Annotated in this window: 52 protein-coding genes (1 of these 52 running past the window's edge); 25 read left to right on the plus strand and 27 right to left on the minus strand. The window is 74.0% G+C overall.

All coding sequences use genetic code 11. The annotated features are described in order from the left end of the window. On the plus strand, positions 1–2,850 hold a 2,850-nt coding region (locus tag Q5530_RS36360; protein WP_415367442.1), incomplete at its 5' end, for a HAMP domain-containing protein. A 4-nt stretch (positions 2,851–2,854) separates the two neighbouring features. Here the strand turns inward: Q5530_RS36360 and Q5530_RS36365 are convergent. Then, on the minus strand, positions 2,855–3,172 hold the full coding sequence (locus tag Q5530_RS36365; protein WP_415367444.1) for an STAS domain-containing protein: 318 nt from the start codon (positions 3,170–3,172) through the stop codon (positions 2,855–2,857). Between the two features lie 147 nt (positions 3,173–3,319). Between Q5530_RS36365 and Q5530_RS36370 the strand changes: the two genes are divergently transcribed. Further along, on the plus strand, positions 3,320–3,706 hold the full coding sequence (locus Q5530_RS36370) for an ATP-binding protein (RefSeq protein WP_415367445.1): 387 nt from the start codon (positions 3,320–3,322) through the stop codon (positions 3,704–3,706). A gap of 252 nt (positions 3,707–3,958) precedes the next feature. Here Q5530_RS36370 and Q5530_RS36375 read toward each other — a convergent pair whose 3' ends face one another. After that, positions 3,959–4,156, minus strand: a complete 198-nt coding sequence (locus Q5530_RS36375) for an antitoxin (protein WP_380642768.1) — start codon at positions 4,154–4,156, stop codon at positions 3,959–3,961. Between the two features lie 267 nt (positions 4,157–4,423). Between Q5530_RS36375 and Q5530_RS36380 the strand changes: the two genes are divergently transcribed. Continuing rightward, positions 4,424–7,264, plus strand: coding sequence for an AfsR/SARP family transcriptional regulator (locus Q5530_RS36380; protein ID WP_415367446.1), 2,841 nt, complete (start codon positions 4,424–4,426; stop codon positions 7,262–7,264). 129 nt (positions 7,265–7,393) lie between these two features. On the opposite strand, the gene Q5530_RS36385 is transcribed toward Q5530_RS36380, so the two are convergent. The 4 genes from Q5530_RS36385 to Q5530_RS36400 form a co-directional block, all read right to left on the minus strand. Then, entirely contained in the window at positions 7,394–7,753 is a 360-nt protein-coding gene (locus Q5530_RS36385) for an STAS domain-containing protein (protein WP_415367447.1), read from the minus strand. Further along, positions 7,750–8,847: a B12-binding domain-containing protein gene (locus Q5530_RS36390; protein WP_415367449.1), complete on the minus strand. Its 1,098-nt coding sequence runs from the start codon at positions 8,845–8,847 to the stop codon at positions 7,750–7,752. Before Q5530_RS36390 ends, Q5530_RS36385 begins: the two co-directional genes overlap by 4 nt. Continuing rightward, positions 8,844–10,547, minus strand: coding sequence for a SpoIIE family protein phosphatase (locus Q5530_RS36395; RefSeq protein ID WP_415367450.1), 1,704 nt, complete (start codon positions 10,545–10,547; stop codon positions 8,844–8,846). Before Q5530_RS36395 ends, Q5530_RS36390 begins: the two co-directional genes overlap by 4 nt. Before the next feature lie 152 nt (positions 10,548–10,699). Beyond that, positions 10,700–10,993 carry a DUF3040 domain-containing protein gene (locus Q5530_RS36400; protein WP_415367451.1) on the minus strand — a complete coding sequence of 98 codons (294 nt, stop codon included), beginning with the start codon at positions 10,991–10,993 and terminating at the stop codon, positions 10,700–10,702. A 492-nt stretch (positions 10,994–11,485) separates the two neighbouring features. Between Q5530_RS36400 and Q5530_RS36405 the strand changes: the two genes are divergently transcribed. Beyond that, positions 11,486–12,136 carry a beta-L-arabinofuranosidase domain-containing protein gene (locus Q5530_RS36405; protein ID WP_415367452.1) on the plus strand — a complete coding sequence of 217 codons (651 nt, stop codon included), beginning with the start codon at positions 11,486–11,488 and terminating at the stop codon, positions 12,134–12,136. 45 nt (positions 12,137–12,181) lie between these two features. On the opposite strand, the gene Q5530_RS36410 is transcribed toward Q5530_RS36405, so the two are convergent. Next, complete coding sequence (locus Q5530_RS36410) at positions 12,182–13,408, minus strand: right-handed parallel beta-helix repeat-containing protein (RefSeq protein WP_415367453.1); 1,227 nt, start codon at positions 13,406–13,408, stop codon at positions 12,182–12,184. Between the two features lie 211 nt (positions 13,409–13,619). On the opposite strand from Q5530_RS36410, the gene Q5530_RS36415 reads away from it, so the two are divergent. Next, positions 13,620–14,762, plus strand: a complete 1,143-nt coding sequence (locus Q5530_RS36415) for an L-talarate/galactarate dehydratase (protein WP_415367455.1) — start codon at positions 13,620–13,622, stop codon at positions 14,760–14,762. A gap of 62 nt (positions 14,763–14,824) precedes the next feature. Here the strand turns inward: Q5530_RS36415 and Q5530_RS36420 are convergent, their stop codons facing one another. Beyond that, a complete protein-coding gene (locus Q5530_RS36420) occupies positions 14,825–16,270 on the minus strand; it encodes a serine hydrolase domain-containing protein (RefSeq protein ID WP_415367457.1) in 1,446 nt (481 codons plus the stop codon). Positions 16,271–16,354: 84 nt separating this feature from the next. Between Q5530_RS36420 and Q5530_RS36425 the strand changes: the two genes are divergently transcribed. Further along, positions 16,355–17,458, plus strand: a complete 1,104-nt coding sequence (locus Q5530_RS36425) for a sensor histidine kinase (RefSeq protein ID WP_415367459.1) — start codon at positions 16,355–16,357, stop codon at positions 17,456–17,458. Then, positions 17,455–18,105 carry a response regulator gene (locus Q5530_RS36430; RefSeq protein WP_380642789.1) on the plus strand — a complete coding sequence of 217 codons (651 nt, stop codon included), beginning with the start codon at positions 17,455–17,457 and terminating at the stop codon, positions 18,103–18,105. Before Q5530_RS36425 ends, Q5530_RS36430 begins: the two co-directional genes overlap by 4 nt. A 22-nt stretch (positions 18,106–18,127) precedes the next feature. Here Q5530_RS36430 and Q5530_RS36435 read toward each other — a convergent pair whose 3' ends face one another. Continuing rightward, on the minus strand, positions 18,128–18,334 hold the full coding sequence (locus tag Q5530_RS36435; RefSeq protein WP_415367460.1) for a DUF2795 domain-containing protein: 207 nt from the start codon (positions 18,332–18,334) through the stop codon (positions 18,128–18,130). 261 nt (positions 18,335–18,595) lie between these two features. Between Q5530_RS36435 and Q5530_RS36440 the strand changes: the two genes are divergently transcribed. Further along, positions 18,596–19,027, plus strand: coding sequence for a YkvA family protein (locus Q5530_RS36440; RefSeq protein ID WP_415367461.1), 432 nt, complete (start codon positions 18,596–18,598; stop codon positions 19,025–19,027). A 60-nt stretch (positions 19,028–19,087) separates the two neighbouring features. Here Q5530_RS36440 and Q5530_RS36445 read toward each other — a convergent pair whose 3' ends face one another. Both Q5530_RS36445 and Q5530_RS36450 read right to left on the minus strand, forming a co-directional pair. Then, the gene (locus tag Q5530_RS36445) at positions 19,088–20,263 is read right to left on the minus strand and encodes a zinc-dependent alcohol dehydrogenase (RefSeq protein WP_415367463.1); all 1,176 of its coding nucleotides are present in this window, start codon (positions 20,261–20,263) and stop codon (positions 19,088–19,090) included. Then, positions 20,260–21,216, minus strand: coding sequence for an SRPBCC family protein (locus Q5530_RS36450; protein WP_415367464.1), 957 nt, complete (start codon positions 21,214–21,216; stop codon positions 20,260–20,262). The genes Q5530_RS36445 and Q5530_RS36450 overlap by 4 nt, the downstream gene beginning before the upstream one ends. A 346-nt stretch (positions 21,217–21,562) precedes the next feature. Here Q5530_RS36450 and Q5530_RS36455 point away from each other — a divergent pair, with 346 nt between their 5' ends. Continuing rightward, positions 21,563–22,495, plus strand: a complete 933-nt coding sequence (locus Q5530_RS36455; protein ID WP_415367466.1) for a quinone oxidoreductase family protein — start codon at positions 21,563–21,565, stop codon at positions 22,493–22,495. 92 nt (positions 22,496–22,587) lie between these two features. Here Q5530_RS36455 and Q5530_RS36460 read toward each other — a convergent pair whose 3' ends face one another. Further along, entirely contained in the window at positions 22,588–22,965 is a 378-nt protein-coding gene (locus tag Q5530_RS36460) for an STAS domain-containing protein (RefSeq protein WP_415367467.1), read from the minus strand. A 350-nt stretch (positions 22,966–23,315) separates the two neighbouring features. On the opposite strand from Q5530_RS36460, the gene Q5530_RS36465 reads away from it, so the two are divergent. Beyond that, positions 23,316–23,672, plus strand: coding sequence for a histone-like nucleoid-structuring protein Lsr2 (locus Q5530_RS36465; RefSeq protein WP_415367469.1), 357 nt, complete (start codon positions 23,316–23,318; stop codon positions 23,670–23,672). Positions 23,673–23,796: 124 nt separating this feature from the next. On the opposite strand, the gene Q5530_RS36470 is transcribed toward Q5530_RS36465, so the two are convergent. Both Q5530_RS36470 and Q5530_RS36475 read right to left on the minus strand, forming a co-directional pair. After that, positions 23,797–23,970, minus strand: a complete 174-nt coding sequence (locus Q5530_RS36470) for a hypothetical protein (RefSeq protein ID WP_415367470.1) — start codon at positions 23,968–23,970, stop codon at positions 23,797–23,799. A gap of 110 nt (positions 23,971–24,080) precedes the next feature. Continuing rightward, complete coding sequence (locus Q5530_RS36475) at positions 24,081–24,821, minus strand: MBL fold metallo-hydrolase (RefSeq protein ID WP_415367471.1); 741 nt, start codon at positions 24,819–24,821, stop codon at positions 24,081–24,083. Positions 24,822–24,900: 79 nt separating this feature from the next. On the opposite strand from Q5530_RS36475, the gene Q5530_RS36480 reads away from it, so the two are divergent. Next, on the plus strand, positions 24,901–25,452 hold the full coding sequence (locus Q5530_RS36480) for a hypothetical protein (RefSeq protein ID WP_415367472.1): 552 nt from the start codon (positions 24,901–24,903) through the stop codon (positions 25,450–25,452). A gap of 385 nt (positions 25,453–25,837) precedes the next feature. Here Q5530_RS36480 and Q5530_RS36485 read toward each other — a convergent pair whose 3' ends face one another. After that, entirely contained in the window at positions 25,838–27,022 is a 1,185-nt protein-coding gene (locus tag Q5530_RS36485; RefSeq protein WP_415367473.1) for an MFS transporter, read from the minus strand. Positions 27,023–27,110: 88 nt separating this feature from the next. On the opposite strand from Q5530_RS36485, the gene Q5530_RS36490 reads away from it, so the two are divergent. Continuing rightward, positions 27,111–27,812: an ArsR/SmtB family transcription factor gene (locus Q5530_RS36490; RefSeq protein ID WP_415367474.1), complete on the plus strand. Its 702-nt coding sequence runs from the start codon at positions 27,111–27,113 to the stop codon at positions 27,810–27,812. A 320-nt stretch (positions 27,813–28,132) separates the two neighbouring features. Next, entirely contained in the window at positions 28,133–28,501 is a 369-nt protein-coding gene (locus Q5530_RS36495) for a hypothetical protein (RefSeq protein WP_380642815.1), read from the plus strand. A 41-nt stretch (positions 28,502–28,542) separates the two neighbouring features. Here the strand turns inward: Q5530_RS36495 and Q5530_RS36500 are convergent, their stop codons facing one another. The 3 genes from Q5530_RS36500 to Q5530_RS36510 all read right to left on the minus strand — a co-directional run bounded on the left by Q5530_RS36500 (position 28,543) and on the right by Q5530_RS36510 (position 31,245). Then, the gene (locus Q5530_RS36500; protein ID WP_415367475.1) at positions 28,543–29,289 is read right to left on the minus strand and encodes a Crp/Fnr family transcriptional regulator; all 747 of its coding nucleotides are present in this window, start codon (positions 29,287–29,289) and stop codon (positions 28,543–28,545) included. Between the two features lie 29 nt (positions 29,290–29,318). Next, the gene (locus tag Q5530_RS36505) at positions 29,319–29,969 is read right to left on the minus strand and encodes a chemotaxis protein CheB (RefSeq protein WP_415367476.1); all 651 of its coding nucleotides are present in this window, start codon (positions 29,967–29,969) and stop codon (positions 29,319–29,321) included. Positions 29,970–30,033: 64 nt separating this feature from the next. Continuing rightward, the gene (locus tag Q5530_RS36510) at positions 30,034–31,245 is read right to left on the minus strand and encodes a helix-turn-helix domain-containing protein (RefSeq protein ID WP_415367477.1); all 1,212 of its coding nucleotides are present in this window, start codon (positions 31,243–31,245) and stop codon (positions 30,034–30,036) included. A gap of 326 nt (positions 31,246–31,571) precedes the next feature. On the opposite strand from Q5530_RS36510, the gene Q5530_RS36515 reads away from it, so the two are divergent. Both Q5530_RS36515 and Q5530_RS36520 read left to right on the plus strand, forming a co-directional pair. Continuing rightward, a complete protein-coding gene (locus Q5530_RS36515) occupies positions 31,572–32,705 on the plus strand; it encodes a YncE family protein (RefSeq protein ID WP_415367509.1) in 1,134 nt (377 codons plus the stop codon). Between the two features lie 199 nt (positions 32,706–32,904). Further along, positions 32,905–34,308, plus strand: coding sequence for a cellulase family glycosylhydrolase (locus Q5530_RS36520; RefSeq protein WP_415367478.1), 1,404 nt, complete (start codon positions 32,905–32,907; stop codon positions 34,306–34,308). Positions 34,309–34,477: 169 nt separating this feature from the next. On the opposite strand, the gene Q5530_RS36525 is transcribed toward Q5530_RS36520, so the two are convergent. From Q5530_RS36525 to Q5530_RS36540, 4 genes are read right to left on the minus strand one after another with little or no spacing between them, the layout of a single operon-like run. Continuing rightward, entirely contained in the window at positions 34,478–35,329 is an 852-nt protein-coding gene (locus Q5530_RS36525; protein WP_415367479.1) for an ATP-grasp domain-containing protein, read from the minus strand. Positions 35,330–35,354: 25 nt separating this feature from the next. Then, positions 35,355–36,797 carry a Gfo/Idh/MocA family protein gene (locus Q5530_RS36530; RefSeq protein ID WP_415367480.1) on the minus strand — a complete coding sequence of 481 codons (1,443 nt, stop codon included), beginning with the start codon at positions 36,795–36,797 and terminating at the stop codon, positions 35,355–35,357. A gap of 19 nt (positions 36,798–36,816) precedes the next feature. Then, the gene (locus tag Q5530_RS36535) at positions 36,817–37,338 is read right to left on the minus strand and encodes a hypothetical protein (protein WP_415367482.1); all 522 of its coding nucleotides are present in this window, start codon (positions 37,336–37,338) and stop codon (positions 36,817–36,819) included. Beyond that, positions 37,338–37,511: a hypothetical protein gene (locus Q5530_RS36540; RefSeq protein WP_415367483.1), complete on the minus strand. Its 174-nt coding sequence runs from the start codon at positions 37,509–37,511 to the stop codon at positions 37,338–37,340. Before Q5530_RS36540 ends, Q5530_RS36535 begins: the two co-directional genes overlap by 1 nt. 304 nt (positions 37,512–37,815) lie before the next feature. Between Q5530_RS36540 and Q5530_RS36545 the strand changes: the two genes are divergently transcribed. The 4 genes from Q5530_RS36545 to Q5530_RS36560 all read left to right on the plus strand — a co-directional run bounded on the left by Q5530_RS36545 (position 37,816) and on the right by Q5530_RS36560 (position 40,735). Next, positions 37,816–38,061, plus strand: coding sequence for a substrate-binding domain-containing protein (locus Q5530_RS36545; protein ID WP_415367510.1), 246 nt, complete (start codon positions 37,816–37,818; stop codon positions 38,059–38,061). Positions 38,062–38,264: 203 nt separating this feature from the next. Beyond that, on the plus strand, positions 38,265–39,002 hold the full coding sequence (locus Q5530_RS36550; protein WP_415367484.1) for an STAS domain-containing protein: 738 nt from the start codon (positions 38,265–38,267) through the stop codon (positions 39,000–39,002). Positions 39,003–39,128: 126 nt separating this feature from the next. Further along, on the plus strand, positions 39,129–40,034 hold the full coding sequence (locus Q5530_RS36555) for a phenylalanine 4-monooxygenase (protein ID WP_415367485.1): 906 nt from the start codon (positions 39,129–39,131) through the stop codon (positions 40,032–40,034). Positions 40,035–40,480: 446 nt separating this feature from the next. Then, a complete protein-coding gene (locus Q5530_RS36560) occupies positions 40,481–40,735 on the plus strand; it encodes a hypothetical protein (RefSeq protein WP_415367486.1) in 255 nt (84 codons plus the stop codon). A gap of 7 nt (positions 40,736–40,742) precedes the next feature. Here the strand turns inward: Q5530_RS36560 and Q5530_RS36565 are convergent, their stop codons facing one another. The 3 genes from Q5530_RS36565 to Q5530_RS36575 form a co-directional block, all read right to left on the minus strand. Then, positions 40,743–43,148, minus strand: a complete 2,406-nt coding sequence (locus tag Q5530_RS36565) for a SpoIIE family protein phosphatase (protein ID WP_415367487.1) — start codon at positions 43,146–43,148, stop codon at positions 40,743–40,745. A 37-nt stretch (positions 43,149–43,185) separates the two neighbouring features. Further along, positions 43,186–47,760 carry a HAMP domain-containing protein gene (locus Q5530_RS36570; protein ID WP_415367488.1) on the minus strand — a complete coding sequence of 1,525 codons (4,575 nt, stop codon included), beginning with the start codon at positions 47,758–47,760 and terminating at the stop codon, positions 43,186–43,188. A 210-nt stretch (positions 47,761–47,970) separates the two neighbouring features. After that, the gene (locus Q5530_RS36575; RefSeq protein WP_415367489.1) at positions 47,971–48,849 is read right to left on the minus strand and encodes a helix-turn-helix domain-containing GNAT family N-acetyltransferase; all 879 of its coding nucleotides are present in this window, start codon (positions 48,847–48,849) and stop codon (positions 47,971–47,973) included. Between the two features lie 100 nt (positions 48,850–48,949). Between Q5530_RS36575 and Q5530_RS36580 the strand changes: the two genes are divergently transcribed. Continuing rightward, positions 48,950–50,272 carry an FAD-dependent oxidoreductase gene (locus Q5530_RS36580; RefSeq protein ID WP_415367490.1) on the plus strand — a complete coding sequence of 441 codons (1,323 nt, stop codon included), beginning with the start codon at positions 48,950–48,952 and terminating at the stop codon, positions 50,270–50,272. 100 nt (positions 50,273–50,372) lie between these two features. On the opposite strand, the gene arsB is transcribed toward Q5530_RS36580, so the two are convergent. Next, entirely contained in the window at positions 50,373–51,428 is a 1,056-nt protein-coding gene (arsB, locus tag Q5530_RS36585; RefSeq protein ID WP_415367491.1) for an ACR3 family arsenite efflux transporter, read from the minus strand. 58 nt (positions 51,429–51,486) lie between these two features. On the opposite strand from arsB, the gene Q5530_RS36590 reads away from it, so the two are divergent. The 5 genes from Q5530_RS36590 (at position 51,487) to Q5530_RS36610 (ending at position 56,198) form a co-directional block, all read left to right on the plus strand. Beyond that, positions 51,487–52,164 (plus strand): ArsR family transcriptional regulator, encoded by a 678-nt coding sequence (locus Q5530_RS36590; protein ID WP_415367492.1) that lies wholly within the window; start codon positions 51,487–51,489, stop codon positions 52,162–52,164. A 53-nt stretch (positions 52,165–52,217) separates the two neighbouring features. Further along, positions 52,218–52,640, plus strand: coding sequence for an arsenate reductase ArsC (locus tag Q5530_RS36595; RefSeq protein WP_415367511.1), 423 nt, complete (start codon positions 52,218–52,220; stop codon positions 52,638–52,640). A gap of 183 nt (positions 52,641–52,823) precedes the next feature. Further along, positions 52,824–53,291, plus strand: coding sequence for a hypothetical protein (locus Q5530_RS36600; protein ID WP_415367493.1), 468 nt, complete (start codon positions 52,824–52,826; stop codon positions 53,289–53,291). A gap of 31 nt (positions 53,292–53,322) precedes the next feature. Continuing rightward, positions 53,323–55,455, plus strand: coding sequence for a caspase family protein (locus tag Q5530_RS36605; RefSeq protein ID WP_415367494.1), 2,133 nt, complete (start codon positions 53,323–53,325; stop codon positions 55,453–55,455). Further along, complete coding sequence (locus Q5530_RS36610; RefSeq protein WP_415367495.1) at positions 55,452–56,198, plus strand: hypothetical protein; 747 nt, start codon at positions 55,452–55,454, stop codon at positions 56,196–56,198. Before Q5530_RS36605 ends, Q5530_RS36610 begins: the two co-directional genes overlap by 4 nt. A gap of 84 nt (positions 56,199–56,282) precedes the next feature. Here the strand turns inward: Q5530_RS36610 and Q5530_RS36615 are convergent, their stop codons facing one another. Then, positions 56,283–57,671, minus strand: partial view of a S8 family peptidase gene (locus Q5530_RS36615; protein ID WP_415367496.1) — the 3' portion only. Its footprint extends 237 nt past the window's final position; the window shows 1,389 of its 1,626 coding nt (coding positions 238–1,626); the start codon falls outside the window, past its right edge — the gene reads right to left on this strand; it ends in the stop codon at positions 56,283–56,285.

Below are 57,671 nucleotides of genomic sequence, written 5' to 3' on the forward strand. Positions count from 1 at the left end.
CGACTCGGCGGCCAGGCCCAGGTACCCGGCGTCGCCGGCACCTGGCGCGACCTCACCGACTCCGTCAACTTCATGGCGAACAACCTCACCGCCCAGGTGCGGTCGATCGCCCAGGTGACCACCGCCGTGGCGCTCGGCGACCTGACCCAGAAGATCACCGTCGACGCGCGCGGCGAGATCCTGGAGCTGAAGTCGACCATCAACACCATGGTCGACCAGCTCTCGGCCTTCGCCGACGAGGTCACCCGCGTGGCCCGCGAGGTCGGCACCGACGGACGACTGGGCGGCCAGGCGCGGGTGCCGGGCGTCGCGGGCACCTGGAAGGGCCTGACCGACAACGTCAACGTCATGGCCGACAACCTCTCCACGCAGGTGAGGTCGATCGCGGAGGTCGCCACCGCGGTGGCCCGGGGCGACCTGTCGCAGAAGATCACCGTCGACGCCAAGGGCGAGGTCGCCGCGCTCGCCGGCGTGATCAACGGCATGGTGGACACGCTGCGCGCCTTCGCCGACGAGGTGACCCGGGTGGCCCGCGAGGTGGGCACCGAGGGCATCCTGGGCGGTCAGGCGCGGGTGCCCAACGTGGCGGGCACGTGGAAGGACCTGACGGACAACGTCAACTCGATGGCGAACAACCTGACCAACCAGGTCCGCAACATCGCCCAGGTCACCACCGCCGTCGCCAACGGCGACCTGTCGAAGAAGATCGACGTGGACGCCCGGGGCGAGATCCTGGAGCTCAAGACGACGATCAACACCATGGTCGACCAGCTGTCCTCGTTCGCCCAGGAGGTCACCCGGGTGGCGCGCGAGGTGGGCACCGAGGGCAAGCTCGGCGGCCAGGCCGAGGTCGAGGGCGTCTCCGGCACCTGGAAGCGCCTCACCGAGAACGTCAACGAACTCGCCGGCAACCTCACCCGCCAGGTCCGCGCCATCGCCGTGGTGGCCACCGCGGTGACCGCGGGCGACCTGACCCGGCAGATCACCGTGGACGCCTCCGGCGAGGTCGCGGACCTCAAGGACAACATCAACCGGATGATCAGCAACCTGAAGTCGTCCACCCGCGCCAACCAGGAGCAGGACTGGCTCAAGACCAACCTGGCCCGGCTGTCCGGCCAGATGCAGGGCCACCGGGACCTCAGGGCGATGGCGTCGCTGGTGATGAGCGAGCTGACCCCGCTGGTCTCCGCCCAGCACGGCGCGTTCTTCCTGGTCGACGGCGAGTCCGAGGTGCTGGAGCTGACCGCCTCCTACGGCTGGTCACCCCGCGACGGACGGCCCACCCGGTTCAAGCGCGCCGAGGGCCTCATCGGCCAGGTCGCGGTGGAGAAGAAGACGGTGCTCGTCACCGACGTGCCGGCCGGGTACCTGGAGGTCACCTCGGGCCTGGGCGCGGCGCCGCCCTCGAACCTGGTGATCCTGCCGATCGTGTTCCAGGGCGAGACGCTGGGCGTGATCGAGCTGGGCTCGTTCGGCGAGTTCACCGAGGTCCACCTGGACCTGCTGGACCAGCTGAAGGAGAACATCGGCGTCAACGTGAACACCATGCTCGCCAACGCCCGGACCGACAGCCTGCTGGTCGAGTCGCAGCGGCTGACCGAGGAGCTGCGGGCGGGCTCGGTGGAGCTGGAGGCGCGGGCGCGGCAGCTGTCGTCGGCCTCGAAGTACAAGTCGGAGTTCATGGCGAACATGAGCCACGAGCTGCGCACCCCGCTCAACAGCCTGCTCATCCTGGCGAAGCTGCTGGCCGACAACCTCGACGGCAACCTCAACCCCAAGCAGGTCGAGTTCGCCAGGACCATCCACTCCTCCGGCACCGACCTGCTCCAGCTGATCGACGACATCCTGGACCTGACCAAGGTCGAGGCCGGGCACATGCAGGTGCAGACCGACTCGGTGCGGGTGTCGGACCTGGTGGCCTACGTCGAGGCGCTGACCCTGCCGCTGGCGGCGGAGAAGGGCCTGGACTTCGGGGTCGTGGTCGACGCGGACGTGACGCCCACCCTGCACACCGACGAGCACCGGGTCCAGCAGATCCTGCGCAACCTGCTGTCCAACGCGGTGAAGTTCACCCACGACGGTGGGATCCGACTCCGCATCCGGGTGATCGAGGGCTCGGTGGCGTTCGACGTGCAGGACACCGGCATCGGCATCCCGGCCGAGAAGCTGTCGGTCATCTTCGAGGCGTTCCAGCAGGCCGACGGCACCACCAGCCGCAAGTACGGCGGCACGGGCCTGGGCCTGTCCATCAGCCGGGAGCTGTCGGCCCTGCTCGACGGGCGGCTGGACGTGCGCTCGGAACCGGGCGTCGGCTCGACGTTCACCCTGTACCTGCCGCTGGGCGAGCAGGGCCTGGTGCCGCCGGTCGTGGTCGAGCCGGAGGAGCTGCCGGAGCTGCTCGCGCCCGCCGAGCCCACCACCGAGTCCGTGGTGGCGCCGGAGGAGCTGCCCCCGCCGCCGATGCGGTTCCACGGGGAGAAGGTGCTCATCGTCGACGACGACCTGCGCAACGTGTTCGCGCTGACCTCCGTGCTGGAGCTGCACGGGCTCAACGTGATCTACGCGGACAACGGGATCACCGGGGTCCGGGCGCTGGAGCAGTACGACGACGTGGCGCTCGTGCTGATGGACATCATGATGCCGGAGCTGGACGGCAACGCGACCATGGCGGCGATCCGGGCCATGTCCCGGTACGCCGACCTGCCGGTGATCGCGGTGACCGCGAAGGCGATGAAGGGCGACCGGGAGAAGTCGCTGGCCTCGGGGGCCACGGACTACGTGACCAAGCCCGTGGACACCGACCACCTGCTGCGGCTGATCGCCTTCTACCTCGGCCTGGAGCAGGACTGACCGGCTACCGACCGACCGTCGCCGAGTCCACCGAGTCGTGGATGTGCATGACCTCGGTCAACTCCGTCAACCGGAACAACTTGTGCACCGACGCCTGGAGGCAGGCCATCCGGAACTCCCCGCCCACGCCCTCCAGGCGCCGGTGCCAGTCCAGCATCAGCGACAGCCCGGTGGTGTCCATGAACGGCACCCCGCTCAGGTCGACCACGACCCGGTCGCTCGAACTCTCCTCCAGGAGGTCGGAGAGCACGGGGACGGTGTCCGCGTCCAGTTCGCCCGACACCGCGACGACAGTCCAGCCGCCCCGCACCTCACTGCGCACCCGCAACTCCATGGGGCCCGAGCCTAGCCACCCGAGGACACGAACGCCGACACCGAACCCCCGGCACGCCGCTTTGGGCACGACCAGTCGGTGACGCGGTCGGGGGATGTGCGACGATGCGGTGACAGCCGATCAACGGGAGCGGATGTGCGCAACGAGCCAGCGGCGCCGGTGGCCATGACGCTGCCCGCCACAGCGGGCTCGTCGGCACGCGCACGGGAAGCGGTGGCGGAAGCCGCGTCGGCGTGGGGCCTCTCCGAGGACGTGGCCGACGACGCCGCCCTGGTGGTGACCGAACTGGTGTCCAACTCCGTGGACCACGCCGAGGGCCCGATCGGCCTGACCGTCTCCAGGACGGACGCCGGACTGCGCATCGAGGTCGCCGACGCCTCCTCCACCCCGCCCCAGCAGAGACCGATCCAGGTCGACTCGGCCCGGGGCCGGGGCCTGATCATCGTGGCCGCCCTCAGCTCGGCCTGGGGCACCGACCACAACGGCAACGGCAAGGTCGTCTGGGCCGAACTGTCGGACTAGCACAGCACCCCACAACACCCAAGCCGCTCGCGTTCTCCCGTATGGCCTGGGCGCAGCCCTACCACTCTTGTCAAGGGGTGTCGCACGCTCTTCGCGACACCCCTTGACAAGAGTGGTTGCCTCAGGCAGGCCATGCGGGAGAACACGAGCAGCACGCAGTTCTCCCCTAGCGGCCTGCCCAGCGGCGAGCGCCGCTCTTATCTCTCCGCCCGTGAACCGATCACCGGTGCACCACCGCCCCCACAGCAGCAGTCACTTCTGCCCGAACCGGTCCAGCCCTTCCTTGGCCTTGTCCGTGCCCTGCCGGATGTGCTCGGAGTGCTGCCCACCGGTCCGCTCGTCGGCGGCCTGACCAGCCTTGTCGATACCCTGGTCGACCTTGTCGCCGTGCTGGCCCAGGGCGTCCTTGGCCTTGTCCTTCAGCTCGTCGAACTTGTCACCGATGCCCATAACCGCCAGACCTCCTCCGCACGTGTCCCTCGTGGACACTCACGGGAAGGGGTTACCCGGTGCGCGCGATCGCACTCAACTGTGACGCGAACCGCCCCCTGGGTCCCCCGATCGAGCGAGGACCACCGGCGGTTGTGGGAGGCTTGAGGAGGCGACCCGCTCCCCCAGGTCAACGGGTCGCCTCGATGGGCAACTATCCGCTATCGATCTTGCGTTCCGTTTGAGCGATGCTGGAATGCCCTGGTCAACCCGGTTACCGGAGGTGGGATGGCGGTCGGGATCGGCCTGCTCGGAGAGGTGACGGCCCAGGTGGGCGGGCGGGCGGTGGACCTGGGCCCGGCGAAACAGCGGTGCGTGCTGGCCGCGCTGGCGGTCGACGTGAACCAGGTGGTACCGGCCGAACGGCTGGTGGAACGGGTGTGGGGCGTCGACCCGCCCAGGCGGGCGCAGGCAACCCTGTCCAGCTACATCTCCCGCCTCCGCCAGGCACTGGCCCACAGCCCCAGCACCACCACCTCCTCCACCCTGATCCACCGCTCCGGCGGCTACGCCCTCCTGGTCGAACGAACCGCCGTGGACCTGCACCGCTTCCACCACCTGAGAACCCGAGCCACCGCCTCCACCGGCGACGACCCCGGCGTGGAACAGCTGCTGACCACGGCCCTGGGCCTGTGGCGGGGCGAAGCCCTCACCGGCGTGGACAGCGCGTGGGCCACCGCCGAGCGCGACCGGATGCACCAGGAGCGGTTCGGCGCCGAGCTGGACCTGATCGACTGCCGGCTCCGCCGGGGCCAGGGCGAGCAACTGGTGGCCGAGCTGTCGCGGCTGGCCGTGGAGCACCCGCTGGACGAGCGGGTCGCCGGCCAGTACGTGCTCGCCCTCTACCGCGGCCGCCGGGCCGCCGACGCGCTGGAGCACTACCAGCGGTTCCGCACCCGCCTGGTCTCCGAGCTGGGCACCGACCCCGGCACCCAGCTCCGCGACCTGCACCAGCGCATCCTCAACTCCGACCCGTCCCTGCTCACCCCACCCACCCACCAACCACCGACCCACACCCCACCCACCGCCGACAAAGCGGTGACACCACGGCAACTGCCCGCCCCACCCACCTCCTTCGTCGGCAGGCACGACGAGCTGACGCGGCTGGACACGGCGCTGGAGGGCGCCACCCGCACCGCCCGGACCATGGTGATCTCGGCGATCGCCGGATCGGGCGGCATGGGCAAGACCTGGTTGGCCCTGCACTGGGCCCACCGCTACGCCGACCGGTTCCCCGACGGTCAGCTGTTCGTGGACCTGCGCGGGTTCAGCCCGGACCGGGAGCCGATGAACCCGGCGGTGGCCGTGCGCGGGTTCCTCGACGCGCTGGGCGTCGAGCCCGGCCGCGTGCCGGTCGCGCCGCACGCCCAGGCCGCGCTGTTCCGCTCGCTCATCGCCGACAAGCGGATGCTGCTGGTGCTGGACAACGCCGTCGACACCGCCCAGGTCGTGCCGCTGCTGCCGGGCACGGACTCGTGCCTGGTGCTGGTCACCAGCCGCAACCAGCTCAGCGGCCTGATCTCCGCGCACGGCGCGGCGCACCTCATGCTGGACGTGCTGCCCGACGCCGAGGCGCGGGCCCTGCTGTCCGCCCGCCTGGGCCGCGCCAGGGTGGCCGCCGAGCAGCGGGCGGTGGACGAGCTGATCGGGCTGTGCGGCGGCCTGCCGCTGGCGCTGAGCGTGATCGCGGCCCGCGCGAGCATGCGCTCCGACGTGCCGTTGAGCGCTCTCGCCGCCGAGCTGCGCGACCTCGGTCTCCAGGCGCTCGACGAGGACCCCGCCGCCGGCATCTCCACCGTCCTGTCGTGGTCGCACCGAGCGCTGACCCGACCGCAGGCGACCGCGTTCGCGCTGCTCGGCATCGCGCCGGGCGCGGACACCGGCCTGCACGCCGCCGCCGACCTCATCGGCCTGTCCACCGCCGCCACCCGGGCGGTGCTGCGCGAGCTGGAGCAGGCGTCGCTGGTCGCCCGGGACGTGCGCGGCCGGTACCGGATGCACGACCTGGTCCGCCGCTACGCCGCCGACGCCGCCCGCCGCGACCTCCCCGAGGCCGACCGGGACGCCGCGCTGCGCCGCGTGGTCGACCACTACGTGCAGACCGCGCACACCGGCCACCGCCTGCTCGACCCGCACGGCACCCCGGTCCAGGTCGACCCGCCCGTGCCCGGCTGCCACCCGGTGCCGCTGGCCGGCGACCCGGCCGCGATGGAGTGGTTCCAGGCCGAGCACGCCTGCCTGCTGGCCGCGCAGCACGCCGCCGCCGCGATCGGCTGGTGGCCGCCGGTGTGGCGGCTGGCGCTGGTCCTGACGTCGTTCCACGTCCGCCGGGGCCACCTCAACGACAACCTCAGGCTGTGGCAGGAGGCCCTGACCGCCGCCGACCACGCGGCCGACCACGCCACGCGGGTGCTCGTCCACCGCAACCTCGGCTGGGCCTACGCCAAGCTCACCAGGCACGACGAGGCCATGGAGCACCTGGACCGGGCCATCGCCCTGGCCGAGGAGAGCGGCGACAGCTTCCTGCTCGCGCACACCCACATCGCGCTGGCGTGGGCGTGGGAGCTGGACGACGAGTGGCAGCGGGCGCTGGAGCAGACGCTCAAGGCGCTGGACGTCCTGCGCACCATGGACGGCGGTTACTCGCGCGAGGCGGTCGCGCTGAACATGGCGGGCTGGTACACGGCCAAGCTGGAGGCGTACGACCGGGCGCGGGAGTACTGCGAGCAGGCCCTCGCCCTGCACCGGCGGCACGGGGACCGCAACGGCATCGCGGCCACCCTCGACAGCCTGGCCTACATCGAGCACCGCACCGGCCGGCCCGCGGAGGCGCTGGCGATGTACCAGGAGGCGCTGGGCATCTTCCGCGACCTGGAGCACACCTACGGCGCGGTCGAGTCGCTGGAGGGCATGGGCTACCCCCTCTCGGTGCTGGGCAGGCCGGAGGAGGCGCGGGCCGCGTGGCAGGAGGCCGTCGACATGTACCGGGCCCAGCAACGGCCCCACCTCGCCGCGCGCGTCGAGGCGCAGCTGGTCGAGCTGGAGCGCCGGCTCCAGGAGACCACCTGAGCACCGGCCCCGCCGACACCGGGCTGCCCACCGTCGCCCGGCAGCGGCGCGTGCCGCGCGGACGGCGCCTGGTTCCGCACCACCCTCACCGGGTGGCGCGGGAACCCGGGCCGAACCCGCGCCACGCCGTCAGTGGTCGAGCCGCTCCTTGCGCTCCCGCCCGGCGGCACGCGTCAGGTGGTCGTAGGTGCGGGTGCGCCGCAGCAGCCGGTCCAGCGAGGGCGGCCGGTTGTCCAGGTGCAGCTCGGCCCCCGCCGCGGTGGTCGCGCGCAGCACCGTGAGCAGCGCCCCCAACCCGGAGGAGTCGCAGAACCCGAGGTCGGTGAGGTCGAGGTGCAGGTGCCGGACGGGGTGCGCGGCGAGCAGCTCGGCCACCGCGGCGGGCAGCCGGTCACCGCTGTCGTAGGTGATGTCCCCGGAGATCGCGACGTGGGCGGTGCCGCCGTCGACGGCGGTCGTGGTGCAGGTCAGGGCGCGCGGTGGGTTCATGTGGCTGTTCCGGGATCGGCGTCGTGGGACTGGGCGTGGTGGTCCCCGGTACCGGGGACCTGGAGCAGGTCGGTGCGGGCGGCGGTGATCAGGCCCCTGGCGCGCGGGAAGTCGCGCAGCTCGGCGGCCAGCAGGTCCAGCGCGGGCACCAGGAACGCGGCGGGCACGCCCCGCGCCCGCAGGACGCCCGCGGTCCAGGTGATGAACCCGGTGAACATGCCGCGGTCGTCGGTGTAGAGCGCGGTGGCCAGGAAGTCGACGATGTGGGCCAGGTCCTCGGCGGTGTGCCTGCGCTGCGCCTCGGTGTAGTCGCGCATCACCGGCAGCAGGTCCTCCAGGCCGGTGTAGAGGGCCTTGACCAGCAGCCTGCTGGTGCGCGACACCATCGTGTACTCCTGGTCGCCCAGGTGCGGCAGGTCGTCGATCGGCTGGTGGCCGTTGCGCGGGAGGGGCAGGGGTCCCGCGGCGAGGTGGTCGGCGGCGGTGCGGGCGTCGGGCGCCCAGAGGTCGGCACCCAGCAGGCGGGCGTAGCGGCCGTCGGGGCCGAAGGCGCTGCCGCCGACCAGCACGGGCACGCCGGCGGCCTGGCAGGCGGTGATGGTGGCGTGCGCGACCGGCAGCCTCGTGGCGAGCGAGCCGGACAGCGCCGCGGCGTCCGGGCCCGTCCGGTGCAGGTGGGTGATCAGGTGCGGCGTGGGCACCTGCGCGCCCAGGTAGTCGACGCGGAAGCCGCGCAGCCGGAGCACCTCGGCCAGCAGCCGGGCGGGCAGGGCGTGCCACTCGCCGTCCACGCAGGCCACGGCGATCCGCCCGAGGTGCGGTTCGAGGCGCGGCAGGGCGCGGGTCAGGGCCGCGATGACGCGCTCGTTGATCGCGGTCGCCGCGTGCTCCTCCGCCACGGTGAGCCGGTTGGCGGCCCACTCCGCGCCGACCCGGCGCTGCACCGGGGCGATGACGTCCAGCAGCAGCACCTCGGCGGCCACGCCACGGGCGAACGCCTCCAGGACGGCGTCGGTCGCGGTGTGCTCGTCGCCGGCGCGCACCGCCGACCACAGCAGTCCCGCGCAGTCGTCCGCCGTGTCGGTGGTGGTCACGCCGTGTACCGGCCGGGTCCGTGCCCGTCGACCGCGGTCAGGTGCCTGCCCCGGGGCGCGGTGATCGCCAGCACCGCGATGTCGTCGTGCTCGCCGGTGCCGACCCAGTGCGAGGCGAGCATGTGCACGTGCTCGACGATGGCGTCGGCGGGCATCCCCGCGCAGTCCACCAGCGCGTCCCGCAGGCGCTGCTCGCCGAACATCTCGTCACCCATCGGACCCCCGAGCGCCTCGGTGATCCCGTCGGTGTAGAGCAGGCACGTCTCGCCGGGGGCGAGCAGGACGTCCGCCGTGGTGGAGGTGATCTCGGGCAACACCCCCACCAGGGTGCCCGACGTGGCCACCTCCTGCACCTCGCCGTTGGCCCGCAGCACCAGCGGCGGCAGGTGCCCGCCGCTGGTCAGGCGCAGCCGCACGTGCGCGCCGACCCGCCGGACGGAGGCCAGCACCAGGGTCACGAAGCGGCTGTTGCGCGAGGTCAGCAGGGCGTTGTTGAGCAGACCGAGCACCCGCTGGTGGTCGTCGGCCAGGGGCAGCAGGGCGTGCAGGGTGGTGCGCACCTTGCCGGTGAGCACCGCCGCGGCCAGGCCCTTGCCGCACACGTCGCCGAGCACCGCCAGGGCCTCGCCCTCCTCGGTGTCCGCGTTCGCGGCCGGGTGGACGTCGTAGAAGTCCCCGCCGATCCGCTCGGCGTCCACCGACGCCCGGTACCGGCCCGCGTACTCGACCCCGTCGAGCTGGCGCAGCACGGGGGGCAGCAGGTCGCCCACCAGCGCTTCGGTGATCGCGCCCTGCTGGGCGAACATCCGCGCCGCCGAGATCGCCGCGCCCGCGCGGGCCGCGAACAGCCGCGCGAACACCTCTTCCTCCTCGCTGAACCGCGCCCGGCCCGCGCCGCGCAGCAGCACCAGGGCCCCGGCGGGCACGCCGTGCCCGGGCAGCGGGGTCACCACGATCGAGGCCACCTCGCCGAAGCCGCCCGGCAGCAGCCAGGTCGGCGCCGTCAACGGGTCGAGCCAGCGCGAGGGCACCGGGGGGAAGCCCTGGAGCGCCTCGCCCAGGCCCGGGACGTCGTAGGGGTCGAAGGACAGCACCGAGTGCGCGGAGGTCTCGTCGCGCACGCAGTGCGTCACGGGGTACTCGCCCGACCTGCCGGGCGCGATGACCACCGCGGCGTCCGCCAGGTGGTCGGCGGCCAGCCGGGCGGTGACCTCCATGCAGCGCTCCGGGTGCAGCGAGGTCGACAGGGCGGAGGACATCCGCCCCAGCAGCTCCGCGCGCTCCCGCTCCACCCGCAGCTGCTCGCGGGCGAGGCGCACGTCGGTGTCCTCGACCAGCCACCACACCACCGCGCCGCGGTCACCGCTGATCGGGTGCGCCTCGAAGCTCCGCAGGGCGACCGGGCCCCGCACCGGTTCGCCGCCGCGGTTCGCCCGCGTGGTGAACTCGTGGTGGGCGCGCGCCAACCAGGGGGCGCAGCTCTTGTCGAGCCGGTCGCCGACGACGGCTCGCGGGAACAACAGCCTCGCGGCGTCGTTCAACCCCCGGACGGCGCCGTCGGCGTCCGCCACCAGGGCCGGGAAAGGCGCGTTGGACCAGCCCGTGTCGTCGCCGACGACGGACTGCCGGACTACGCGACCACTGTTCTGCACAATTGTTCGGGCGCCCGTGCCGGGGCCCTTCACCTCGTCAATCGCCACCGGTCGAGATAGGTGCCAGTCCTGCGGCGGACCGCAACACCGACTCGGTTCACACCCCAGGGTGCCAGACCGAGCCCGATCATACGACCCCCAGGGCTGGTGAATCCACCATCACCGCAGGTCACCGGCCGGGCACCGGGAGGCCGCGAGGGTCAGTGACCCGCCACCCGGCGCAGCAGCTCGTCGTGCCGGCAGGCCGCCGTGTGCAGGCACGCGCCCGCCATGAGCAGCAGGAAGCCGGGCAGCAGCAGCGGGAGGGCGACCACCACGCCGGCGACCAGGCAGACCGCGCCGAGCAGGTCCACGACCAGCCGGGCGCAGCGGCGGCGCACGGCCCGGCGCGCCGCGGGCCGACCCGACAGGAGCGCGACCAGCCCGGGGTCGGTGTGCTCGAACCAGCGCCGGATCTTCCTGAGCTGCCGCCGCTCGTACGGGGTGAGGTCCACAGCGTCGTCACCGACCTTCGCCCGAGTTCCGTGCCGGCGCCGGTCCCCGGTCGCCCACCGGCAGGTTCCCCGGACGCGGGGAACCATTCCGCGCATCACCCGACCGGTACCCCGCAGAGCGGGCCGTGACCGTGCGCAACGCACCTCTGTTATCGCTAACAGGAACAGCCCACTCTGTTGGCACGGCCAACCCGCTGCCGTTACGAATGTGAGTCCCTCCACCTCAACCGCTCCGGTGAACGCGCGACAGTGCTGTTGTTAGCGGTAACACGAGGGAGGTAGCCATGTCACACCCCGTTGCTCGCCGGACGTTCCTCCGCGCCTCCGCCCTGGCCGCGGCGGCGCCCCTGGTGCCGTTCAGCCCGGCGGGGCACGCGAGCGCCGCCTCCCCGAACGCCACCTCGCCGGGCAGCACCTCCCGGGCACCGCTCCCCCGCACGCCGGCTCCCTGCGGCCGTTCGCGCTCGCCGACGTGACCCTGGACCGCGGCGTGTGCTGTCGAGACTGCCGGCGGCCACGTTGCAGCGGATGTGGGGCATCTTCTCCAGCGGCGAGTTCGGCGGCATCGTCGAGGCCGTCTGCGACCTGCACGCGCGCACCGGCAAGCCGGAGCACCTGGCGCCGGCGCGGCTGTTCGACCTCGACCGGCTCATCGACGCCTGCGCGGCGGGCGTGGACGTGCTGGAGGGCCTGCACGCCAACCAGCACATCCCGATCCTGACCGGCCTGGTGCGGCTGCACGAGGAGACCGGCGAGCAGCGGTACCTGACCGCGGCGCGGGCCTGTCCGGCGACCTGCGGCCGGGCTTCGAGCCGGTGCCGGGCGAACCGCTGCACCTCACCCTGGACGGGCTTGGGGTTCGCACCGTTCGCCGAGGGCACGGAGGACCCGACGCACGTCTACTTCCACCGGGCGGAGCCGACCGTGGCGTTCGGCGGGCGGGATTCCGGGGTGGCCAACCCGAGCCGGGACGGGACCACGTTCCTCGACGAGGTGTGGGCGGCGGCCCCGTTCCGCGACAAGGGGCGCCTGGTGCGGCACGTCCGGGCCACGGCCGACGCCCGGGTGGCGGCCGGCCTGCCGGCGGCGGCCGACGCGGACGCGGTGGTGCGGACCGCCCGGCGGGCTTCCTACGCGCGGTGACGGTGGCGGGTGCGACCCGGGAGCCCGGGTCGCACCCGCCACCGGTCAGATCCGCGCCCCGAGGTTCGGGTGGTTCTTCGGCACCAGGAAGGTCGACGAGCGGAGGTCGCCGTTCGCGTCGCGCGCGCCGGTGAGGGTGGAGGCGCTGGTGCTCGACAGGTCGGCGTCCTTCCAGCTCGACTTGACGTCCCAGGAGTTGCCCGAACCGGTGGAGGACCCCAGCGACACGGGCGTCGCGTTGTTCACCGCCAGGTTGCCGGTCAGCCGGGAGGTGGAGCGGTCGACCGTGAAGCCGGTCCTGGCGTTCTTCCACGCGGTGTTGCGGGTCAGGGTCATGGCGCCCGGGTTGCCGTTGTCGGTGTAGCCGTGCGCGGCGTTGCCGTAGGCGATCGTGTTGGTCAGGGTGTGGGCGGCGGCGGGGGCCGGGTTGCCGCCGCCCAGCTTGAAGCCGTTGCCGTCGCCGGAGAAGTCCGGCAGGTTCCAGCGGTTGTAGCCGTTGCCGTACGCGACGCTGTTCTCGACGCGGATGGGCGAGGTGAACAGCCAGGCGTCGAAACCGTCGTCGACGTTGTTCCACAGCCGGGCGCCGCGCACCACGTTGCCGGTGCCGGAGCCCTCCTTGATGGCCAGGCCGTCTGCGCTCTCGCCGTTCTTGCGCGGGTCGCGGTTGCCGTGGCTGTCCAGGTTGAGGATCAGGTTGTCGCTGGACGCGCCCTGGAGCTGGAACCCGCTCTCGTAGTTGTCGCGGGTGACCAGGCGTTCGAACACGTTGTTGTTGCAGCCGGCGCAGTACCAGGCGTACGGGCCGCGGGTGATCTCCAGGCCCGAGACGTGCCACCACGACGCCTCCTGGTGGAACACGCCCCGCTCGGCGCGCGGGATGCTGCCGCCCACCGGGGTGTGGCCGGCGGGCAGGCCCTCACCGTCCACGACCACGCGCTCACCGGGGTAGTTGGCCAACCGGATGGGCCGACCCGGCTCGCCGCTCTTGAGGATCTGGACGTTGGTCGTCACGGCGTGGGTGCCGCCGCGCAGCAGGATCGAGGTCCCCGGCTGCGCCAGGTCCACCGCTCTCTGGATGGACCTCAGCGGCCGGTCGACGGTGCCGGGGTTGTCGTCGCTGCCGTTCGTGGCCACCACGAGGGTGGTCGGGTCGGCGGCTCGGGCGAGCGGCGCGGCGCCGGCCACCACCACGAGGCCGGGCAGGAGGGCGGTCAGCGCGACGCGCCACCCCCGGCGGTGGGACGACCTGCGTTTGTCGGGTTGCGGCACGGCGACTCTCCCATCGGGCGCACCCGGGCGCGGGGCGGCGCTGCGGGTCGCGGTGTTCACGGAGCTGAACCAGGACGCGCGGAATCGTTGGCAGCACTGTTGGTAAGCGTTTTCCACACCGGTCTGGGACGTTACGATCGGGGTTGACGGGTGTCAATACGACGAATGCCGCCGGAATTCACGTACGTGATTTCCGCAGAGGAGGAGCCCGATGCCCCACGCCGTCGCCCACGACCGGGTCGAGTCCGTCGCGCTGTCCTCGGTGACCCTGCCCCTGCCGACCGGCATCAGCGACGCCAAGGTGTTCACCGGCAGGCAGCGGCCCATGACCGAGGTCGCGCTCCTGTTCGCCGAGATCCGCACCGAGGCCGGGCTGGAGGGCGTCGGCTTCAGCTACGCCAAGCGCGCCGGCGGGCCCGCGCAGTTCGCCCACGCCCGCGAGGTCGCGCCCGACCTGGTCGGCGAGGACCCCAACGACATCGGCAGGCTGTGGACCAAGCTGGTGTGGGCCGGGGCCTCGGTGGGCCGCAGCGGCGCCGCCACCCAGGCGCTGGCCGCGTTCGACGTGGCGCTGTGGGACCTCAAGGCCAAGCGCGCGGGTCTGCCGCTGGCCAAGCTGCTCGGCGCGCACCGCGACTCGGTCCGCTGCTACGACACCTCCGGCGGGTTCCTGCACGAGTCGATCGGGCAGGTCAAGGACAACGCGACCCGCACGCTGGCCTCCGGCGTCGGCGGCGTCAAGATCAAGGTGGGCCTGCCCGACCCGGCTGAGGACCTCCGCCGCGTGGCCGCCGTCCGCGCGCACCTCGGCGACGGCGTGCCGCTGATGGTCGACGCCAACCAGCAGTGGGACCGCCCCACCGCCCTGCGGGTGGGCCGCGCCCTGGAGGAGTTCGACCTGGTCTGGATCGAGGAGCCGCTGGACGCCCACGACACGCAGGGGCACGCCGAGCTGAGCCGCGCCCTGACCACCGCCGTCGCCTCCGGGGAGATGCTGACCAGCGTCGCCGAGCACTACGAGCTGATCCGCGCCGGGGCCGTCGACGTGCTCCAGCCCGACGCGCCCCGGGTCGGCGGCATCACCCAGTTCCTCCGGCTCGCCGCGCTGGCCGACCACCACCACCTCCAGCTCGCGCCGCACTTCGCCATGGAGATCCACGTCCACCTCGCCGCCGCCTACCCGCGTGAGCCCTGGGTCGAGCACTTCGACTGGCTGCACCCCCTGTTCGACGAGCGCCTGGAGATCAGCGACGGCCGGATGCACCTGTCCGACCGGCCGGGCCTGGGCATCACCCTCAGCGGGCAGGCCCGCGCCTGGACCACGGAGACCGCCGTGGTCGACTCGCCCCGTTGAGGTTGACCCCGCTGGAGTCGCCCGGCGGGGCTCGGCCCCGCTGAGGTCGGCCCGGCTGGGCCTCACCCCGCCACCGGCCGGCCACCGGTTCCCCGGGCCAGCGCGGCACCCCGGGCGGTGAGCACGGCGACGCCGCCCGCCGCCGTCACCAGCAGGGCGAGCACGAACGCCGGGAACAGGTAGGCGACCTGGAGCCAGGCCACGTCACGGCCCCGGTAGAGGAAGCCCACGACCCGGTGCAGCGTCACCGCGAGCACCAGCGGCAGCAGCAGGAGCAGCAGGCGGGCGGCGGTCCACCGGGGCCGGCGGGCGGCCCAGCGCCGCGCGCGCAGCACACCCCGGACCGCCAGGCCCGCGGCCCCGGCGGCGAGCCCGAGCAGCACCGCGTCGACGATCGGGCCGGGGTCGCCCGACGACGGCGGCTGCCTGCCCTCCACCAGCGCGACGAGCCGCGCGCCAAGCTCCTGCGCCGCGCCCGCCGCCGCGTTGGCCGTGACCGCGATGCCGTGGCCGGACCCCGGCAGCAGCGCCTGGTAGGCGGTCGAGGTGAACAGGTCGCCACCGTGCTCGACCAGGGGCGCGCCGGAGTCCGTGACGCCGACGGACCAGCCCAGGGCGTAGGAGTCGGACACCCCGGACGGGGTGTGCGTCGCGGCGATGGACTCCGGGGTGGCGATCGAGGCGCCCCCGGGCCCCCGGCCCCCGTTGTTCTGGGCGATCAGCCAGGCGGCCAGGTCGTGGGCGGTGCTGAGCACGCCGCCGGAGCCGTTGCCGAAGGCCGGTGGCTCGGGCGCCGCGACGGGCACGCCGAGCACCCGCACGTGGCCCCGGGCGGTCGGCGGCAGGTCGCGGTCGGTGTTCACGGTGCGGCTGTCGCGCATCCCGAGCGGCGCGAAGACCCCGCGCCGCAGCTGCTCGTCGAACGGCAGGCCGGCGACGACCTCGACCAGGCGCGCGGCCAGCTGGGAGTTGGGGTTGTGGTACTCCCAGCGGGTGCCGGGGTCGGCGGCCAGGGTGGAGCCGCGCATCGCCGCCACGGCCTCCCGGAGGGTGCGCACCCCCGGTCCGGTGAACGAGCGGTGGGTGGTGTCCGAGAGGCCCGAGGTCTGGTCGAGCAGCTGGCGCACGGTGATGTCGGCGGCGCGCGGGTCGGCCATCTCGAACTCCGGCAGGTGGGCGCGCACCGGGTCGTCGAGCCGGAGCCGGCCGCGCTCCGCGAGCTGCACCACGGCCAGCGCGGTGAAGGACTTGCTGACCGACGCCACCGCCATGGGGGTGTGCGCCGAGATCGGCTCGCCGTCGGGGGTGCGGCCGTACCCGGCGGCTTGCACGACGGTGTCGCCGCGGGTCACCGCGACGGCGGCGCCCGGCAGGCCGGTCCGCTCCCGGTGCTCCTCCACCACGGCGGTGACGGCGGTGGCGTCGACGGCGGCGGGTGGGTCGACGGCGGGTGGTGCGACGGGGGCGGCGGTGGCGAGGACCGCGGCGGAGAGGATCACGCTGAGCACCCGAGGAGCCTGACCCGGCCGGGGTCCCCGGACATCGGACCGCGGTCCGAGTTCCGCCCGCGGCGGCCCGGCTACGGTGGCGGCATGGCACTCGGGCCCGGGGCGCGGTGGGCGGTCGACGTGGTGGCCGCCGGCGTGGTCGTGCTGTGGGTGGTCCTCCGGTCGCCGGAGCCGGACGCGCTCGCCTGGGCGGTGGCCGCGGCGCTCGGCGGTCCGCTCGCGGTGCGCGGGCGGTGGCCGGTCGCCGTGCTGGTCGGCGTGGCCCTGGCCGGGGCGGTGGCCGTCGTGACCGGTCTCGGGCAGGAGGTCGTGGCCCTGGCCCTGGCGTGGGCGCTGTACCCGCCGGCGCTGGCCTCGGCCCGGTCCGGGGCGGTGGGCGCGCTGGGGGCGCTGGTCGCGGTGGCCGCGCCGGGCGTCGCGGTGGCGGTCGTGCCGGGCCTGCCGCTGGTGCCGGGGCCCGAGGGGGCCGAGTCGTTCGACACCACCCCGGTGCCCGCCCTGCTCTACAGCGCGGTGGTGATCGCCGGGTCCTGGGCGGCGGCCGCGGTGGTCCGGGACCGCCGGCGGCGGGCCGCCGAGCTGGCCGCGGCGCGGACCGCGCGGGCGCTGGCCGAGGAGCGGCTGCGCATCGCCCGGGACATCCACGACGTGGTCGGGCACAACCTCAGCCTGATCGCCATGAAGGCCGCGGTCGCCAACCACCTGGCGGAGCACCGGCCCGGCGAGCGGGAGGCGGCGCTGCGGACGATCGAGCAGGTCAGCCGCTCCGCGCTGGCCGACGTGCGGACCGTGCTCGGCGCGCTGCGCGCCCCGCCGGCCGACCACGGGCTGGAGCGGCTGGTCGAGCAGGCGCGCTCGGCCGGGGTGACCGTCACCGCCCGGCACGCCGACCTGTCCGGGTTGCCCACCTCGGTGCGGGTCTCGGCCTACCGCATCGCGCAGGAGGCGCTGACCAACGTGCGCCGCCACAGCCGACCGCCGCGCTGCCGGCTCACCACCGCCGTCGAGGACGACCGGCTGGTGATCTCCGTGGTCGACGAGGGCACGGCGCGGCCCGGCCCGCCGGGGCACGGCCTGCTGGGCATGGGGGAGCGCGTCGACCTGCACGGCGGCGCGCTGCACGCGGGCGCCGCGCCGGGCGGTGGGTTCGAGGTGCGCGCCACCCTGCCGCTGGGCGGTGCGCCGTGACGGGTCCGATCCGGGTGCTGCTGGCCGACGACGAGCCGCTGTACCGGGCCACCGTGCGGGCGCTGCTCGACGCGGAGCCCGGGGTGGAGGTGGTGGCCGAGGCGGGCACCGGCCGGGAGGCGTGCGCGCTGGCCAGGCGGGTGCCGGTCGACGTGGCCGTGCTCGACGTGCGGATGCCCGACCTGGACGGGATCGCCGCCACCCGGCACCTGACCGCGCTCCCCCGCGCGCCGAAGGTGCTCGTCCTGACCACGTTCGACCTGGACGAGGCCGTGTACGGGACGCTGCGCGCGGGCGCGGCCGGCTTCCTGCTCAAGGACGTGCCGCCGGCCCGGCTGCTCGACGCGGTCCGGACCGTCGCCGCCGGCGAGGCGCTGCTCGCGCCCAGCGTGACGCGCAGGCTCATCGCGGACTTCGTCCGCGCGCCGCGGTCACCCCGCCGCGAGCTGGACGGGGTGACCGCGCGGGAGCGGGAGGTGCTCGCGCTCATCACCCGGGGCCTGTCGAACACCGAGATCGAGCAGCACCTGCACCTGAGCCGCCACACGGTGAAGACCCACATCGGGCACCTGATGGCGAAGCTGGCCGCCCGCGACCGGGCGCAGCTGGTGATCGCCGGCTACGAGGCCGGGCTCGCCGGGGCGTGAAAGGCCCTCCCGGGCCCCCGGGTCAGTCGCGCCGCTCGTCGATCGCGACGGACTCGACGACCTGGTCGAAGGAGTCGTAGACGCCCTCCGGCAGGGAGCGCACCGCGTGCACGGTGTCCTCGTCGGCGTTGTTGCGGGAGGCGTGGTCGGCCAACTGCTCCTTCGCCGCCGGGTAGGCCACGTCCGACAGGGCGGTGCGCAGCCGGTCCGCGGTGGTCGTGTCGCTCATCGTTCCCCATTCCTCTGCTGGTGCAACTGGCCTCCGACTACCCGGGGGGACGACCCCGAAACAGCCGCTCATCCGATGTCCGGACGCGGCCGGCACCGGTGGCCAGCGTCGTGCGGCGGCGTCGTGCGGCGGGGTCGTCGGCCACGGTGCCCGCCCGTGCCCCGGTTCGTGCCGGGTGGTGGAGAATCCAGTCGGCCGGTCGCGGCCGGCGGGGACGGTCGAGTCCGAGGAGGACGCCCTGAGCACCGGAGGAACCCGATCGTGACCGGCTCGTCCTGGTGGGACCTGGCGCTCGGGATCGCGGCCGGGCTGCTGCTGACCTGGCTCGCGCTGATCGCGGCGCTGGCCGTGCTGCGGCCGCGCGGCGGGCTGCTGCGCGAGGCGCTGCGGTTGCTGCCCGACGTGGTGCGCCTGCTGCGCGGGCTCGCCACTGACAGGGACCTGCCGCGCGGTGTCCGCGTCCGGTTGGTGCTGCTGCTGGCCTACCTGGCGCTGCCGATCGACCTGGTCCCCGACTTCATCCCGGTCCTGGGCCAGGCCGACGACGCCGTGGTGGTCGTCGTCGTGCTGCGGGGCGTCGTGCGCCGCGCGGGTCTCGGCGCGGTGCGCGCGCACTGGCCCGGCACCGAGGACGGCTTCGCCGCGGTGGTCCGGCTCGCCGGGCTCGACCGGCGGCGGGACGGGCGGACGTGATCGGACCGTCCACACAGGACTGCGTGCGTGGTGGCCGGTACCGGCCACCACGCACGCGGGTCACGGCGTGAGGACGACCTTCTCGCAGTTGTCCTGCTTCTGCTTGAAGATCTCGTACCCGCGCGGCGCCTCGGTCAGCGGCATCCGGTGGGTGATGATCCGGGTCGGGTCGAACTCACCGCGTTCGACGCGCTCCAGCAGCGGCCGCAGGTAGCGGTGGGCGTGGGTCTGCCCGGTGCGCAGCGTCAGCGACCGGTTCATCCACGCGCCGGCCGGGAACTTGTCCAGCATCCCGCCGTACACGCCGACGACGGACACGATCCCGCCGCTGCGGCAGGACAGGATCGCCTGGCGCAGCGCGTGCGGGCGCTCCGTCTCGGACCGGACGGCCTGCTTGACCCGGTCGTAGGCGGCGATGTGCGGGCTGCCGTGGGTGGCCTCCAGGCCCACCGCGTCGATGCACTTCTCCGGGCCGCGCCCGCCGGTCAGCTCCAGCAGCCGGGAGCGGACGTCCACCTCGTCGAAGTTGATCGTGGTGTGCCCGGCCTCCTCCGCCATCCGCAGCCGGTAGGGCTCCTTGTCGATGACGACGACCTGCGCCGCGCCGAGCACCTTGGCGCTGTCGGCGGCGAACTGCCCCACCGGGCCCGCGCCCCACACGGCCACCACGTCGCTGGGCTGGATGTCGCACATCTCCGCGCCCATGTAGCCGGTGGGCAGGATGTCGGTCAGGAACAGCACCTGCTCGTCGGTCAGGTCGGACTCGATCTTCAGCGGCCCGACGTCGGCGAACGGCACCCGCACGTACTCGGCCTGCCCGCCGGCGTAGCCGCCCGTCAGGTGGGAGTAGCCGAAGATGCCCGCGACCGGGTGGCCGAACATCTTCTCCGCGATGCCCGCGTTCGGGTTGCTGTTCTCGCAGCACGAGTACAGCTCGGCCGCGCAGGCGCCGCACCCGCCGCAGGCGATGGGGAACGGCACCACGACGCGGTCGCCCACGCGCAGCTTGGCCGCGTCGACGCCGGGGCCGACCTCGACCACCTCGCCCATGAACTCGTGGCCCAGGATGTCGCCGTCCTGCATGGTCGGCACGTAGCCGTCGACCAGGTGCAGGTCGGAGCCGCAGATCGCGGTGGAGGTGACGCGGATGATCGCGTCGCGGCGGTTGAGGATGCTCGGGTCGGGCACCTCGCGCACCTCGACGCTGTTGCGCCCCGCCCAGGTGACGGCCTTCACGCCTGTGCTCCCTTCGCCAGCTCTTCGGGGGACAGCGGCTGCGCGGGCCGCTGCGGGAACTCCTCGCGGGCGCGCTTGCCCCACGGCGCGCCGTCGGACCGGACCACCTCGCCGGTCTCCAGGACCTGCTTGAGCCGGCGCAGGTCGTCGTCCACCTGCTGGTGCGGCTCCTCGCCGAAGTACCGGGCGACGGCCTTGCCGATCTTCCCGCCGGGGATCTCGTAGGCCATGATCACGTGCACCTCGGTGCTCTCGCCGTCCGGCGCGGGCACGAACCACACCTTGCCGGTGTTGGGCACGTCCGCGTCACCGGTCGAGGTCCACCCGATGCGCACGCCGGGTTCCTCGTCGGTGATCTCCGCGTCCCACTCGACGGTCCGCCCGAACGGCGCGGTCGCCCGCCAGCGGCTGGTCTTCTCGCCGGTGACGCGCACCTCCTCCAGGTGCCCCATGAACGAGGGCAGGTTCTCCAGGTCGCGCCAGAACGAGTACACCTCCTCCGCCGGTCGCCTCACGGTCGTCGTGGCGGTCAGCTCCACGGTTCCTCCTCTTCCTGTCGCACGGGTGGCCTGGACCGCGGTGAGCACGTCGAGCGCCGTGATGCCGAGGACCACGCCCGTGACGCCCACGAGGCGGCCGCGACGCTGCCCGCGGCGGTTGCCCAGCGCCACGACCAGGCTGGTGAGGTCCATCGCGTCGCCCGCGACGCGCGTCCAGGACCACGGCCCGACGCGGCGGCCGGCGAGCAGCCCGGCGGCGTGCACGAGTTCCCGGGCGCCCACCAGGGGCACCACCGCCCGGGTGGTGGCGGAGTCGTCGACCCCGCTCAGCCTGCGCACCGCGTGCGGTGCCGCGACCTGCGCCACGCCCAGTCCCAGGCTGACCAGGCCGAGCACCCGCCCGCGCCGCCGCACCCGGCCGGGTTCCTCCCGCTTCGCCGTTCTCAACGCCATTCCCTGCCTCCACTGTGGATTCGGTCCCGGTTCCCGTCCACAACGCCCGGCCTGCCGGAATTCGGGCAGGGGGCGAACCGGGGTTGGTCGGCGCCCGTGTTCGGAGGCCGGCGTCCGCACGCCCCGGCCGGTGGACGAGGTGCCGTGGACCAGCACTCCCGAACGGGGTGCCACGAGCCGGGGCGGCCAAACCCGCGGGCCGCGACCGGTCCGGCTCCGGGGCGCGCCGGCCGCCGCGTCGGACCCCGGAGGGGCCCGTCCGGTGGGCCCGGTCTCCTCGGCGGTTGAGCGCGCGCGGCCCGGCGAGACCGGGTAGGCAGGGAGGAGCGACGTGAGGAGGCCACCGATGGCACGGGCAGTGGGCGTCACCGGGCGGGGCGGCCCGGAGGTGTTGGCCGTCGTCGACCGCGAGGTGCGGGAGCCGGGCGAGGGCGAGGTGCGGATCGCGGTGCGGGCCGCGGCGGTCAACCCGACCGACATCGGGTTGCGGGAGATGGGCGTGCCGGACCTGCCGCCGCCGTGGGTGCCCGGCATGGACGCGGCCGGGACGGTGGAGAGCGTCGGGCCCGGGGTCCGGCGGCTGCGGGTCGGCGACGAGGTGATGGCCGCGGTCTCGCCCCGCCGCCCCGAGGGCGGGGCGCAGGCGGAGCTGCTGGTCGTGCCGGAGGCATCGGTGGTGCCGGTCCCGGACGGCGCCTCACCGGCGGAGGCGGCGACGCTGCCGATGAACGGGCTCACCGCCGTGCTCGGCCTGGACGTGCTCGGGCTGTCGCCGGGTGACGTGCTGGCGGTGACCGGCGGCGCCGGGTTGCTGGCCTCCTACGTGATCCCGCTGGCCAAGGAGGCGGGCCTGGTCGTGGTGGCCGATGCCAAGCCCGAGGACGAGCCCCTGGTCCGCGGGTTCGGCGCGGACCACGTGGTTCCGCGTGGTGACGGGTTCGCCGACGTGGTGCGCGAGCGCTTCCCCGGGGGCGTGGACGGGGTCTACGACACGGCGTTGCTGCACGAGCGGGTGTTCGGCGCGCTCAAGGACGGCGGCGGCGTGGTCGTGGTGCGCGGCTGGCGGCCCGAGGGCACCGAGCGCGGGATCACCGTCCACCGGGTGATGGTCGTCGAGGTCCTGGAGCGCACGGATTGGTTGGAGGAGTTGCGCGACCTGGCGTCGGCGGGCGGGTTGCGGCTGCGCGTGGCAGGTGAATATCCGCCTGAGGAGGCTGCCGAGGCGTACCGGGTGATGGACGCGGGCGGACTGCGCGGGCGGGTCGTGATCCGCTTCTAGGTGGGCGGGCGGGCGGGCCCTGGACCGGGGTGCGGGGGCGCTGCGACCGGGCCGGCGCCCTGGTCGCGCCGCCCCCGCCGTCAGCACCGCCGTCAGCCCCGCCCGGCCAGCGCGGCGTCGACCGAGTGGACCAGGCGGACGACCGAGTCGAGGCCGGTCATCACCAGCAGGCTGGTGACCAGGTGCCTGGCGGGTGCCACGACCACCAGCTCCACCCCGCTCCGCGCGGCCCGCTCGTGCGCGTGCAGCAGGGCGGTCATCCCCACCGAGGCGAAGTACTCGACCCCGCCCAGGTCCGCCACGACCAGCGGCGCGCCCACGCGCGTGGCCGTGCCGAGCCCCTCGGCGAACGCCCAGTCCAGTCGCTCGACCGCGGCCTGGTCCACCTCACCGCCGATCGCCAGCAGGACCGCCCGGCCCTCGTCGATCGGCTCCACCGCGGTCCGCAGGCCGGACCCCACCGCCGTCATCGCCACCTCACGCCCTCTCCTCCGAAGACGCCACGACAGGGCGAACTTACCCGTTCGGTGCGCGGATCACGCCCGAACAGGTGACCCGGTCGGCGCGGGGACACGAATGGCCCAGCCTTTCGAGGGCGGTGCGGCGCCGGCCCGATCGGCGGGTTACCGGAACCGGTCCGCCGGGCGCGGTGCCCTCCCTCCCGTGAAAAACAGCAGGCCATCCGGATATTCACCCCGGACAGCACGCCGCGAATGCGCGAGACCGAAGCGATATGAACAGATTTCGTTTTCAATTGTGCCGATCCAGCGATCACAACCGGGCTACCCTGAGCGCGAGAAGATGCGGTGGGAGGTGCCGAATGGCGCGACAGGTGTTGGTCCGGTTGGTTGACGACCTCGACGGGAGTTCGACCGGCGACGTCGAGACGGTCTTGTTCGGTTTGGACGGGGTCTCTTATGAAATCGACCTCTCCGCCGGGAACGCGCGCCGCCTGCACGAGGCGTTGGCGCTGTTCATCGCCCACGCGGACAAGGTCGGCAAGCGCTCGGGGCGGGTCACGGCGGCGGCGCGGCGCGCACCGAGGCGGCCGAGCGCCACGTCCAGGGCCATCCGGGAATGGGCCCGGCGCAACGGTCACGACCTGGCGGACCGGGGTCGCCTGCCCGCGCACGTCGTCGAGGAGTTCCGCGAGGCGCACGAATCCCAGGACGGGTGAACCGGGCGCCCCGACCGACCGCGGCCTTTCGAGCACCGGTTTTCCCGGTCACCTCGAATGAATCACCCCGGACGGCGGGGCCTCGGCGTTGCGCATTCCGGGCCGCCCGGATCGACGCGGTGAATCAGCCGACCGTCCGCGCGCACTGCGACCACCACTGCTCCAGCACGCCGACGCCGGGCCACTGCGGTTCGTCCTCGTCGGGCGTGCGCGGCGGTCGCGGCGCCCGGCCCCCTGTCGCGTCTTCCTCGGACAGGTAGCGCGAGGCGAGTTCGTCGAAGATCGGAGTTGCGGTCACGGGCCGATCGTCGTCCACCCGACCCCCGAGTGCCGGTGCCCGACATCCGAATTGCGGAGATGCGGCGCATAAACCACCCATCCAGGTGGATTAGAGGTGCCGAAAGCGGGTCAGCGGTTCAGGGCCCGGTCGACGAGGGTGGCGAGGGGCGCGCGGACCAGCTCGCCGTGCCCCGGGGCGAGGGTGTCGGCGGGCAGGTCGCGCAGGCTTGCGACGGCCGCGGTGACACCGGCCTCGGACTCGTTGAACACCGACGGGAGCCGCTGGGCGCCGGTGCCCAGGCGGGACAGCGGGTGGCCGGTGACCAGGGTGTCGCCGCTGAACAGCACGCCGGCGGCCGGCATGAGGTAGGCGGTGTGGCCGCGGGTGTGGCCCGGGGTCGGCACGGCGACGAGGCCGCCCGGCACGTCCAGCGGCACGTGCGGCTCGACCGCGGTGACCTCGTCCAGCGACATCTTGAGGTGGGGCACGACCGCGCGCACGGTCGCGGCGACCCACCGCAGCCCGGCCGGCCGCGTGCACTGGCGCAGCATCCGGGCGGGCGTGATCTGCTCCAGGTACTCGCGGCGGGCGTGGCGGGCCTCCTCGGCGCCGGTCAGGACCGGGGTGCCGAACCGGCGGGTCATGGTGGGGACGCCGCCCATGTGGTCGAGGTGGGCGTGGGTGAGCAGGATCGCCACCACGTCCTCGGGCCGGTGGCCGATCGCGGCGATGGACGCCAGCAGCGCGGCCGAGTCGTTGGGGTAGCCGGCGTCGACGAGCGTGAGCGCCGAGCCGTCGCTGATCAGCGCCCAGTTCACGTTGGTGCCGGTGACCAGGTGCACCTGGTCGTCGACCCGGGTCAGCTCCACGGCGGGGCTCCTCGTGTTCGGCGGGCGGAAGCCGGGCCGGCCTGGGCGCGGCGGCGATCCACTCCCCAACCTAGTATTCGTGAGCATCTCTCACTTGGGACAGGGGGTCGTCGTGGCGAGCAGGACGGACGTGGAGGCCGGTGCGCGCGAGTGGTTCGCCGGGCCGGCGCCCACCGCGGTCGCGGTCCGCGACGAGCGCGGTAGGTCCCACGAGGTCGCCGGGAGCGACCGGTTGCGCGAGATCGAGCGGCGGGCCCGGCTGATCGCGGTCAGCGCCGGCCTGGCCCGCGCCGTCGCGGCGCTGGTGGCGGACCGGGCGGTGCGGGTGCACCAGGTCCGGGTCGACCCGCGCGCGGCGGGCGACGAGCAGGTCATGGCGCTGCGCGTCACCCTGGTCGGCGGGGCGGAGGCGGACGTGCCGGTGTGGCCGGGCGTGCCGCGGCTGCACGCCTACCCGGCGGGGGACCGCGTCGAGATCGCCGGGGAACCGCTGGTGGTGGTCGAACTGCCCGGCGCGGCGCGCGAGGCGGACGGTTGGGTGCCCGCGGCCGCGTTCGCGGAGGCCCTGCGCGACCACGTGGCCGAGGCGACCGCCGGCACCCCGTCGCCGGTGGTCGCGGCGATGGCCTGACCGCCTCGGGCGGTGGGGTGCGCCGACGACAACGCGGTGAAGACGTCACCGCGGCACGGGCCGCCGGCACCACCGCGCGGGAGTTCGTGGACGCCAACGCCGCGCGGTTCGCCGCCCTGCGCGGGCTGCGACCGGTTCCACCGCGAGGAGGAGCCGGCCGGACGGGTGCTGCCCCGGGCACGGCGTCCCGCCGGAGCCGGTGCACGAGCGGACTGGTTCTTCCGGCTCTCCCGGTACGCCGACCGGCTGCCGGAGCTGTTGGGGTCGGGCGGGCTCCGGGTCGAGCCCGCCGCACGGGAGCGCCCGGTTGCGGGCGCGGCTCGGTGAGGGTGGCACCGCGGCACCGCCGGCGCCGGTGTTCCCGCGCCCGGCGCCGTGACGGCTGTCAGGCGGGGCTCGGCTCGCGGCTCCGCTCGGCCCGCCGGGTCAGCGCGGGAACGGCCGCCCCCGCGGCCAGGAACACGGCGGCGGCCAGCAGCCAGCAGCCCGCGTCGAGCGCGGTGAGCCCCACCGTGAAGAACGCCGGGCCGACCATCTGCACGGTCGCCGTGGCGGCCTCGGACACGCCTTGGTAGGCGCCGCGCGACTCCTCGCGCATCAGCGCCAGCGACAGCCGCCAGCTCGCCACCACGTACCCCAGCTCGCCGGCCAGGTGCAGCAGGCCGGCGAGCACGACGACCACCACCCCGGTGGGCCGCCCGACCACCTCGGACGAGGCGAGCAGCACGCACGCCGCCGCCAGTGCCGCGCCGGACACCGCGGCGGTGCGCGCCGCGCGGGACGGGGTGGTCGCCAGGCGGGTCGCGGGCACCTGGAGCAGCGCGACGCCGACCGAGCTGACCACGACCAGCACCCCGCTCAGCGACAGCGGCAGCGACCGGGACGTCCACAGCGGAACCCCGGTGGACAGCATCGCCCAGCACAGCGACAGCACGGCGGTCGCGCCCACCACGGCGAGGTAGGGGCGGTCGCGCAGCGGTGAGGCGGCCCGCCCGGTCGGCCGCCTCGGCACGGGGGCGCGCAGGGCGACCACCGTGAGCACGGCGAAGCTCACCGCGTTCGCGGCGATCGCCGCGTGGTAGGCGGCGGGGTCGTCCAGGGCGAGCACGAGCGCGCCGACGCCCGCGCCCGCCGCGTACCCGACGTGCTGGGCGACGCGTTGCCGGGCCAGGACGGCGACGCGCTCGCCGTCGTCGGCGACCAGGCCGGTGAGCAGCGCGGTCCGGGCCGCGTTGCCGCCGTTGGCCGGGGCCGCGAACAGCACGGTGACCAGGACGAAGGCCCAGGTCCCCTGGGCGAAGGGGTAGCAGGCCATGGCCAGGCCGCGCAGGGTCGTGGTGGCGGCCAGCACGCGGCGCGCGTCGAACCGGTCGGCCAGCGAACCCAGGGGCACCGCCGCGACCAGGCCCACCCCGCCCGCCGCGGCCATCGCGATCCCGACCGCGACCGGCGGCAGGCCGGCGACGCGGGTGGAGTACAGCGCCCAGATCGTGAACCACAGGCCGTCGCCCGCCGCGGACGCGCCGCGCGCCCACATCAGCCGGCGCAGCCAGGTCTCCACCTCACCCACCGCCCACCACCTTTCATAGAATCCTGAAAGGTGACAGTAGGGTTCGGTCATGCTTCACGTCCACCTGAAGGGTGGTAGCGTGGCCGGTGTGGCGGGATGGGTCGATCCGGAGAACCGGGTGGTCGCCGCGGTCACCGCGCTGGCCGCCGAGCTGGCCGACCCCGTGCGGCTGACCGCGTTGCAGCTGCTGGCCGCCGAGGGCCCGCACACCTCCAGCCAGCTGGCCGACGCCATCGGCGTGACCGCGTCCCGGCTGGGCAACCACCTGGCCCGGTTGCGGGAGAAGGAACTCGTCACCGCCGAGCGCGCCGGGCGGCACTCGGTCTACCGGGCCACGCCCGGCTTGGGCGAGGTGCTGGCGGCGCTGGCCCACTACGCGCGGGGCGCGGACGCGGTCGGCCCGCCCGACCGCCCGCCGTCCCCCGCCGACACCGCGCACACCTGCTACGACCACGCGGCGGGCCGGCTCGGCGTCACCGCGTTCGCGACCCTGGTCGAGCGCGGCGCGCTGCGCCCGCCGGACGGCAGCGGCGACGAGGTCGCGCTCGGGCCCGACCGGGACGCCCTCGCCGAACTCGGCGTGGACCCGGCCGCGTTCGCCCCGGGCCGCCGCAAACTCGCGACCGCCTGCCTGGACCGCACCCACCGGCTGCCGCACCTGGGCGGCGTGCTGGGCAAGGCGGTGCTGGACGCGTTCCTCGCGCGCGGCCTCGTGGCCAGGGTGCCGGACAGCCGCGTCCTGACCGTCCTGGCGCCCGACGAGCTGGCCCGGCTGCTGCCGGGGTTCTGAGGCGACGCGGCCGGGCCCGGTCCGCTCCGGCCGGCCGTCCCGGGGGCACCGGCAGCGCGGAGGGGTTCGCACCCCGTCCCGTGGTCGGGCGCGATGACGGTGCCGTGGGGCGGTGTTCGGTCCGGTGTCGACTTCGGACGGACGCCGGACCATGCCTCGAACCGGTGAAACCAGGCAGCGGACGAGTGACGCGTCCCCGACCGGCCCGGGGACTGCGGGTGGCGTGGGCCGGTGGGGCACCGTGATCACCCGATCGGGAAAGGGTCGCGATTGGAATGATGCTGGCGTCGTCGTCCAGCCGCACGGGAGCCGGTAGCCGCATGTCCACCATGACCTGCACGGTCAACACAGCCGTCGCGGAAGCTATGAACCGCTACGGCGCCGGCCTCGACCGCGCCCTGCACGAGCGGGGGCTGCTGTGGGAGATCGACCACCGCGGCGTGCTGAGGGGCGCGGTGCCGCCGTCCTGCTCGACCGTGGAGGCGTTGGAGCGCCTCGTGCTCTGGGCCGCCGCGCTGAACCTGGTGCTGCTGCGCACCAACCCGTCGACGCCGAAGACCTACACCTACCGCGGCGTGGTCGACCACCGGGTGGTGGAGGTGTGGAACAGCGTGCTGCCGCGGGAGGACGGCTGGTTGTTCCGGGCGCTCACGGGGGCCCGGCCGGCGGACTCCCCGCTGGGCGCGTGAGCGCGCGGTGCCGGCCCGTCGCCCGCCTCACGCGCACGGCGTCAACCCGCCTCCGGCCGCTCGCGGACGGGCGGGTACGCCGCGGCGAAGGTGTCGCGGATGACCCGGTAGCACTCGCAGGCGTTGGCCTCCAACCGCGCCCGGTCGGTGATGGTGATGACGCCGCGGCGGTAGCTGATGCACCCGTCCTCGGCCAGCGCGGCGGCGACCTCGCTGACCGAGGCCCGGCGCACGGCCAGCATCTGGGCCAGGAACTCCTGGGTCAGCGGGAACTCGGCCGAGTGCGTGCGGTCGGCCGACATCAGCAGCCACCGCGCGCAGCGCTCCCGGATGTGGTGGCTGCGGTTGCAGGCGGCGTTGCGGGCCAGCTGGGTGAACATGGCCTGGGCGTAGCGCTGGAGCATCCCCTGGAGCGCGCCGTCGAGCACGGCGGCCAGCTCGCGGAACCGGTCGGACCCCACCCGCAGCGCCTCGCCCTCGATCTGGACGGAGCACCGCTCGGTGGGCGGCCCGGCGCCGAGGAACACCGACAGCCCGACCATGCCCTCGTCACCGACCGTGGCCACCTCCACCACCTGGCCGTGCTCCAGCTCGGTCACGATGGAGGCCACACCGGTCAGCGGGAAGTAGACGTGCTCGACCGGCCCGCCGGGGCGGTAGAGGACCTGCCCGAGCGCCAGGTCCACGTGGACGAGGTGGGGTGCCAGCCGGTCGCGGTCCGGCGCGGGCAGGGCGGCCAGGATCCGGTTGCGCGCCATGAGTCCTCCGGGCGTGTCGAGCGCCGTCATCCCGCCTCCGGTGTTCCTGTCGGGTGAAGTCAGGCGGACGTCGTGATCGCCGTGGCCCACGACGGCAACGCCACCCGCAGCAGCCCCGCCGCACCGGGGGCCATGACCAGCGCGACCAGGGCGTGGGCCAGCACGGTCAGCGGCAGCGCGAAGTCCACGCAGCCGGTGGCCAGCGCCGAGCCCGGCATACCGGCGGCCTCGGCGGTGGCCGGGTCCTGGGCCAGCACCCGGCCGCCGGAGCCCTTGACGTGCCGCACGCCCAGCGCGCCGTCGTCGAGCCGACCGGTCAGCACGCCGACGATCAACCTCGGCCCGAACACCGCCGCGGCCGAGGCGAACAGCGGATCGGCCTGCCGGTGTCCCGGCACCGCCGTGATGGACACGGCGCACCCGGCGCCGAACACCGCCGTGCAGCCAGCCGGGACGAGGTGGACCGTGCCCGGTCGCGGCGACTCGCCGTCCCGGAGCAACCGCACCGGCAGCTCCGCCCGCCGGTCCAGCACCTCCGGCAGCCGGTCGTGCTCGCGGACCGGGCGGTGCTGGACCACGACCACGGCGGCGGGGAACGACGCCGGGAGCAGCTCCAGCAGGTGGCGGTAGGCCGTCACCCCGCCCAGGGAGGCGGTCAGGCAGACCAGGTCGAACGCCGGGCCGACCTCGTTCCGTCCGGTACCGAGCACGGGACCATTGTAATGTACGGTACCGGACATACGCATCACGAGCCGTGGCGCGTGGTGTCCGGGATCAGCCCCGGTCTGCCGGTTCGCCCGCGGTCCCGGCGTCGCGGCCGACCGCTCCCCGGTCGAGCCAGGTGTGCAGCGCCCACCACGAGCGCAGGGTGTCGAGCACGGTCGAGCGGGCGTCGGCGGCGAGGTCGTCCAGCGGCAGCGCGGTGATCTCCGCCAGCCGGTCGAGGCGGTACCGGACGGTGTTGGGGTGCAGGTGCAGGGCGGCGGCCGTGTGGCCGAGCCGCCTGCCGTGGTCGAGGTAGGCCAGCGCGGTGCAGGCCAGCTCGCGGTGGAAGTCGTCGGCGGGGTCGAGCCGGCCGAGCGCGCTGTCCACCAGCAGGTCGGCGAGCAGGGGCTGCGCGGCCAGCGCGGTCTCCCCGGCCAGCTCGGTGAGGTGGTGCACGCCGCGCAACCCCTGCCCGGCCGCGAGGGGCAGCGCGGCCGCGCACAGGGCGTGGAGGTCGCGCAGCCCGGCCAGGGTCGCGCTGGGCGCGGCGATCAGCAGCACGTCGGGCGCGAGGTCGTCGGCGCTCGGCAGCCTGCCCGCCAGGCCGGTGAGCCTGCCCTCGACCAGGCCGTAGACGCCGCCGAGGCCGAGCAGCCGCTGCTCCAGGGCGCGGGCCCGGGACGGATCGGTGACGTCGGAGACCACGCAGTGGTAGCGGCCGTCGGGCCGCAGCCCGGCCTGGTGGAGGTCGTCGGCGGGCGGCGGGTCGGGGTCGCCGGGCAGGAGCAGGCCGCGCAGCAACCGGGTGCGCACGTCGCGGGTGGTGCGGGACAGCTGGAGCTCGGCGGTGTGGTAGCCGTTGACGACGTGCCGCTCCAGCGCGCCGGTGTAGCGGTCCAGGTCGAGGACCGCCTCCAGGATCACGTCGTCGGGCACCCCGGCCGCGCGGCTGCGGTCGATGGCGATGCGCACCGCGCGGGTGCGGCCGGCCTGGACGCCGCGCAGCAGGCCGGTGATGGGCACGCCCTGGGCGGCGCGGTCCGCGCCCAGCGCCTCGGCGGTGGCGAAGTCCTGGTCGTCGGGGTGCTCGGGGCGGGCCAGGCAGGCCAGGCCGGTGGCGAGCAGCACCTGGACGTGGCGGCGGTTCTCGGCCTCGGGCAGGCGCGCCACCTCGGGCGAGTGGCTCCGGGCCGCCAGGACCAGCTCGTCGAGGACGCGGTCGTCCCGGGCCATCGCCCTGAGCACCTCGCGGAGCAGGGCGCTCCGGTTCGCTGCGGGCACGGCTCCTCCCGGACCACGGCGTTGTGGCAGGGCCACAACGGGCCCACCGGGTTGTTGGCCGGCCGCCCCTACCACGGGTCCCTCACCCACTGGTTCGCTGTGGCTACCGCACAGTAGCAACGTGGTCGCCCGGCGGGCGACCGCCGCTTCGAGCCTTTCCGCCGCGAACAGAGCCGTTTCGGTTGGGAGCCCTCATGACCAAGACATCGTCGTCCCGCGCCCGACGCGCGCGGTTCCTCGGGTTGCTCACCTCCGGGCTGGTGGCCGCCGGGTTGCTCACCTCCGGGTCGGCCGCCCCGGCGGGCGCCGCGCAGCTGCGGGAGGTGATGTTCGTCGGCAACAACTGGGACGGCACCGCGGACGTCATCGCCTCCAGCGGGGACTTCGCCCGGATCGGGCGGGTGAACATCGTCCCGGACCGGGAGGAGCGATTGCGGGAGATCTACCTCAACCCGGTCAAGCTGATCTTCTTCCTGGGCATCCGCCACGGTCCGGGCGAGGGCCACGACCAGCTCGTCGACGACATGTACACCACGCCGGACGGCTCGGCCGTGGTCGCGTCGCGGCCCAGCTTCGCCGACGTGGTGTCGATCGACCTGGCCTCCGGTCGGGTCAACTGGCGCTTCCCGGTCTCGGGGTTCCGCTCCGACCACATGGCCGTCTCCCCCGACGGGCTGCGGGTCGCGGTGTCGGCCTCGACGTCGAACACCGTGCACGTGCTCGACATCGGCACCGGCCGCGAGGTGGGGAAGTTCGCCACCGGCGACAAGCCGCACGAGAACGTCTTCACCGAGGGCGGCCGGCGCCTGTGGAACATGTCCATCGGGGAGGTCAACACCGACCTCGACGACCCCGGCCTGGACTTCACCAAGGGGGACCGCCGCATCACCGTCGTCGACACCGCGACGTTCCGGCAGTCCCGGGTGATCGACATGCGGCAGCGGCTGGACGCCTTCGGCCGCTCGGACCTGTCGGACTCGGTGCGGCCGGTGGCGTTCACCCCCGACGAGTCCACGCTCTACTTCCAGGTCTCGTTCTTCAACGGGTTCCTGGAGTACGACGTGGCGGGCGACCGCGTCACCAGGGTCAAGGAGCTGCCCAAGAACCCGAACACCAGCGACGACCGCAAGACCTTCGTCAACGACTCGCGCCACCACGGCATGTCCATGAGCCCGGCCGGCGACAAGCTGTGCGTCGCCGGGACCATGGACGACTACGCCACGGTGGTGGACCGCGCGTCGCTGCGCGAGGGACCGCTGGTGCCGGCGGCCAAGCCGTACTGGGCCACGGTCAGCGGCGACGGCCGGGCCTGCGTGATCTCCGAGAGCGGCGCCGACCAGGTCACCGCGATCGACTTCGCCACCGGGCGCGAGCTGGTCTCGGTGCCGGTGGGCGACCACCCGCAGCGGGTGCGGATCGGGCACGTGCCGCAGGGGTGGGCGGGCCCCGCGAACAGCTGACGCGAGGCCGCGCCGCCCCGCCGGGACACGTGCCCGGCGGGGCGGCGCGGCCGTGTCCGGGGCCGCACCGAGCGCTGATCACGCGAAGTTACCGGGTACGACGCTATGTACGTGCACGCGCATCCCGGTGTACGGTCCCCGGTCTAGGAGCGCTCTGGGAGCGCTCCCAGACAGCTGTCGAGATCAGAGGAGGGGCTCAGTGAAGCGCTCCACCGCCGCACTGGCGGCTTCCGCGGTGGTCCTCGGTTCCGCGGTGGCGATGCTGCCGAACGCCATGGCCGCCGCGCAGGGTTGCCGGGTGGACTACACCGTCACGAGTCAGTGGCAGGGTGGGTTCCAGGCCAACGTCAAGCTCACGAACCTCGGGGACCCGGTCAGCGGGTGGTCGCTCGGGTTCACCTTCCCCACCAGCGGGCAGAGGGTGGGCCAGGGCTGGAACGCCACCTGGTCGCAGTCCGGTTCCGCGGTCACCGCCACCAACGTGGACTGGAACCGGTCGCTGGGCACCGGCGCGTCGACCGACCTGGGGTTGACCGGCACGTTCTCGGGCAGCAACCCCGCGCCCACGTCGTTCGCGCTCAACGGCGTGGCGTGCACCGGTTCGCCCACGTCGACCAACACCACCACGACCACCACCACGACGACCACGAACCCGCCGGTCGGGCGCACGCCGGTCGAGATCAACGGGCAGCTGCGGGTCTGCGGCGTGAACCTGTGCAACCAGTACAACCGCCCGATCCAGCTGCGCGGCATGAGCACGCACGGCATCCAGTGGTTCGACAAGTGCTACAACAACGCCTCGCTCGACGCGCTGGTCAACGACTGGAAGTCCGACCTGTTCCGCATCGCCATGTACGTGCAGGAGCAGGGCTACGAGACCAACCCCACCGGGTTCACCAACCGGGTCAACGCCCTGGTGGACATGGCCGAGTCGCGCGGCATGTACGCGCTGATCGACTTCCACACCCTGACGCCGGGCGACCCGAACTACAACCTGGCGAGGGCGAAGACCTTCTTCTCGCAGGTCGCCGCGCGCAACGCCAACAAGCGCAACGTGATCTACGAGATCGCCAACGAGCCGAACGGCGTGAGCTGGCAGGGCATCAAGAGCTACGCCGAGCAGGTCATCCCGGTCATCCGCGCCGCCGACCCGGACGCCGTGGTCATCGTCGGCACCCGCGCGTGGTCGTCGCTGGGCGTGTCCGAGGGCTCCAGCGAGACCGAGGTGATCAACAACCCGGTCAACGCGACCAACATCATGTACGCGTTCCACTTCTACGCCGCCTCGCACAAGGACAACTACCGCGCGACGGTGAGCCGGGCCGCGTCCCGACTGCCGCTGTTCGTCACCGAGTTCGGCACGGTCACCGCCACCGGCGGCGGCGCGTACGACCGGACGAGCACGGCGGCCTGGATCGACCTGCTCGACCAGCTGAAGATCGGTTACGCGAACTGGACGTACTCCGACGCCAACGAGAGCAGCGCCGCGCTCCGGCCCGGCACCTGCAACGGCGGCGACTACAGCAGCGGCAACGTGCTCACCGAGTCCGGTGCGTACATCAAGAGCCGCATCAGCACGCCGGACAACTTCCCGACGAGCTGACCTCGGGGTGACCGGAGCCGGGTCCCGCTGCGGCGGGGCCCGGCTTCCGTCCACCCCGGACCTCCAGGCCACCCCGGACCTCCAGGCCACCCCGGACCTCCAGGCCACCCCGGACCTCCAGGCCACCCGGGCCCTCGGGCCGCCCGGACCCTCGGGCCATCCCCACCACTCAGGCCACCCCGGGCAGCAGGCCGACCAGCGCGGCGGGCGCGATCGTCGACGGCCGGTCGCTGACCTGCCCATCGCCCAGCTCCACCACGCGCCACTCCCCGTCCTCGCGGCGGACCAGGTCGGCGGTGACGAAGGACAGCCCCAGGCCGGCCACGAGGGGCGCGACGCCCCCGAGGTCCGGCGGGGTCGCGGGCAGGTCGTCGGGGGTGTCGGGGTGCGGGCCGACCAGCCGGCACTCGCCGTCGACCCACCAGGTGCGGACCTCGGCGGAGGCGAAGTGCTCGAAGCGGCGCAGGACGAACCCGCCGACCACGTCCTCCCGCAGCTCCCGGAACCGGCTCGCCACGGCCCACGCGGCGTCGGCGTCGGCGAGGTCGGGGATGAAGGCGGCCTCGTCCCAGTGGTGCTTCATCGACTTGGTGTAGTCGCGCAGCACCGCCGGACCGGGGCCCAGCTCGTCGCGCGCCCGGTCGAAACCGGCCCGGTCGTCGCCCGAGGTCCAGGCCGACCGGGGGGTGACCCCCGCCAGGTCGTGGTACCAGCCCGGCAGCTCGTGCGCCCGGCGGTACTGCTCCGGGCCGGTCCACGGCTCCACGCCCCGCCGCCGCAGGGCTTCCGCGAACGCCGCGTACCGCTCGGAGCTCAGCATCCAGCCGCGGTAGGCGGCCACGCCGGCGCCCTCGGGCACCCGGCGCACCGCCCGGTCCGCGTCGCCGTCCGGGTCGGCCAGCGCGTCGTGGTCGACCAGGGCGACCGCCACCCCGGCCGCGCGGGCGGCCTCCGCCTCGGCGGCGAAGTGCTCGTCGGGGCGGCGCGGGTGGAGCACGTCGGAGGGCACGAGCAGCGTCATGGCCCGCATCGTGCCACCGCGGGCGTCACCCGTCCGAGGAAAGCCCCAGGTCGGAGATCCGCACCACCTGCCCGGTCCGCAGCGAGAGGTTGGCCGCGATGCCGACGCCGGCGCTGCGCAGCCCGTCCACCACGCCCGCGCGGCGGCCCAGCGGGTCCGGCGCGGTGCCCGGCCGGAACACGTCGTCGAGCAGGTGGGCGTCACCGCCGCCGTGGGGGCCGTCGCCCTGCGGCACGGGGACCTCCTCCGCCACCGACCAGTGCCGCTGGAGCAGCAGCCGCTCGCCGGCCGGGCGCGGGTTCGCCGTCGAGCCCGACAACGCCGTTCCCGCCGACCCCGCCAATCGCGACGTTCCCGACAACGCCGACCCCGCCGCCGACGACACCCCCGGGGCCCGCCGGTCCGGCGTGGCGCTCGGGTCGACCGCCGGCCTGCCGACCACGCCGGCGGCCCCGGCGGGCAGCACGTGCCCGCGCTCCACCACGTCCAGCTCCACCCGCCCCTCCGTGCCGTTCACCGCGACCCGGTAGCCCTCCCACGGCGAGTGGGCGTTGAGCGAGTAGCTCAGGGACGCGCCCGAGCCGTACCCGACGACCACCGACAGGTTGTCCTCGGTGGTGATGCCGCCGCTGAAGACGTCCCGGTCGCGCAGGTACCCGTCGTCCGCCTCGGCCTCCAGGTAGAGCCGGCGCAGCACGTCGTCGGCGGCCAGGTCGAGCGCGAACGGGTCGCGGTCCGCGCCCGGCGCGCCGGTGGAGCGCTCCGGCCGCGCGCCCAGCCCGCGCCGGGCGGCATTTCCGGCGCCGTAGAAGCGCAGGCCGCCCAGCGCGAACACGGTGCGCGGCACGTCGTGCAGCCACCAGTTGACCAAATCGAAGTGGTGGCTGGCCTTGTGCACCAGCAGCCCGCCCGAGTGGGCCTTGTCCCGGTGCCAGCGGCGGAAGTAGTCGGCGCCGTGCACGGTGTCCAGCACCCACTCGAAGTGCACCGAGGTGACCTCGCCGACCGCGCCCGCCGCGATCAGCCTGCGCACCTCCTCGTTGCGCGGCGAGTAGCGGTAGTTGAACGTGACGACCAGCTCGCCGCCCGACTCGCGGACGGCGTCGGAGATCGCCCGCGCGCCCTCGGCCGTGGTGGTCAGCGGCTTCTCCACCACGACGTCGCAGCCGGCCCGCAGCGCCGCGACCGCGTAGTGGTGGTGGGTGGCGTCCGGGGAGGTCACGATCACCGCGTCCGGCCGCTGCTCGCGCAGCAGGTCCGCGAACCGCTCGGGCGCGTAGCGCGCCGGGGCGTGCCCCAGGACCGCGTCGTAGTAGGCCATCCGGGTCGGGCTCGGGTCGCACCACGCCACCACCGCGCCGACGTCGGCGTACTCGCCGGCCAGCGCCTCGACGTACAGGGCGGCGCGGTGCCCCGCGCCGACGACGGCGTAGCGGCGCCGGGACCGCCCACTGGAGTTGGACCGCACTGCGTTTCCTCCGAACCGCTCAGGGTGCCTGGACCAGACCTTCGTGCCGCACGGGCCAACCGTCGGGGAACCCGGGGCGCGGCGGACCGCCGTCCCAGCCCGCGGCCATCAGGGCGACCGCGGCCGGCAGGCCGCCGTTGCCCGGCAGGTACGCCGGGAGCCGCGCGGACCGCCGGTTGTGCCCGTTGGGCAGGTAACCGTTCTTGGGCGAGTCCAGCAGCAGCGCGTCCACCGCGGCGCGGGGCTCGCCGAGCCTGGTCGCGGTCATCGCCACGGCCGGGAGGTGGATCGGGTGCGGTTGTTGCCAGAGCAGGAAGGTGCCGATGGGGCTGGGGCTCTCCGCCCGTCCGGGCCGACCTGCTTGGGCCACCGCGCGCCCCGGTAGCCCTTGCCCGCGCGCGGTCGCGCGGGCGAGGCCGAGCACCCGCGGGTACCAGTCGAGCGCGCGCACCAGCAGTTCCGGGCGGCCCCACAGGGGGAAGTGGGCGCCGTGCCACCAGTGCATCTCCAGGTGGAACCGGCCGCGCCGGCTGTTGGCCATCAGCCGCCGATCGCCGCAGTGACCTCGTCGATGAACACCACCTCGGCCCGCCGGTCCTCGTCCAGCGGCCCGGCGATGCCCTCGCGGATGCGCGGCACGGGTCGTCGCGGTGGCGACGCCGGCCGGGGGGCCGCGGGCACGCCGTCCGCCCCTCCTCCCCCGGAACCCGCCATGCGCCCTCCTCGGCGACGTCTCCTCGACCGCCCAGCCCGTGGTCCACGCCACACCAGGCGGGAAACCGCTTTCTACCGCGCTGTCGAAGCGGGTGTCAATCGCTGCTCCGGAAGGTTCGAGGTAGGCGTCTCACCACGTGCCGCACGACTGTGAACAGGTCCGACGAGTTCCGCAACACGCCCGGCGACGGCGCCGGCCGACCGGGTCCGGGCCACCGCGACCGCGCTGGGCCACGAGCCGGACCCGCACGCGCGCAGCCCGGCGCTCGGCCGCACCACCACGGTGGGACTGCCGGCGCCCGGGGTGGCCCGGCGCTGCGACGGCCTGGTGGCGCGCGGCGCGCTCAGCGGGCTGCATGAACCGGGAGTCGCGGTGCCCGACCGGGTCTCGATCGCCGGGTTCGACGACATCCCCTTCGCCGGGTACGCCACTCCCCCGCCGACCACCGCGTCGGTGCGGCTGGCGGTGCGGCGCGGCACCGGGCGACCAAACGGACAAAAGGCTGATACCGCAATGAATTCCAGGCCCGGGAACCGCGACACCGGGTGAGGACGGCGGGGTCGGCGCTGGCGGGTAAGTTCGCCGTTCGGGTGAGAGTCCAGGGCGGTTCCTACTCATCGGTTGCCTGCTAATGGGTGACTTGGGCCCGGGAGCAACACACGGGCGGTGACATGTCCCCGACGACGGGCTATGACGGGGGGAGGAGTTGGCCAGGGGGATCGAACAGCCAACCGGCCATGGGCGGAGAGCGCGTGACGACCGACACCGACCTGTCGCTGCGAGCGGTCACGCGCGGCGACGTGGTGCTGCTGTCCCCGGTGGGGAGGCTGGACCTGTCCACCTACGTCGGCATGCGCGACGGGTTGCTCAAGCACGTGGCGGAGCAGCCGCACGCTGTCGTCGTCGTGCTCGGCCCCGACCTCGAACTGGGCAGCGACCCGCTGGCCAGCGTGTTCGCCGCGGTGTGGATGCGCTGCTGCCGCTGGCCGGGCGTGCCGCTGCTGCTGGTGGCCACCGCCGAGCGCCACCGCAGGATGCTGGAGCGCACCGGGCTGGCCCGCTTCGTGCCCTGCCACGAGCGGCTGGACACCGCGCTCGCCGTGGCGACCGCGCCGACGCGGCGGCACCGCAACGAGATGCAGCTGCCCGCCGACACCGACGCGCCGCACCTGGCCCGCGACTTCGCCCGGCGCACCTGCCTGAAGTGGGACCTGCGCCAGGCGAGCCCGCGCACGGTGCTGCTGGCGGGCGAGCTGGTCGACATCACCCGGGCGCACACCAGCTCGGCCCTGGTGCTGCGCATCGAGCGGTTCCCCGACCAGCTCACCGTCGCCGTCCGGCACGCCGGCCCCTCGCCGCGCGGCGCCCCCCACCGGCTCGACCTGACCCGCGTCCACCGGCTCAGCACCGCCTGCGGCAACACGCCCACGCTCGACGAGGGCCGCGTCGTCTGGGCCGCGATCACCCTCCGCTCCGGCAGCCGGGCCTGACGAGCCGCGCCGGTCGGTGCCGGGACGCCCCTGAGGCCACCCACCCCGGTGAACCGCCGGTCACCCGACCGGGTCCACCCGGCCGGACACCGCGTGGCGGGGGCCCGTCCGGGTAGGCCCCGGGACATGAGCATCAACACCACGATCCGGCCGGGACGCGCGCCGGTGACCCCGGACGGGCAGCTCGGCCCGGTCCGGCGGCACCCCGGGTTCGGCGACCCCGCCTACGTCCGGCGGCGCAACGCCTTCGTGGCCCTGGCCGACGGGCTCGAGGTGGGCGAGCCGTCACCGCCGGTCACCTACACCGAGCAGGAGCACCTGACGTGGCGCCGGGCCCACGCCACGCTGCTGGAGGTCCACCGGGACGCGGTGTGCCGGGCCGTGCTGCGGGCGCGCGACGCCGCGCCGATCCCGGCCGACCACGTGCCCCAGCACGCCGAGGTGGGCGACCGCCTGGACGAGCTGACCGGGTTCCGGTTCACCCCGGCCGGCGGTCCGGTGCCGGTCAGGAGGTTCCTGGGTTCCATGGCGCGCGGCTACTTCCACGCGGTGCAGTACGTGCGCCACCCGGCGATGCCGCTCTACACGCCCGAACCCGACGTGCTGCACGACGTGTTCGGGCACGGCACGCACCTGGCGTCCCAGGCGTTCGCCGGGCTGTACCGGCGGTTCGGCGCGGCCGCGGCCCGGGTGGCCGACGAGGACTCCCTGGACCTGCTCAGCCGCGTGTACTGGTTCAGCCTGGAGTACGGCGTGGCGATCGAGGACGACGAGGTGAAGGCGTACGGCGCGGCGCTGCTGTCGTCGTACGGCGAGCTGCGGCACCTGCGGCACGCCGACATCCGTCCGTGGGACCTCGCGGCCGTCGCCGGCCAGGCGTACCAGGCGGCGGGCTACCAGCCGGTGCTGTACGCGGTCCGCTCGCTCGACCACCTCGCGGCGGAGCTGCGCGCGTTCCTCGACGACTTCGACGGCACCACCCGCGCCCGCCTCGGCCTGCCCGCGCTCGCCGAGCGCGGCCCGACGACCTGACCCGTCAGGGCCCGCGCGCTCTCGTGGGCCGGCACGACCGCTTGGACGCGGTCGCGGAGCCCCAGGACGCCCTGACCGGCCGGGCCGGGTGCGGTGACCAGGCGGTTGCGCACGTGGACGGCGCCGCCGGACCGGGTCAGGCCCACGCCGTGCAGCGCCACGAGCACCGCCCACTGCCCCGGCGTGAACAGGCTGCCGGTGCTCGCCCCGATCCCCACCTCGACCGCGTGCGCGGCTCCGCGGGCGACCAGCAGCGCCGCCCACGCGGGCGCGGACCGCCGCCGTCGCCACAGCACCGGCGCGCTCCGGCTCGCCGCCGGCGCCGCGGCGATGAGCAGCCGAGCCCGCCAGGACCGGTCGTCGGGCAGGGCGCCGCGCGCGAGCACACCCAGGTCGAGGGCGAACGGAGCCCTCGATCACCTCCCGGATCGGGGATCATGTGGGCCATGCTGGAGTTCAACGAGGACAACGGGTCCTACGAGTGGTGGATCACCACGCACCCCGAGCAGTTCGTCCTCGACGCCGAGCACACCCTCGACCCGGACGACATGGCCCTGCACCGCGTCACCTGCCGCGAGGTCAGCGGCCCGCCGCCGGTCAGCGGCTCGTGGCTGGGCGACCGGGTGAAGATCTGCGGCACCCGCCGGGAGCTGGAGCAGCGCTACCCCACCGCCCGCCCGTGCGGCCGGTGCCTGCGGTAGGGCGCGCTCAGGCCAGCTTCACGCCCACGATGCACGTGTCGTCGTCGGTGTCGGCCGGGCTGCGGTCCAGCAGGTGGTCCAACCGCCGCTCCAGCGACCCCTCGTACCCGGAGGCGGCGGTGAGCAGCCAGTCCAGGCACTCGTCGAGGTCGGCGTCCCGGCGCTCGATCAACCCGTCGGTGTAGAGCAGCAGGGTGTCGTCGAGGTCCAGGACCACCTCCGCCTCGTCGTAGTCGGCCTCGGAGATCGCGCCCAGCATCACCCCGCGCGGGTTGGGCAGCGCGTCGGCCCGCCCCTCGCGCACCAGCACGGGTGGCGGGTGGCCGGCCCTGGCCCAGCGCAGCACCCGCGTGTGCGGGTCGTACAGCGCGCACACGGCGGTGGCCAGGATGTTGTCGGTCAGGTGGTGCGCCACGAGGTTGAGCCAGCACAGCAGCTGCCCCGGCCCCGCGCCGGTCGCGGCCAGGCCGCGCAGCGCGTTGCGCAGCACCACCATGCCGGTGGCGCCCTTGATGCCGTGCCCGGTGATGTCGCCGACCGACAGCAGGATCTGCTTGGACGGCAGCACGACCGCGTCGTACCAGTCGCCGCCGACCAGGTGCTCCTGCTCGGCGGGCCGGTAGCGCACCGCGATCTGGAGCCCGAACGCCTCGATCGACGGCTGGGTCAGCGGCATGATCGCGCGCTGGAGCTGGAGCGCCAGCCTGCTCTGCTCGGCCGCCTGCTGCTCGGTGTGCGCGAGCTGGTCGCGGGTGGCCGACAGCGCCACCTCGGTCCAGTGCTGCGCCGACACGTCCTGGTAGGCGCCGCGCACGGCCAGCAGGCGGTCGCCGGCCAGCACGGGTTCGGCGACGACCCGGATGTGGCGGACGATCCCGTCCTGCCGCTGGAACCGGAACGAGGTCGAGTCGGGGCGGCGGTGGTGCAGCACGGTGCGCAGGAACCGGGTGATGGTGGCCGTGTCGTCGGGGTGGCAGTACCCGGCCAGCGCGGACAGCGGCACCGGGTCCTCGACCGGGTCGAGGCCGTAGAGGGCGAACAGCTGCCGGTTCCAGGTGATCCGCCCGCCGGCCACGTCCTCCTCGAAGCCGCCGATGCGCCCGAGGCGCTGCGCGTGGTGCAGCAGGTTCGCCAGCCGGGTGGTCTCGTCCTCCACGCGCCAGACGACCAGCACGCTGTCGCCGTGCCTGCTGATGCCCACGCCCGCGGTGAGGACCAGCGGCACCTGCTCCACCAGCGCGGTGAGCGCCATGCGGTCGCTGCGGAACGGCTCGCCGGTGGCGTGCACGTGCTCGACCTTGTCGAACAGGTCGCCCTCGCCCGCGGCCAGCGGGTACGCCTCCAGCAGCAGCATCCCGGTCACCGAGCTGCGCGGCCGGCCCGCGAGGTCGACGAACCGGTTGTTGACGTGGTGGATGCGGAAGTCGAGCAGCGCGCCGGTCGGCGACAGGTGCGGGCGCAGCACCAGCGCGGGGTCGAGCAGGACCTCGGCGAGGTCGACCAGCTCGTCGGCCACCGGGCTGTCGGCGTCCGGCTCGCCCGCGGCCGTGGCGTCCAGGGTGTGGGCGCACAGCTCGGCCAGCGCCTCGACCTGCCGCAGGATCCGCGGCGGCTGCGGCGGCTGCGGTTCCGGCCAGCAGATCTCCAGCACGCCGACGACGCGACCGCCGGACTCGGCGGGCGCGGCGACCCGGGCGCCGTGCAGGTCGTGGTGCCCGACCGAGGGCAGGCCGGACTCGGTCAGCCCCGGGATCCACACCGTGGTGCGCTCGGCGAGCGCCCGCCGGGCCGGGGTGGCGATGCCGGGCGGCACGTACCGCCAGCGCCTGGCCTCCTCGGTGGCGAACCCGGCCGAGCCGCGCAGGGTCAGCGACGCGTCCATCGCCGCCGACCAGATGGCGACCGCGGTCGCGCCCAGCGGCGCCAGCGCGTGCTCCAGCAGCGACTCGGCCACGGCCTGGGTGTCGCCGGCGGCCAGCGCGCCGCTCTCCGCGGTGCGCAGCCGGACGGCGGCGGACCGGCCGGCGGCGGACCGGCCGGCCCCGAACCCACCGGGCCCGGACCCGCCGCCGGTGGCGGACGGCGGCGCGAGCAGCTCGCCCGCCGCCTCGGTGAACCGGTCGCGCGACGCCTGGTCGACCACGTCCGCGGCCAGCTCCAGCTGGCCGAGACCGGCTTGGTCGGCGAGCAGCGCCAGCTGGCGCGCGGCTTCCGCCGGGCCGCAGCCCAGCCGTTCGACGAGGACGCCCTTGGCCATCTCGATGAGCGCGCGGCCGTCGGCCACGGCGTGCGCCTCCCGCACCTCGCGGGACAGCCGCTCGACCGTGGCGGCGAGCCGGGTCAGGCCGGCGCCGGCGACCGCGGTCCGGGGTTGGGCCGCGGTCGCCCGGTGGTCCGGGGCGTCGGTCGACAAGCGGGATCTCCTCGGTCGGCGGGCGGTGGAGCGGTGTTCAGCGGTCCAGCCAGCGCTGCATGCAGTTCACCAGGTCGTCGGAGTCCACGGGCTTGGTGACGTAGTCGTTGGCGCCCGAGTCGAGGCTCTTCTCCCGGTCGCCCGGCATGGCCTTGGCGGTGACGGCGATGATCGGCAGGTCGGCGTGCTCGGGCATGGCGCGGATCGCCGTCGTGGCGGCGTAGCCGTCCATCTCGGGCATCATCACGTCCATCAGGACGAGGTCGACCTCCGGGTTCGCCGACAGCGCCTCGATGGCCTCGCGGCCGTTCTCGGCGTGCAGCACGCTCACCCCGTGCAGCTCCAGGATGCTGCTCAGGGCGAACAGGTTGCGCGCGTCGTCGTCGGCGATGAGCACCGTCCGCCCGGCGAGCCGGCCGTTGACCGGGCGCGGCGCGGGCTGGTGGTGCGCCGGGTCCTCGTGGCGCACCAGCGGCAGCACCGCACCGGGCACCTCCGCGGTCAGGTGCAGGGCGATGCGCTCGCGCAGCTCGTCCAGGCTGGACAGCAGCTCCAGCGGCCGGTCGACGGGGCGCGACTGGAGGCGCCGCTCCTGCTCCGGCGCCAGCCGCCGGTTGTTGTGCGCCAGCACCGGCACGTTGCCCAGGCCGGCGTCGCCGTCCATGGCCTCCAGGAACTCCAGCGCCGCGCCGTCGGGCATGTCCAGCTCCAGCACGACGCAGTGGCACGCCTCGGCGGCCAGCACGGCCGCGGCCTCCTGCGCGCCCACCACGGTGATGACCTCGACCGGTCCCCGCGGGTCGTTGCTGTCGGCCAGGTCGGTGACCGCGCTCTGCGCCACCAGGGACAGCAGGCCCTGGGGCCGCTCCTCGATGACCAGCAGCCGGCGCTGGTGCGCCGGTCCGCCCGAGCCGCCCTCGGCCGGGGCCGGGTGCTCCGCCACGGGCAGGGCGGCGGGCGACGGCACGCCGCCCGCGGTGGGCAGCTCCTGGAACTCGGGGCGCGCCACCGGCAGGTAGAGGGTGAACGCGCTGCCCTTGCCCAGGGTGCTCTCCGCGGTCACCACGCCGCCGAGCAGGTAGGCGATCTCGCGGCTGATGGACAGGCCCAGGCCCGTGCCGCCGTACTTGCGGCTGGTGGTGCCGTCGGCCTGCTGGAACGCGCCGAAGATCGACTCCAGCTGCTGCTCGGCGATGCCGATGCCGGTGTCCACCACGCGGAAGGCGATGGCCTGGCCGTGCCGCTTCACCGGCGCGGGCAGCTCGGCCGGGTCGGCGGGCTCGATGCGCAGCTCCACGCTGCCGGTCTCGGTGAACTTCACCGCGTTGGACAGCAGGTTGCGCAGCACCTGCCGCAGCCTGCTGTCGTCGGTGAGCAGCTCTGCGGGCACGCCGGAGCCGGTGGTGATGCGGAAGCCGAGGCTCTTCTGCGTGGTCATCGGCCGGAACGTGGCCTCGACGTAGTCCAGCAGCTGCCGCAGCGGCACTCGCTCGGGCGTGATGTCCATCTTGCCCGCCTCGACCTTGGACAGGTCGAGGATGTCGTTGATCAGCTGGAGCAGGTCGGAGCCCGCCGAGTGGATGATGCCCGCGTACTCGACCTGCTTCGGGGTGAGGTTGCGGGTCGGGTTCTGGGCCAGCAGCTGGGCCAGGATGAGCAGGCTGTTGAGCGGGGTGCGCAGCTCGTGGCTCATGTTGGCCAGGAACTCCGACTTGTACTTCGACGCCAGCGCCAGCTGCTTGGCGCGGGTCTCCAGCTCCTGCCGGGCCTGCTCGATCTCCAGGTTCTTGGTCTCGATGTCGCGGTTCTGCTGGGCCAGCAGCGCCGCCTTCTCCTCCAGCTCCGCGTTGGAGTCCTGGAGCTGCTCCTGCCGCTTCTGGAGCTCGCCGGAGCGGGCCTGGAGCTCGCCGGCCAGGCGCTGGGACTCCACCAGCAGCTCGTCGGTGCGGGCGTTGGCGACGATGGTGTTGACGTTGACGCCGACGGTCTCCATCAGCTGTTCGAGGAAGTCGCGGTGGATCGCGGTGAATTGGTGCACCGAGGCCAGCTCGATCACGCCCAGCACCTGGTCCTCGACCACGATGGGCAGCACCACCAGGTTGATGGGCGCGGTCTGGCCGAGGCCGGAGGACACCGTGACGTAGCCGGGCGGCACGTCGTCCACGGCGATGGTGCGGCGGCTGCGCGCGGCCTGCCCGACCAGGGACTGGCCGAGCCGGAAGCGGGTGGGCCGGGTGGCCACGTGGTCGTCGGCGTCGGGGCGGCCGTAGGAGGCGATCAGGTGCAGCTCCGGCTCCTCGTCCGCGTCGTCGGCGAGGTAGAACGCGCCGTACTGGGCGGAGACCAGCGGGGCCAGCTCGTCCATGATCAGCTCGGCGACCACGGCGAGGTCGCGACGGCCCTGCATGAGCCCGGAGATGCCGGCCAGGTTGGTCTTGAGCCAGTCCTGGTCCTGGTTGGCCTTGGTGGAGACGCGCAGGGACTCCACCATCGAGTTGATGTTGTCCTTCAGCTCGGAGACCTCGCCGGAGGCGTCCACGGTGATCTGCCGGGTCAGGTCGCCGGACGCGACCGCGCTGGTGACCTCGGCGATGGCGCGGACCTGGCGGGTGAGGTTGCCGGCGAGTTCGTTGACGTTCTCGGTGAGGCGCTTCCAGGTGCCGGAGACGCCCTCGACCTCGGCCTGGCCGCCGAGCTTGCCCTCGGTGCCCACCTCGCGCGCCACCCGGGTGACCTCCTGGGCGAAGGCCGAGAGCTGGTCCACCATGGTGTTGATGGTGGTCTTGAGCTCCAGGATCTCGCCGCGCGCGTCGACGTCGATCTTGCGGGTCAGGTCGCCGTTGGCGACGGCGGTGGTGACCTGGGCGATGTTGCGGACCTGGTTGGTCAGGTTGTTCGCCATCGAGTTGACGTTGTCCGTCAGGTCCTTCCACGTGCCCGCCACGTTGGGCACCCGCGCCTGACCGCCCAGGATGCCCTCGGTGCCCACCTCGCGCGCCACCCGGGTCACCTCGTCGGCGAACGCCGAGAGCGTGTCCACCATCGTGTTGATCACGCCGGCCAGCGCGGCGACCTCGCCCTTGGCCTCGACGGTGATCTTCTGCGACAGGTCGCCGCGCGCCACCGCGGTCGCCACCTGCGCGATGGACCTCACCTGGCTGGTCAGGTTGGAGGCCATCACGTTGACGTTGTCGGTGAGGTCCTTCCAGGTGCCCGACACACCGCGCACGGTGGCCTGGCCGCCGAGGTTGCCCTCGGTGCCGACCTCACGGGCCACGCGCGTGACCTCGTCCGCGAACGCCGACAGCTGGTCCACCATCGTGTTGATGGTGTCCTTGAGCTCCAGGATCTCGCCGCGCGCGTCCACGCGGATCTTCTGCGACAGGTCACCCCGCGCCACCGCCGTGGTCACCTGGGCGATCGACCGCACCTGCGCGGTCAGGTTGTCCCCCATGACGTTCACCGACTCGGTGAGGTCCTTCCAGGTGCCCGAGACGCCCTTGACGTCCGCCTGACCGCCCAGCCGGCCCTCGGTGCCGACCTCCCGGGCGACGCGCGTGACCTCGTCCGCGAACGCCGACAGCTGGTCCACCATCGTGTTGATGGTGTTCTTCAGCTCCAGGATCTCACCGCGCGCGGTGACCGTGATCTTCTGCGACAGGTCACCCCGCGCCACCGCCGTGGCGACCTGGGCGATGGAGCGCACCTGCGCGGTCAGGTTGCCCGCCATGAAGTTGACGGAGTCGGTGAGGTCGCGCCACGTGCCGGAGACGCCCTTGACGTCCGCCTGACCGCCGAGGATGCCCTCGGTGCCGACCTCGCGGGCCATGCGGGTGACCTCATCGGCGAACGAGGACAGCTGGTCCACCATCGTGTTGATGGTGTTCTTCAGCTCCAGGATCTCGCCCCGCGCGGTGACCGTGATCTTCTGCGACAGATCGCCCCGCGCCACCGCCGTGGTCACCTGGGCGATGTTGCGGACCTGGTCGGTCAGGTTGCCCGCCATGAAGTTCACCGAGTCGGTCAGGTCGCGCCAGGTGCCGGCGACGCCCGGCACCTGGGCCTGCCCGCCGAGCCGGCCCTCGCTGCCCACCTCGCGCGCCACACGGGTGACCTCGTCCGCGAACGCCGAGAGCTGGTCCACCATCGTGTTGACGGTTTCCTTCAGCTCCAGGATCTCGCCGCGCGCGTCCACGTCGATCTTCTGCGACAGGTCGCCCCGCGCCACCGCGGTGGCGACCTGGGCGATGTCGCGGACCTGGCTGGTCAGGTTGCCCGCCATGGCGTTCACCGATTCGGTGAGGTCCTTCCAGGTGCCGGACACGCCGGGCACCTCGGCCTGGCCTCCCAGCCGGCCGTCGGTGCCGACCTCGCGCGCCACGCGCGTCACCTCTGAGGTGAACAGCGACAGCTGGTCGACCATGCCGTTGAAGACGGTGGCGATCTCGCCGAGCAGGCCGTCCGCGTCGTCGGGCAGCCGGGTGCCGAAGTCGCCGTCGCGGACCGCGGTCAGCCCGGCGAGGAGCTGCCGCAGCTCGGGCTGGTCCACCGGCGTCGCCTTGCCGGAGGCCCGTCTCGCGACCGCGGTCCCCTTGGCCGTCGTCTCAGCCATGCCACCCTCGTTCCTCGCGACTCCAGCGCAGAGCAGCGACAGGCGCCCGCTCGTGGTTGAACGGGCGCCTGTCGTCCGCGACACGGTACACGCCGTCACGGGCGCCGTCGGCGGGTGACACGCGGTTCGCCGAAGGGGTCGGGAAGGGCGTCGGCGGGGTGTTCCGCGAGGTGTTCCGCGGGGTTCTCGGGAGGGGTGTTCGGGGGGTCTTCAGCAGGTGGTCGGGCCGGGGGCGGCGCGGCGTTCGAGCAGCACGGTGTCGCGCCAGGTGCCGTGGTGCCGGGCGATCCGCTCGCGGACGCCGACGGTGCGGAAGCCCGCAGCGTGGTGCAGGGCGATGCTCGCGCGGTTCTCCGGGAAGATCGCGGTCTGGAGCGTCCACAGGCCGCCGGTGTCGGCGGCGGTGACCTGCTTGTGCAGCAACGCCTTCCCCACCCCACGACCGCGGAAGCCCTCGCCGACGTAGACGGAGGTCTCGGCGACGCCGGAGTAGCACTCGCGGGTCGACACCGGCGTGGCGGCGGCCCACCCCGCGACCCGGCCGTCGACCACGGCCACCCAGCGGTGCTCGGGCAGCCACTTCGCCTCGAGGGTGCGGCGGCTGGGGGTCTCGGTCTCGAAGGTGGCGTTGCGCGTGGCGATGCCCTCGCCGTAGACGCGGCGCACGTCGACCCAGTCGCGGTCGGTCATGGCGCGCACGGTGACGTCGTCCGGCAGGTCGGTGGGGCAGCACGGACGGGTGACGATGGTGCCCATGACCGCGTCGGCGGCGTGCGGCAGGCCGGTGCAGCAGGCCGGGTTGACCGACACGAGGGTGGCTGTGCCCTCCTTGCGCAGCCGGACGAAGCCGACGTCGGCGAGCTTGCGCAGGTGGTGGGAGCAGGTGGACTGGCTGATGCCGACCGCCTCGGTCAGCGCGCCCACGGTGATCTCGCCCTGGTGGGTGGCGACGGTGTGCAGCAGCCGCACGCGCGTCGGGTCGGCCAGGCAGGCGAACCACTCGGCGTAGGTGGCGGCGTCGTCCGGCGCGAGGCCGGCGGCCGACCCGGTCGTGGGCTGCGCGGTGGCGGACCGCGCGGGCGTCGTCATGGGGCCAGTTTATCGACCGGAACCGATGGTTGTCTGCATCGACATCGCTCGATAGAGTGCGGCCTGTTCGATCGAAGAACGACGATGAACTGGAGTGGTCATGAGTGAGTTGCCGGTGGTCGTGGTGGGGGCGGGGCCGGTCGGGCTGGCCGCGGCGGCGCACCTCGTCGAGCGCGGGTTGCGGCCGTTGGTGCTGGAGGCGGGGCCGCGGGCGGGCGCGGCGGTGGCGGGGTGGCACCACGTGCGGCTGTTCTCGGCGTGGTTGGAGCTGGTCGACCCGGCCGCGCGGCGGCTGCTGGAGCGCTCCGGGTGGACCGCGCCCCCCGCCGACCACCACCCGACCGGCGCCGAGTGGGCGGCCGGGTACCTGGAGCCGCTGGCCGAGGCGCTGGGCGAGCACGTCCGGTTCGGCGCGCGGGTGGTGGGTGCGGCCCGGCGTGGCCGGGACCGGGTGGTGGACGCCGGTCGGGACGACGAGCCGCTGACCGTGCACGTGGAGACCACCGGCGGGGAGGAGCGGATTCCCGCCCGCGCCGTGGTCGACGCCTCCGGCACCTGGGGCTCGCCCAACCCGCTGGGCGGCGACGGGCTGCCGGCGGTCGGCGAACGCGCGGCCGCCGACCGGATCGCCTATCGGGTGCCCGACCTGGTCGCGGAGGCCGAGCGCTACGCGGGCAAGCGCACCGCCGTCGCGGGCAGCGGGCACTCGGCGCTGACGGCCCTGGTCGCGCTGGCCGGGCTGGCGGACCGCCACCCCGGCACGCACGTCACCTGGCTGCTGCGCCGCGGCGCGGTCGGCGCCGCGTTCGGCGGCGGCGAGGCCGACCAGCTCCCCGCCCGCGGCGCGCTCGGGCTCAGGGCGGCGGCCGCCGCGCGGGCCGGGCACGTCGAGGTGGTCACCGGGTTCCGCACCGGGGCCGTCGAGCGCGAGGGCGAGCGGCTGGTGCTCCGGTCGCAGGACGGCAGGCGGCTCGACCCCGTGGACGAGGTGGTGGCGCTGACCGGGTTCCGCCCCGACCACTCGTGGCTGTCGGAGGTCCGGCTCGACCTGGACCCGGTGCTGGGTGCGCCGACCCGGCTGGCGCCGCTGATCGACCCGAACGTCCACTCCTGCGGCACGGTCGAGCCGCACGGCGCGGACGAGCTGCGCCAGCCGGAGGCCGGGGTGTACGTGGTGGGGATGAAGAGCTACGGCCGCGCGCCGACGTTCCTCGCCCTGACCGGCTACGAGCAGGTCCGCAGCGTGGTCGCCGAGATCGCCGGCGACCACGAGGGCGCGGAGCGGGTCGAGCTGGTGCTGCCCGAGACCGGCGTGTGCGGTGGCTCCGGGGTCTTCGACGCCGCCGAGCCCGGGTCGGGCGGCTGCTGCGGCGGTCCCGCCGTGGCGGACCTGACCCTGACCGCGCCGGCCGCGCGCCCCTGACGCCCGCCGGTCCGGCGCGCCGAGGGGACGCGCCGGGCCGGTGGGTCCCGCGCCCGACGTCCCGGCGCCGACACGCCACCGTTCACCCCTGGAGCACGGGCTACCTCCAGCGCTCGCGCAGCCGCAGGCTGACGTAGACCAGGGCCACCAGCGCCGGCACCTCGATCAGCGGTCCGACCACGCCCGCGAGGGCCTGGCCGGAGGCCACGCCGAACACGCCGACGGCCACCGCGATGGCCAGCTCGAAGTTGTTGCCGGCGGCGGTGAAGGCCAGCGTGGTGGTGCGCTCGTAGGACAGGCCGGCGGCCTTGCCCAGGGCGTAGCCGCCGAACCACATCACCGCGAAGTACACCAGGAGCGGCAGCGCGATGCGGACCACGTCCAGCGGGCGCGAGGTGATCTGGTCGCCCTGGAGGGCGAACAGCAGGACGATGGTGAACAGCAGGCCGTAGAGCGCGACCGGGCCGATCTTCGGCAGGAACTTCGACTCGTACCAGTCGCGGCCGCGGGCGCGTTCGCCGAGGCGGCGGCTGAGGTAGCCGGCGGTCAGCGGGACGCCCAGGAAGACGACCACGGACAGGGCGATCTCCCACGGCGAGAAGTCGATCCCGGTCGTGTCCAGCCCGAGCCACCCGGGCAGCAGGTCCAGGTAGAACCAGCCCAGCACGCCGAACATGAGCACCTGGAACACCGAGTTCAACGCCACCAGCACGGCGGCGGCCTCCCGGTCGCCGCAGGCCAGGTCGTTCCAGATGATCACCATGGCGATGCAGCGGGCCAGGCCCACGATGATCAACCCGGTGCGGTACTCGGGCAGGTCGGGCAGGAAGACCCAGGCCAGGGCGAACATCAGGGCCGGGCCGAGGACCCAGTTCAGCACCAGCGACAGCACCACGGTGCGCCGGTCGCCGGCGACCGCGCCCAGCCGGTCGTAGCGGACCTTCGCCAGCACCGGGTACATCATCAGCAGCAGGCCCAGCGCGATCGGCAGCGACACCCCGGCGACCTCGACCGCCTCCAGCACGCCCGGCAGACCGGGCGCGAACCGGCCCAGGGCCAGGCCGGCGACCATCGCCACCCCGATCCACACCGGCAGGAAGCGGTCCAGGAACGACAGCCCGCGCAGGACGTCGGGTTGCCGGGCGGACGCGGTCAAGGGGGCCTCCGGGGTGGGTGGTTGCGTCGGGCAGGACGAGTCAACCACAATTGAGTCAATGAACGCTGACTGGCCTGACCGGCTGACCGCCCGTGCCCGGGTCCACGCCGCCCTGGGCGAACCCGCACGGCTGGCGGTCGTCGAACTGCTGCTGCTGGGGGACGCCTCCCCCGGCGAGGTCGGCCGGGCGCTGGGCCTGCCCAGCAACCTGGTGGCCCACCACGTCGGGTTCCTGGAGCGGGCGGGTGTGGTGGAGCGGTCGCGGTCCGAGGGCGACCACCGGCGCACCTACCTGCGCCTGCGCCCGGCCGCGCTCACCGGCCTCGCCCCCGCCGCGACGCGGGAGGCCGGCCGCGTGGTGTTCGTGTGCAGCCACAACTCCGCGCGCTCCCAGCTGGCGGCCGCGCTGTGGGCGGACCGCAGCCCGGTGCCCACCGCGTCGGCGGGCACCCGACCGGCCGACCGGGTCCACCCCCTGGCGGTCGCCACCGCCCGCGCACACGGGCTGTCCCTGGCCAGGGCGCGCACCCGCCCCGTGACCGACGTGCTGCGCGACGACGACCTGGTGGTGGCGGTGTGCGACAGCGCCCACGAGGAGCTGGACCCGGCCGACCGGCTGCACTGGTCGGTGCCCGACCCCGCCGCGGCCGGCACCGGGGACGCCTTCGACGCCGCCTTCCGCGACCTGGCCGGCCGGGTGGACCGCCTCGCGCCCGCCGTGCACCGCACCACGTGACCGACCACGCGGCCGACCGTGCCGCCGACCGCCCGACACCGGAGGACAGCCCGTTGCACCGCAAGCCCGAGGTCCTGTTCGTCTGCGTCCACAACGCCGGCCGCTCCCAGATGGCCGCCGCCCTGCTCCAGCACCACGCCCTGGGCCGCGTCGAGGTCCGCTCCGCCGGCTCCGCGCCCGCCGACCAGGTCAACCCCGCCGCCGCGCGGGCGCTGGCCGAGTGGGGCCTGGACATCACCGCCGAGGCGCCCAAGAAGCTCACCACCGAGGCCGTCGAAGCCTCCGACGTCGTCATCACCATGGGCTGCGGCGACACCTGCCCCGTCTTCCCCGGCAAGCGCTACCTGGACTGGGCCCTCGACGACCCGGCCGGCCAGGGCGTCGAGGCGGTCCGCCCCATCCGCGACGAGATCGACCGGCGCGTGCGCGCGCTGCTGGCCGAACTGCTCGACCCGCCGCGGGTACCGGGAACGTGAGATTTCCCGTTTACCGGGAATAGCGCCGGGACTTCCCGTCAATTAGGCCATGCGAGTGGTCGACAACTGTTTCCGCAATCGCGCCCAACGGTTGAATGCTAGCGTCCTGCCCCACTGAAACCGCAGCTCAGCGGTTCACCGGTTTCCGCACGCTTGCGGAGAGCAGGCACCACGGAGAAACTGTTGATCATTCGCGACGAGGAAAACCAGAGCGGTGTCGTCAAGTTCCTGCTGATGTCCGCGGACGAAACCCGCGCGGTGCCGGTCGAGGTGCCGGACGGGTTCGCCGACGACTTCCGCGACCACCTGGCGTCGGCCGGGTTCCGACTGCCCCGGGGCGCCGCGCGCTCGGTGTTGGTCGAGGTCGTGGTGGCCGTGGCCGAGAGCCCGGCCGCCTGGACCGCGGTCGGCGGCACGGTGGTCGCCTTCCTGGGTCGGCACCGCGGCAAGGTGCACCGGTTCGAGGTCAACGGGAACCCGGTGTCCATCGAGGGGTATTCGGCCCGGGACGCCGAGCGGCTGGCGGCCGAACTCCACGGATCCGGCCACGAACCAGGTGGCGAACCCAACCGGGAATCCCATCGCGAATCCCGCCGTGAAACCAACCGCGACCCCGGCGAGGACGGCGGGATGACGCTCGGCTCGCGATGACGGGAACACCGCACGACCGCCTGGAGGAGCAGTGCCGCACGCCCTGGTCATCGGCATCGACCGGTACTCCGCCACCCGCATCCCCGCGCTCAAGTGCGCGGTCAACGACGCCTCGGAGGTGTCCCGGCGACTGGAGTCGGCAGGCTTCGACGTCGTCACGCTGACCGACGGCAACGCCACCCGCCAGGACATCTACTGGCAGCTGGAGGTCGGCCTCAACGAGCGAGTCAGGGACGCCGACGACCCGATCATCATCTACTGGTCCGGCCACGGCATGTCCGACCTGCGCGACAGCGCCGACAGCGACCGCGGGTGGTCGACGTTCCTGCTGCCCCACGACGCCGACATCGACCAGCCGCTCGCCTCCGCCCTGCCCGTGCACCAGGTGTGGGCGCTGCTCAACCGCCTCAAGACCCGCCGGCTGCTCGTCATGCTGGACACGTGCTTCAGCGGCGCCTTCGCCGGCGACAGCCGCGGGTTCTCGATCGGCGCGCGGGGCGGCGGCAAGGAGTTCACGGACGACTTCCTCCGCATGGAGGGTCACGGCCGCGTCGTCATCTCGGCGTGCGGCCCGAACGAGGTCGCCCGCGAGGACGACCGGCAGGGGCACGGCCACTTCACCAGGTCGGTGCTGTCCGTGCTGGAGCGCGGCCTCGACCACGGCACCCGCCACGCCAGGGTCACCACCCTGGTCTCCGACGTCCGCGACGTGGTGCGGCGGGAGACGCGGGACCGGCAGACGCCCTCGCTGCACGTCGCCGCCCAGGGCGCGGACTGGAGCATCCCGCTGCCGCCGCCCGCCCCGTACCAGCCGCCCATGCCCAGCTGGGCGTTCGTGGGCACGTCCGGCGGCGTCGGCAAGACCACGCTGGCCATGATGACGGCGGAGCTGCTCGCCGAGTCCGGCAACAACGTGCTCTACCTCGACGCCGACATCGCCCAGCACGGCGGCACGAGCGAGTGGTGCCAGCGGGCCAAGGTGGACATCGGCCCGGTCCGCACGTTCGCCGACCACGTCGCCGGGTTCTCGCAGGAGCAGACGCGCACGCCGCAGCGCCACCTCAACGACCGGCTGCTGGACGTCACGCCGGAGTACCTGAGGCGGTTCGAGTGCGGGAAGATCATGCTGCTGCCCGCCGCGCGGGTGAGCGACAAGCTGTTCGTCTTCAACCTGGTGGCCGAGATCAAGGACCGCCGCTCCAACGCCGTCTGCCGGCAGATCCTCGACGCCGCGTTCGACCGGGGCATCCGCCAGGGCGCGACCTGCGTCGTGATCGACTGCGGCGCCCAGTTCGACCCGCTGGTGGTCAACGCCATCACGGCCGCGCACCACCCGTTCATCGTGGCCGCGGCCCGCGCGGGCGCCAAGGACTCCCGCGAGACGATCCTGAGCAACTGCGTGCAGACCGTCGAGGAGTTCAACCGGATGCGCGCCGAGACCGTCGTCAACCGGGTCCCGAGCCGGGAGGCGCTGGTCCGGCACTGGGGCGATCCCGGCTACGGCAAGAGCTTCCACTGGCTGCCGTTCGACCGCAGGCTGTTCCAGGACTGGGAGGAGGGGCGGCCCAACTTCGAGCTGGGCTACGACGACCTGAGCCACGCCTGGCACGAGGTCCTCGTCGCCTCCGACCGCAACGGCTGCGACGGGCTGCACCGGGACTTCCTGCCCAGCGAGTGGGACCGGTTCAGCAAGTGGTCGCTGTGGCTGGTGAACAACCCCGGCTGGCCCGAGGCGATGAGGGACTCGCTGACCCGGCTGGTGCGCCGGTCCTACTTCACCACGGCGTTCTACCTCGCCCTGTGCGCCACCGCGACCACCAGCGCGGTCCTGCACGTGGTGGCCGACCGCCCCGAGGACGACGCGTCGTTCCTCCCCCAGTGGCTCGCGATCGCGATCGGCGCCCTGTCCGGGCTCGCGCTCGTCGGCAGCGTGCTGGCCAGGGCTCTGCTGCGCCGCCGTCGACGGGTGATCAACGAGGTCGCGGAGCACAGCACCTCGGTCGACGAGCTGAAGCGGTGGTTCTCCGTGCCGCGCGGCGAGGGGCCGTGGTGGAAGGTCTGGCGGTCCAGCCGCCGCGCCGCCATCGCGTGGCTGCACACCCAGGTGATCGCCGCGCGCGAGAAGCAGCTGCCGTCGAGCGAGACCACCGAGGCCGTCCGGTGATCGGTGTGGAGTTCTCCTGCGGGTACACCAGGCTGAAGGACGTGGAGGGCCGATCGCCGTGCGGTCGCCCGGCGATCCGGCGGGTGCGGGGCGATTCGAAGTGCCTGGGTCACCTGGTGGTGGAGCAGGCGATCAGCCTCGTCGGCGGCACCGAGTACGCCCGCAAGGTCTGGATCGCCACGAGCTTCCTGCTGCTCTACCTGGCCCTGGCGTACGCGTTGTCCGCCTGGTCCGGGTGGCCCCTGCTGATCATGGGGTGGTCCGCGGTGCTGTTCACCCTCGGACTGCTGGTGAGCACCGCCGCCGAGTGGCCGCTGGGCGGTCTGTGCTGCCTGGCCGGGACGCCCGGCATGGTGTACACCGTCCTCGGTGACGGCGGCATCGCGCTGCGCGCCCACCTGAACGGCGGTTACCGGGTGCCGGAGTTCTCGTCGTGGCCGCTGGAGCTGGCCCGCTCGGGCATGAGCACCGGGCTCGGCGTCATCTTCATCCTGTACGCGATGGGGATCTACGACCTCTACCGCCGCGACGACCAGCAGTCGATGACGTGGAGCCGGATCGGCGCCGTGGTGCTGGGTGTCGTGGTGCTGGTGCTGGTGGTGTACTCGTCCATCGCGTCGGGGGGCCGGTACTCCGGGTACCTCCCGTTCGCCGTCGTGGTGGTGCTGGGGATCCTGGTGGCCCGCGGGTCGGGGTCGGCGAAGAGGGGCGCGCAGCGGCTGGCCGCGGTCCTGCGCGTCTGAAGCGCCCCGGGTCGGGGCTGGAGAAGGGTGCCGGGTCTGAAAGGGTGCCAGGCCCAGGAGGTGCCGGGGCCGGCAGGTGCCGGTCTAGAAGGTGAGGCCCCAGCCCTCGATCTTCCCGGTGTCGTGGGCGTAGGCGTCCCTCACCCGCAGCCGCCACGCGCCGTCGCGGGGCTGCGAGGACGTGTCGACCGCGAACGTCTCGTGGAGGCCGCCCGGAGAACCGACCTCGCCCGCCGCGCGCAGCGGGAACACCGCCCCACCCGGTCCGACGAGGTCGACCACCAGGTCCGCCGGGTACGGGTGCGCGATGTCCACCGCCACCCGCGTGGTCGCGGTGCCCGCGCCGGGGCACCCCGCCACCTCGACGGTCGAGGTCACCGCCGCGCCCGCGTCCGGGACCGGCACGTCGTCGTCGTTGCGCCCGCCCTCGCACCCGGGCTCCTCCGCGCCGAACGAGGCCGTGTGCAGCAGGCGGTTCGGGGAGCCGGGGCCGGGGTCGCGCACGACGCCCGGGGTCGCCGCGCCGGTCAGCGCTTCGAGCACCTGCGCGGGCGTGGCGGTCGGGTGGCCGGCCAGGTACAGCGCCGCGCCGCCGGCCACGTGGGGCGAGGCCATGGACGTGCCGCTCATGGTGGTGGAGGCGGTGTCGCCGCGGTGCGAGGCCGAGGTGATGGAGTCGCCGGGCGCGAAGAGGTCCACGCACGAACCGTGGTTGGAGAACCGGGCCCGCTCGTCGTCCTCGTCCGTCGCGCCGACCGCGATCACGTCGGGGTTGCGCGCGGGTCCGGCGCCGCAGGCGTCGGCCGAGTCGTTGCCCGCCGCGGCCACGAACGCGATGCCCGCCGCGGTGAGGCCGCCGATGGCCTCGTCGCCGATGCCGGGCGTGTCGAAGGTGAAGCTGCCGTTGACCACGGCGGGCTCGACGGCGTTGCGGGCGATCCACTCGATGCCCTCGACGCCGGCGGAGTCGGGGGCCGAGCCGCCGCAGCCGAGCATCCGCACCGCGACCAGCCTGATCTTCTTGGCCACGCCCCACGTCCGGCCGCCGATGGTGCCCGCCACGTGGGTGCCGTGGCCGTGGCAGTCCTGCGCCACCGCGTCGTCGTCGACGAAGTCGTGGCCGTCGGAGGCGCGGCCCTCGAACTCGGCGTGCGTCCGGCGGATCCCGCTGTCGAGGACGTACGTGGTCACCTCGGACGCCGTGGTGCGGTAGTCGTACTCGTGGTCCAGGGGCAGGGATCGCTGGTCCACGCGGTCGATGCCCCAGGTGGCGCGGGACTGGGTGGCGCGGGACTGGGTGGCGCGGGACTGGGTGGCGGTGGTGTGGGGGTCGGCGGGGCGGCGAGCGGCAGCGTGGACGCCGGCGGTCGCGACCCCGTCTGTCGCGGCGCGTGCGGTGCCGTCCTGGTGGACCTTCCGGACCGCCGGGTCGGCGGCCAGCCTGCGGGCCTGGGCCTCGGTCAGGCCCCGGAC

Origin of the sequence: Saccharothrix sp. BKS2 (assembly GCF_047689505.1) — a bacterium.
GTDB lineage: Bacteria > Actinomycetota > Actinomycetes > Mycobacteriales > Pseudonocardiaceae > Actinosynnema > Actinosynnema lopnurensis.

Coding starts and splice junctions, on each gene's coding strand:
- Q5530_RS36375 (WP_380642768.1), bottom strand. CDS start 4,156: ATGGGCATCGGTGACAAGTTCGACGAGCTGAAGGACAAGGCCAAGGAC.
- Q5530_RS36380 (WP_415367446.1), top strand. CDS start 4,424: ATGGCGGTCGGGATCGGCCTGCTCGGAGAGGTGACGGCCCAGGTGGGC.
- Q5530_RS36385 (WP_415367447.1), bottom strand. CDS start 7,753: ATGAACCCACCGCGCGCCCTGACCTGCACCACGACCGCCGTCGACGGC.
- Q5530_RS36415 (WP_415367455.1), top strand. CDS start 13,620: ATGCCCCACGCCGTCGCCCACGACCGGGTCGAGTCCGTCGCGCTGTCC.
- Q5530_RS36425 (WP_415367459.1), top strand. CDS start 16,355: ATGGCACTCGGGCCCGGGGCGCGGTGGGCGGTCGACGTGGTGGCCGCC.
- Q5530_RS36435 (WP_415367460.1), bottom strand. CDS start 18,334: ATGAGCGACACGACCACCGCGGACCGGCTGCGCACCGCCCTGTCGGAC.
- Q5530_RS36450 (WP_415367464.1), bottom strand. CDS start 21,216: ATGGCGTTGAGAACGGCGAAGCGGGAGGAACCCGGCCGGGTGCGGCGG.
- Q5530_RS36455 (WP_415367466.1), top strand. CDS start 21,563: ATGGCACGGGCAGTGGGCGTCACCGGGCGGGGCGGCCCGGAGGTGTTG.
- Q5530_RS36460 (WP_415367467.1), bottom strand. CDS start 22,965: ATGACGGCGGTGGGGTCCGGCCTGCGGACCGCGGTGGAGCCGATCGAC.
- Q5530_RS36465 (WP_415367469.1), top strand. CDS start 23,316: ATGGCGCGACAGGTGTTGGTCCGGTTGGTTGACGACCTCGACGGGAGT.
- Q5530_RS36495 (WP_380642815.1), top strand. CDS start 28,133: ATGTCCACCATGACCTGCACGGTCAACACAGCCGTCGCGGAAGCTATG.
- Q5530_RS36500 (WP_415367475.1), bottom strand. CDS start 29,289: ATGACGGCGCTCGACACGCCCGGAGGACTCATGGCGCGCAACCGGATC.
- Q5530_RS36515 (WP_415367509.1), top strand. CDS start 31,572: ATGTTCGTCGGCAACAACTGGGACGGCACCGCGGACGTCATCGCCTCC.
- Q5530_RS36525 (WP_415367479.1), bottom strand. CDS start 35,329: ATGACGCTGCTCGTGCCCTCCGACGTGCTCCACCCGCGCCGCCCCGAC.
- Q5530_RS36535 (WP_415367482.1), bottom strand. CDS start 37,338: ATGGCCAACAGCCGGCGCGGCCGGTTCCACCTGGAGATGCACTGGTGG.
- Q5530_RS36540 (WP_415367483.1), bottom strand. CDS start 37,511: ATGGCGGGTTCCGGGGGAGGAGGGGCGGACGGCGTGCCCGCGGCCCCC.
- Q5530_RS36555 (WP_415367485.1), top strand. CDS start 39,129: ATGAGCATCAACACCACGATCCGGCCGGGACGCGCGCCGGTGACCCCG.
- Q5530_RS36560 (WP_415367486.1), top strand. CDS start 40,481: ATGCTGGAGTTCAACGAGGACAACGGGTCCTACGAGTGGTGGATCACC.
- Q5530_RS36570 (WP_415367488.1), bottom strand. CDS start 47,760: ATGGCTGAGACGACGGCCAAGGGGACCGCGGTCGCGAGACGGGCCTCC.
- Q5530_RS36575 (WP_415367489.1), bottom strand. CDS start 48,849: ATGACGACGCCCGCGCGGTCCGCCACCGCGCAGCCCACGACCGGGTCG.
- Q5530_RS36580 (WP_415367490.1), top strand. CDS start 48,950: ATGAGTGAGTTGCCGGTGGTCGTGGTGGGGGCGGGGCCGGTCGGGCTG.
- Q5530_RS36590 (WP_415367492.1), top strand. CDS start 51,487: ATGAACGCTGACTGGCCTGACCGGCTGACCGCCCGTGCCCGGGTCCAC.